The sequence below is a fragment of the Rhodovulum visakhapatnamense genome, from assembly GCF_004365965.1.
Lineage (GTDB): Bacteria > Pseudomonadota > Alphaproteobacteria > Rhodobacterales > Rhodobacteraceae > Rhodovulum > Rhodovulum visakhapatnamense.
The window spans coordinates 1-57,671 of sequence record NZ_SOEB01000020.1 but is presented as its reverse complement, the minus strand read 5'-3'; the positions used below and the strand labels follow the sequence as shown (position 1 = coordinate 57,671).

The 57,671-nt window shown below is 68.7% G+C and carries 45 protein-coding genes (1 of these 45 running past the window's edge); 34 read left to right on the top strand and 11 right to left on the bottom strand.

What is annotated here, in order from left to right; translation table 11 throughout:
• The 9 genes from EV657_RS15965 to EV657_RS15925 form a co-directional block, all read left to right on the top strand.
• On the top strand, nt 1-313 hold the 3' end of the coding sequence (locus EV657_RS15965) for a ferredoxin reductase family protein (protein WP_134078833.1). Its footprint begins 1,130 nt before the window's first position; only the last 313 of its 1,443 coding nucleotides appear in the window; the start codon falls outside the window, past its left edge; it ends in the stop codon at nt 311-313.
• 587 nt (nt 314-900) lie between these two features.
• Nucleotides 901-1,866: a UDP-glucuronic acid decarboxylase family protein gene (locus tag EV657_RS15960; protein ID WP_113669964.1), complete on the top strand. Its 966-nt coding sequence runs from the start codon at nt 901-903 to the stop codon at nt 1,864-1,866.
• A 6-nt stretch (nt 1,867-1,872) separates the two neighbouring features.
• A complete protein-coding gene (gene galE, locus EV657_RS15955; RefSeq protein ID WP_134078831.1) occupies nt 1,873-2,874 on the top strand; it encodes a UDP-glucose 4-epimerase GalE in 1,002 nt (333 codons plus the stop codon).
• Entirely contained in the window at nt 2,858-4,711 is a 1,854-nt protein-coding gene (locus tag EV657_RS15950; RefSeq protein ID WP_134078829.1) for a glycosyltransferase family 2 protein, read from the top strand. Before galE ends, EV657_RS15950 begins: the two co-directional genes overlap by 17 nt.
• Nucleotides 4,712-4,723: 12 nt before the next feature.
• Nucleotides 4,724-5,620 (top strand): glycoside hydrolase family 26 protein, encoded by an 897-nt coding sequence (locus tag EV657_RS15945; RefSeq protein WP_134078828.1) that lies wholly within the window; start codon nt 4,724-4,726, stop codon nt 5,618-5,620.
• A 283-nt stretch (nt 5,621-5,903) separates the two neighbouring features.
• Entirely contained in the window at nt 5,904-6,209 is a 306-nt protein-coding gene (locus EV657_RS15940) for a hypothetical protein (RefSeq protein ID WP_134078826.1), read from the top strand.
• Nucleotides 6,210-6,339: 130 nt separating this feature from the next.
• Complete coding sequence (locus EV657_RS15935) at nt 6,340-7,467, top strand: capsular polysaccharide export protein, LipB/KpsS family (protein ID WP_113670001.1); 1,128 nt, start codon at nt 6,340-6,342, stop codon at nt 7,465-7,467.
• Between the two features lie 76 nt (nt 7,468-7,543).
• Nucleotides 7,544-8,566 carry an aspartate-semialdehyde dehydrogenase gene (locus tag EV657_RS15930; protein WP_134078825.1) on the top strand — a complete coding sequence of 341 codons (1,023 nt, stop codon included), beginning with the start codon at nt 7,544-7,546 and terminating at the stop codon, nt 8,564-8,566.
• Between the two features lie 456 nt (nt 8,567-9,022).
• Nucleotides 9,023-10,660 (top strand): DUF4139 domain-containing protein, encoded by a 1,638-nt coding sequence (locus EV657_RS15925; RefSeq protein ID WP_134078823.1) that lies wholly within the window; start codon nt 9,023-9,025, stop codon nt 10,658-10,660.
• 52 nt (nt 10,661-10,712) lie between these two features.
• Here the strand turns inward: EV657_RS15925 and EV657_RS15920 are convergent, their stop codons facing one another.
• The 3 genes from EV657_RS15920 to EV657_RS15910 form a co-directional block, all read right to left on the bottom strand.
• Nucleotides 10,713-11,774 (bottom strand): quaternary amine ABC transporter ATP-binding protein, encoded by a 1,062-nt coding sequence (locus EV657_RS15920; RefSeq protein ID WP_113669959.1) that lies wholly within the window; start codon nt 11,772-11,774, stop codon nt 10,713-10,715.
• A 10-nt stretch (nt 11,775-11,784) separates the two neighbouring features.
• Complete coding sequence (locus tag EV657_RS15915) at nt 11,785-12,819, bottom strand: ABC transporter permease (RefSeq protein WP_075787323.1); 1,035 nt, start codon at nt 12,817-12,819, stop codon at nt 11,785-11,787.
• A gap of 97 nt (nt 12,820-12,916) precedes the next feature.
• Nucleotides 12,917-13,888 (bottom strand): ABC transporter substrate-binding protein, encoded by a 972-nt coding sequence (locus EV657_RS15910; RefSeq protein WP_134078821.1) that lies wholly within the window; start codon nt 13,886-13,888, stop codon nt 12,917-12,919.
• Nucleotides 13,889-14,454: 566 nt separating this feature from the next.
• On the opposite strand from EV657_RS15910, the gene EV657_RS15905 reads away from it, so the two are divergent.
• Nucleotides 14,455-18,180, top strand: a complete 3,726-nt coding sequence (locus EV657_RS15905) for a M10 family metallopeptidase C-terminal domain-containing protein (RefSeq protein ID WP_166673719.1) — start codon at nt 14,455-14,457, stop codon at nt 18,178-18,180.
• Nucleotides 18,181-18,565: 385 nt separating this feature from the next.
• Entirely contained in the window at nt 18,566-21,757 is a 3,192-nt protein-coding gene (locus EV657_RS15900; protein ID WP_134078818.1) for a GGDEF and EAL domain-containing protein, read from the top strand.
• A gap of 20 nt (nt 21,758-21,777) precedes the next feature.
• On the opposite strand, the gene EV657_RS15895 is transcribed toward EV657_RS15900, so the two are convergent.
• From EV657_RS15895 to EV657_RS15885, 3 genes are read right to left on the bottom strand one after another with little or no spacing between them, the layout of a single operon-like run.
• Nucleotides 21,778-23,028, bottom strand: coding sequence for a TRAP transporter large permease (locus tag EV657_RS15895; RefSeq protein WP_134078816.1), 1,251 nt, complete (start codon nt 23,026-23,028; stop codon nt 21,778-21,780).
• Nucleotides 23,025-23,528, bottom strand: coding sequence for a TRAP transporter small permease (locus EV657_RS15890; protein ID WP_075787318.1), 504 nt, complete (start codon nt 23,526-23,528; stop codon nt 23,025-23,027). Before EV657_RS15890 ends, EV657_RS15895 begins: the two co-directional genes overlap by 4 nt.
• A 1-nt stretch (nt 23,529) precedes the next feature.
• Entirely contained in the window at nt 23,530-24,525 is a 996-nt protein-coding gene (locus tag EV657_RS15885; RefSeq protein WP_075787317.1) for a TRAP transporter substrate-binding protein, read from the bottom strand.
• 213 nt (nt 24,526-24,738) lie between these two features.
• On the opposite strand from EV657_RS15885, the gene EV657_RS15880 reads away from it, so the two are divergent.
• From EV657_RS15880 to EV657_RS15835, 10 genes are all read left to right on the top strand, one after another.
• Entirely contained in the window at nt 24,739-26,280 is a 1,542-nt protein-coding gene (locus tag EV657_RS15880) for a hypothetical protein (RefSeq protein ID WP_134078815.1), read from the top strand.
• A gap of 660 nt (nt 26,281-26,940) precedes the next feature.
• The gene (locus EV657_RS15875; RefSeq protein ID WP_108028085.1) at nt 26,941-27,249 is read left to right on the top strand and encodes an STAS domain-containing protein; all 309 of its coding nucleotides are present in this window, start codon (nt 26,941-26,943) and stop codon (nt 27,247-27,249) included.
• A gap of 30 nt (nt 27,250-27,279) precedes the next feature.
• A complete protein-coding gene (locus tag EV657_RS15870; RefSeq protein WP_075787314.1) occupies nt 27,280-27,648 on the top strand; it encodes a response regulator in 369 nt (122 codons plus the stop codon).
• Nucleotides 27,645-29,612: a chemotaxis protein CheA gene (locus tag EV657_RS15865; protein ID WP_134078812.1), complete on the top strand. Its 1,968-nt coding sequence runs from the start codon at nt 27,645-27,647 to the stop codon at nt 29,610-29,612. The genes EV657_RS15870 and EV657_RS15865 overlap by 4 nt, the downstream gene beginning before the upstream one ends.
• On the top strand, nt 29,609-30,118 hold the full coding sequence (locus EV657_RS15860; RefSeq protein ID WP_108028083.1) for a chemotaxis protein CheW: 510 nt from the start codon (nt 29,609-29,611) through the stop codon (nt 30,116-30,118). Before EV657_RS15865 ends, EV657_RS15860 begins: the two co-directional genes overlap by 4 nt.
• A complete protein-coding gene (locus tag EV657_RS15855; RefSeq protein ID WP_134078810.1) occupies nt 30,115-31,815 on the top strand; it encodes a methyl-accepting chemotaxis protein in 1,701 nt (566 codons plus the stop codon). The genes EV657_RS15860 and EV657_RS15855 overlap by 4 nt, the downstream gene beginning before the upstream one ends.
• Before the next feature lie 70 nt (nt 31,816-31,885).
• Nucleotides 31,886-32,356, top strand: coding sequence for a chemotaxis protein CheW (locus tag EV657_RS15850; RefSeq protein ID WP_113669951.1), 471 nt, complete (start codon nt 31,886-31,888; stop codon nt 32,354-32,356).
• Between the two features lie 71 nt (nt 32,357-32,427).
• Nucleotides 32,428-33,309 (top strand): CheR family methyltransferase, encoded by an 882-nt coding sequence (locus EV657_RS15845; RefSeq protein ID WP_113669950.1) that lies wholly within the window; start codon nt 32,428-32,430, stop codon nt 33,307-33,309.
• Between the two features lie 7 nt (nt 33,310-33,316).
• Nucleotides 33,317-34,426: a protein-glutamate methylesterase/protein-glutamine glutaminase gene (locus EV657_RS15840; RefSeq protein WP_134078809.1), complete on the top strand. Its 1,110-nt coding sequence runs from the start codon at nt 33,317-33,319 to the stop codon at nt 34,424-34,426.
• Nucleotides 34,423-36,168 carry a hypothetical protein gene (locus EV657_RS15835; protein WP_134078807.1) on the top strand — a complete coding sequence of 582 codons (1,746 nt, stop codon included), beginning with the start codon at nt 34,423-34,425 and terminating at the stop codon, nt 36,166-36,168. The genes EV657_RS15840 and EV657_RS15835 overlap by 4 nt, the downstream gene beginning before the upstream one ends.
• Nucleotides 36,169-36,204: 36 nt before the next feature.
• Here the strand turns inward: EV657_RS15835 and EV657_RS15830 are convergent, their stop codons facing one another.
• The gene (locus tag EV657_RS15830; protein WP_134078806.1) at nt 36,205-36,753 is read right to left on the bottom strand and encodes a hypothetical protein; all 549 of its coding nucleotides are present in this window, start codon (nt 36,751-36,753) and stop codon (nt 36,205-36,207) included.
• 70 nt (nt 36,754-36,823) lie between these two features.
• Nucleotides 36,824-42,883, bottom strand: coding sequence for a LamG-like jellyroll fold domain-containing protein (locus EV657_RS15825; protein ID WP_134078804.1), 6,060 nt, complete (start codon nt 42,881-42,883; stop codon nt 36,824-36,826).
• A 118-nt stretch (nt 42,884-43,001) separates the two neighbouring features.
• Here EV657_RS15825 and EV657_RS15820 point away from each other — a divergent pair, with 118 nt between their 5' ends.
• On the top strand, nt 43,002-43,907 hold the full coding sequence (locus tag EV657_RS15820) for a LysR substrate-binding domain-containing protein (protein ID WP_113669945.1): 906 nt from the start codon (nt 43,002-43,004) through the stop codon (nt 43,905-43,907).
• Between the two features lie 86 nt (nt 43,908-43,993).
• On the opposite strand, the gene EV657_RS15815 is transcribed toward EV657_RS15820, so the two are convergent.
• Nucleotides 43,994-44,485: a hypothetical protein gene (locus tag EV657_RS15815; RefSeq protein ID WP_075787304.1), complete on the bottom strand. Its 492-nt coding sequence runs from the start codon at nt 44,483-44,485 to the stop codon at nt 43,994-43,996.
• 317 nt (nt 44,486-44,802) lie between these two features.
• Here EV657_RS15815 and EV657_RS15810 point away from each other — a divergent pair, with 317 nt between their 5' ends.
• From EV657_RS15810 to EV657_RS15800, 3 genes are read left to right on the top strand one after another with little or no spacing between them, the layout of a single operon-like run.
• Nucleotides 44,803-46,557: a pilus assembly protein TadG-related protein gene (locus EV657_RS15810; RefSeq protein ID WP_134078802.1), complete on the top strand. Its 1,755-nt coding sequence runs from the start codon at nt 44,803-44,805 to the stop codon at nt 46,555-46,557.
• Nucleotides 46,554-47,096, top strand: a complete 543-nt coding sequence (locus EV657_RS15805) for a TadE/TadG family type IV pilus assembly protein (RefSeq protein ID WP_075787302.1) — start codon at nt 46,554-46,556, stop codon at nt 47,094-47,096. The genes EV657_RS15810 and EV657_RS15805 overlap by 4 nt, the downstream gene beginning before the upstream one ends.
• The gene (locus EV657_RS15800) at nt 47,093-47,662 is read left to right on the top strand and encodes a TadE/TadG family type IV pilus assembly protein (protein WP_134078801.1); all 570 of its coding nucleotides are present in this window, start codon (nt 47,093-47,095) and stop codon (nt 47,660-47,662) included. The genes EV657_RS15805 and EV657_RS15800 overlap by 4 nt, the downstream gene beginning before the upstream one ends.
• A gap of 127 nt (nt 47,663-47,789) precedes the next feature.
• On the opposite strand, the gene EV657_RS15795 is transcribed toward EV657_RS15800, so the two are convergent.
• Nucleotides 47,790-49,793, bottom strand: a complete 2,004-nt coding sequence (locus tag EV657_RS15795; RefSeq protein WP_243837671.1) for a TonB-dependent receptor plug domain-containing protein — start codon at nt 49,791-49,793, stop codon at nt 47,790-47,792.
• Nucleotides 49,794-50,035: 242 nt separating this feature from the next.
• Here EV657_RS15795 and EV657_RS15790 point away from each other — a divergent pair, with 242 nt between their 5' ends.
• The 8 genes from EV657_RS15790 to EV657_RS15755 are packed head-to-tail and all read left to right on the top strand — an operon-like array spanning nt 50,036 to nt 56,153.
• Nucleotides 50,036-51,085: a hemin-degrading factor gene (locus EV657_RS15790; protein ID WP_113669942.1), complete on the top strand. Its 1,050-nt coding sequence runs from the start codon at nt 50,036-50,038 to the stop codon at nt 51,083-51,085.
• Nucleotides 51,082-51,915, top strand: a complete 834-nt coding sequence (locus tag EV657_RS15785; protein WP_113669941.1) for a heme/hemin ABC transporter substrate-binding protein — start codon at nt 51,082-51,084, stop codon at nt 51,913-51,915. The genes EV657_RS15790 and EV657_RS15785 overlap by 4 nt, the downstream gene beginning before the upstream one ends.
• Before the next feature lie 4 nt (nt 51,916-51,919).
• Nucleotides 51,920-52,996, top strand: coding sequence for a FecCD family ABC transporter permease (locus EV657_RS15780; RefSeq protein ID WP_134078799.1), 1,077 nt, complete (start codon nt 51,920-51,922; stop codon nt 52,994-52,996).
• A gap of 3 nt (nt 52,997-52,999) precedes the next feature.
• Nucleotides 53,000-53,788, top strand: coding sequence for a heme ABC transporter ATP-binding protein (locus EV657_RS15775; RefSeq protein WP_075787297.1), 789 nt, complete (start codon nt 53,000-53,002; stop codon nt 53,786-53,788).
• Between the two features lie 23 nt (nt 53,789-53,811).
• A complete protein-coding gene (locus tag EV657_RS15770) occupies nt 53,812-54,480 on the top strand; it encodes a MotA/TolQ/ExbB proton channel family protein (protein ID WP_075787296.1) in 669 nt (222 codons plus the stop codon).
• Nucleotides 54,477-54,863 carry an ExbD/TolR family protein gene (locus EV657_RS15765; RefSeq protein ID WP_134078798.1) on the top strand — a complete coding sequence of 129 codons (387 nt, stop codon included), beginning with the start codon at nt 54,477-54,479 and terminating at the stop codon, nt 54,861-54,863. The genes EV657_RS15770 and EV657_RS15765 overlap by 4 nt, the downstream gene beginning before the upstream one ends.
• 4 nt (nt 54,864-54,867) lie before the next feature.
• A complete protein-coding gene (locus tag EV657_RS15760; protein WP_134078796.1) occupies nt 54,868-55,248 on the top strand; it encodes an ExbD/TolR family protein in 381 nt (126 codons plus the stop codon).
• A gap of 2 nt (nt 55,249-55,250) precedes the next feature.
• Entirely contained in the window at nt 55,251-56,153 is a 903-nt protein-coding gene (locus tag EV657_RS15755) for a TonB family protein (protein WP_134078795.1), read from the top strand.
• Between the two features lie 13 nt (nt 56,154-56,166).
• Here EV657_RS15755 and htpX read toward each other — a convergent pair whose 3' ends face one another.
• On the bottom strand, nt 56,167-57,069 hold the full coding sequence (htpX, locus tag EV657_RS15750) for a zinc metalloprotease HtpX (RefSeq protein ID WP_113669999.1): 903 nt from the start codon (nt 57,067-57,069) through the stop codon (nt 56,167-56,169).
• A gap of 269 nt (nt 57,070-57,338) precedes the next feature.
• On the opposite strand from htpX, the gene EV657_RS15745 reads away from it, so the two are divergent.
• A partial coding sequence (locus EV657_RS15745; RefSeq protein ID WP_279587398.1) for an acetyl-coenzyme A synthetase N-terminal domain-containing protein occupies nt 57,339-57,671 on the top strand: 333 nt, incomplete at its 3' end.

The window sequence follows — 57,671 nt, the reverse complement described above, 5'->3', positions numbered from 1 at the left end:
GCCGCTGACGCTCGTCGATCGCGGGGCGGGGCCGGGGCTTGCACCCGGGCCGCTGACCGAGGCGCATCTGCGGGCGCTGCTGAACGGGCTCGATCCGGGGGCGACCCGGGCGCTGATCTGCGGGCCGGGACCGATGATGACCATGGCGGCCGATACGCTTGCCCGGCTGGGCCTGCGCCCCGAAAGGATCGGCTACGAGCGGTTCAGCTATGCCGTTGCCGAAAGCTCGGCCCGCGACCGGCGGATGCTGTCGGGATTTGCCGCGCTCTTTGCGGCCATCGGTGCGGCGGTTCTGGCTTTCGCGCTGGTCTGATCGGCGCGGCGGCCGAGTCTCGGCGCGCGCCAAGCTTGGGGCGGCGTCCTTTTCGCCCCGGCGCCCGCATTGTGACCCTATTTTGGGCAATGCGTGGCGGGCGGCCGGATTAGGTCCGGCATCGGACGTTCTGGAACTGGAACAGATTGACGCAGGGCGGTCCGGCCTTCAGGTTGATCACGTGGCGGGGCAATCGCGTCTCGTCACACGAGTTTCACCCAAGGCGTTGTGGGCACCTTCCAAAAGCCGTCCGGCCTCTCGCTTCGGCGAGACATACGGGCGGCTTTATTCTTGTGTCTTTCGACGGGCTTCTTTCGACGGGCTTCTTTTGACGGGCTTCTTTTGACGGGTCCGTTACGAGGGGCCGCGCGATGTGTGGTCCGTGGCCCTGAAGGGCGTGCTTGGAAAGCCATGTCGGCCGACCCGATACCCGGTTATCCAGACTTGCTTGCGGGCCCGGAACGCCGAATAAACGGCAGGTAAAACAGACGTCAAAGAAAAGGCGAAAACTTTCTTTATTGCCACCATCGTGGGCGCGTAGAACGCGATGGTAAAGAAAGTCTCTCCGGTTTGAGTGGAGCGTGGTCATGAGTGGCAAGACGGTTCTGGTGACCGGAGGCGCAGGGTTCCTTGGCTCGCATCTCTGCGACAGGCTGGTCGAGGGCGAGGCGCAGGTGATCTGCGTGGACAACCTTCAGACCGGTCGGCTCGACAATATCTCGCATCTGATGCAGCGGCGCGGATTCCGGTTCATCCGGCATGACGTGACCGACCGGCTCTGCATCGACGGGCCGATCGACGAGATCTACAACCTTGCCTGCCCGGCCTCGCCGCCGCAATACGAACGCGATCCGATCCATACCTTCCGCACCAGCGTGCTGGGCGCGATGAACCTTCTGGATCTGGCCGAGGCCAAGGGCGCGCGCATCCTGCAGGCCTCGACCTCCGAGGTCTATGGCGATCCCATGCTCAGCCCGCAGTCGGAAACCTATTGGGGCAATGTCAACATGATCGGCCCGCGCGCCTGCTATGACGAGGGCAAGCGCGGCGCCGAGACGCTGTTTCATCTCTATCGCGAGGATCGCGGCGTCGATATCCGGGTGGCGCGGATCTTCAACACCTATGGTCCGCGGATGCGCCCCGATGACGGGCGTGTGGTGTCGAACTTCATCGTGCAGGCGCTGGCCGGAACGCCGCTGACCGTCTATGGCTCGGGCCGTCAGACCCGGTCGTTTTGCTATGTCGACGATCTGGTCGGCGGGCTGGTCCGGCTGATGGCCTCGCCCGCGACGGTGAAGGGGCCGGTCAATCTGGGCAATCCCGGCGAGTTCACGGTGCTGGCGCTGGCCGAGCTGGTGCTGGCCAAGACCGGCTCGCGGTCGAAAGTGGCGTTCCGGACGCTGCCGGGCGACGATCCGCGCCGCAGGCGGCCCGATATCGCGCTGGCCGAGCGGGTTCTGGGCTGGGGGCCGACGATTCCTCTTGAGGAAGGGCTTGACCGGACCATCCCCTATTTTGCAGAGGTGATGCATCAAAACGTGGCCGGAGTCTGACCCAGAGTGTCAACGCCAGGTCCCGTTCTCGTCACCGGCGGGGCGGGCTATATCGGAAGCCATACATGCCGGCGCCTGTCCGACGCCGGATACCTTCCCGTAGCCTTCGACAATCTCAGCACCGGCCATGCCGACGCGGTGCGCTGGGGACCGCTGGTCGAGGGCGATACCCGCGACCGCGCGGCGCTGATCCGCGCGATCCGCGCCCATGCGCCGGTCGCGGTCATCCATTTCGCGGCCGCCGCCTATGTCGGCCAGTCGATGCGCGATCCGGGTTTCTACTACGACAACAATGTCGGCGGCATGACCGGGCTGCTGTGCGCGTGTCGCGAAACCGGGCTCGACCGCGTGATCTTCAGTTCGAGCTGCGCGAGCTACGGTTTGCCCGAGGCGCTGCCGATCACCGAGGCGACGCCGCAGGCCCCGATCAACCCCTATGGCCGGACCAAGCTGATCGGCGAGCAGATGCTGGCCGATTTCGGCCGCGCCCACGGGCTGCGCCATGTCGCGCTGCGCTATTTCAACGCCTGCGGCGCCGACCCGGCGGCCGGGCTGTCAGAACGTCACGACCCCGAAACCCATCTGCTGCCGCTGGCGCTGGTCGCGGCGGCCGGGCGCGGTCCCGCGCTTGATCTTTTCGGCACCGATTATCCGACGCCCGACGGCACCTGCATCCGCGACTACATCCATGTCTGCGATCTGGCCGAGGGTCATCTGCTGGCGCTGCGGCACCTGGAAGGCGGCGGCGGCGATCTGCAGGTCAATCTGGGCACCGGGCGCGGGCACTCGATCCGCGAGGTGCTGGCGGCGGTCGAGCGGGTCATCGGCCGCCCGGTGCCGGTCGCGGAACGGCCACGCCGACCGGGCGATCCGCCCGCGCTGGTGGCCGATCCGTCGCGGGCGCGCGCAGCGCTGGGCTTCGAGGCCCGGCACCGCGATCTCGACGGCATCCTGCGCGATGCGGCGCTGGCCTTGGGACTGGACGTGACCGATGCCGGGATGGCCTGACGCGGGACTGGCGGGGCTGCCGCCCGGGGCCGATCCGGGCGGGCCGTTTCTGGTGTCGCTGTTCTCCCGCGGCCAACGCTGGCGCTACCGGCTGGCGGCGCTGGCCTGGCTGGGCGCTGCCGTCTTCTTCTGGTCCTGGTGGCTGCAGCCCGCGCATGATATCGGCGGCCTCCGCTTTGCGATCTGCTCGGGGCTGCTGGGCTGGCTGACCTTCCTCCAGGCCTATTTCCTGGCCTTCCTGCTGCAGGCCCGGCGGCCTGTGGGCGATCTGGCCGGGCTGGCGGGCGCCCGCGTCGCCATGGTGGTGACGAAAAGCCCCTCGGAACCCTTCGAGATCCTGCGCGAGACGCTGAGCGCGATGCTGGCCCAGGACTGGCCGCACGATACCTGGCTGGCCGACGAGGACCCCGCCCCCGAGACGCTGGCCTGGTGCGCGGCGCATGGCGTGCAGGTCTCGACCCGAAAGGGCCGGGCCGACTATCACCGCCCCGACTGGCCGCGCCGCACCCGCTGCAAGGAGGGCAACCTTGCCTTCTTCTACGACAGCCACGGCTATGACCGCTACGATTTCGTGGCCCAGCTTGACGCCGATCACGTGCCGCAGCCGGGCTATCTGCGCGAGATGCTGCGCCCCTTCCTCGACCCGCGCGTGGGCTATGTCAGCGCGCCCTCGATCTGTTCCTCGAACGCCGCCGACAGCTGGTCGGCGCGGGCCCGGCTTCATGCCGAGGCGGCGTTTCACGGCGTGTTGCAGGCGGGATATTCGAACGGCTGGGCGCCGTTGTGCATCGGCTCGCATTATGCGGTCCGGACCCGGGCGTTGAGGCAGATCGGCGGGCTTGGCCCCGAACTGGCCGAGGACCATTCCACCTCGATGCTGATGAATGCCGGGGGCTGGCGCGGGGTCCATGCCATCGACGCCATCGCGATCGGCGCGGGGCCGGCCAGTTTCGCCGACATGCTGACCCAGGAATTCCAGTGGTCGCGCAGCCTCGTGACGATCCTGCTGCGCTATACGCCGCGCTATCTGAAGGACCTGCCGCCCCGGCTGAGGCTGCTGTTTCTCTTCACCCAAAGCATCTATCCCGCGCAGGTGGCCTTCATGGCGACCGGGACGCTGATCCTGGCGGCGGCGCTGATCTTCGACATGCGCTTTGCCGGGGTCACCTATCCGGCCTTCCTGGGTCATGCCCTGCCGACGCTGGCGGTGTTTCTGGCGATCGGGACGATGCTGCGCCGCGACGGGCTGTACCGCCCGGCCGGGACGCCCGTGTTCAGCTGGGAACGCATGCTCTTTCCCTGTGCGCAATGGCCCTGGGCCGCCTGGGGCACGCTGATGGCGCTGCGCGACCGGATCTTCGGCGGCTTCGTCGATTACCGGATCACGCCGAAGGGGGCTGCGGCCGAGGCGCGGCTGCCGGTCCGGCTGCTGGCGCCCTATCTGGGCATCGCGGCGCTGGGGCTGGGGCCGGTCCTGCTGTTGCCCCATGTCGAGGAGGCTGCGGGCTTTTACCTTCTGTCGCTTTTCAACGGGGCGATCTATACCGGGCTCGTTGCGGCCGTCATGGTGCATCACCTGACCGAGAACGGGCTTCGGCTGAGGACGCGGTGGCGGGATTTCGGGCTCCATGTCGCGATGCTGTCGCTTCTGGTCGGGATGAGCGCCGGGGCGGTCTGGGTCCGGGGAGTGCAGAGTCTGCATTTCCTGACTGTCGGTCTTGGCCCGTTTCATGTCACCTCGGCACAGTATGTCGTGTCCGGGGCGGGGCAGGGGGGCCGCAAGAAGCTGCACTATGTGCTGGATTTCGGGCGCGACCCGGATCTCTGGCGCCCATGAGGACCTTCGCAAATGAGATGTGACACCGCCTTCGCCCTCGGTCTGGTCGCCGCGCTCGGCCTGGCGGCCGCCGCACCGGCCGAACCGATCGAGGCCCCTCCGGGCGAAATGCCCTTCGGCGTCTACGACCCCGACGGCGCATTCGCCGACGATCCCGAAGTGTCGATCGAGCATCTCTTCCTTCCCTGGGAAGACGTGTTCCTGCCCAGCCTGATCGAGGCCGACGCCTATGCCCGGGCGCGGAACCGGTCGGTCCTGGCCACGATCGAGCCCTGGACCTGGAACCGGTCCGAACGCAACACCCCCGAAGCCCTGCAGGAGGGCATCGCCTCGGGCGACTACGACCGCTACATGGCCTCGATCTGCGCGGTGCTGAACCTCTTCGAAAGCCCGGTCACCGTGCGCTGGGCGCAGGAGATGGAAGACGACAGCGGCCAGTTCATCTGGTCGAACTGGGACCCCGAGACCTACAAGGCCGCCTATCGCCGGATGGTCGATGTCTGCCGCGAGAACGCCCCGAAAGTGGCCTATATGTGGTCGCCGCTGGGCTACGAGGCGCTCGATGCCTATTATCCGGGCGACGACTATGTCGACATCGTCGGCCTGTCGGTCTTCGGGCTGCAGCCCTGGGAAACCGCCATTCTCGGCGAGGAACAGTCCTTCCAGTCGATCCTGGCGCCGCGCTATGCCCGGGTCGAGCGGTTCAACAAGCCGGTCGTCGTGGCCGAGCTGGGCTTTTCGGGCCGCGAGGCATATGTCGCCAAATGGACCTCGGAGGTCCGCCAGATCTATCCCGAATTCCCCAACCTGGTGGCCGTGGTCTATTTCAACCAGGTCGAGGTCTATCCCTGGCCCGACGATTTCGGTCTGCCTGACTGGAAGGTCGGCGAACGCATCCTCGCCCCCTGAGGCCGACCTCCAACTGCCTGTTCCGGAATCGTTTTCGGCGGAATCCTGCGCATCCGGCCCGGCCCCGGCGCGCCGCGCGCGCCCCGGGGCGGCGGTGGCGCCGTTTGGGTCTCCCCTTTGCCTCCCGATGGCCACAGAAAGGAACCGTTTACCGGATAGCCTCGTTGGCATCCGTGGGACCGTCATTGCCATGGGGCCGTCCGTCCGGAGCGCACGCGTCTCTGTCCGGGACGGTTTGGCCGGCAAGGGACGTGTGGGTGCAGGACGGCGAGGGGAACGAGTCATGCCGGATCGCAAGAAAACAGTTTGCCTGCCTTTGGCGGGCCGCATATCGGCCGGGCCGATCGTCGCGCTCGGGGTCGCGCTTGCGGGCCTGTCCGGGCCTGCCGCGGCCGAAGGTTTCGCGCAGAACAAGGCCGTCGTCGGCGCCTCGGTCATGCGCTGGCTCGACCCGGCGCCGAAGCCGTCGCAGGCCAGCAAGTCCGAACGCAAGGCCACCGCGCTCGCGCTGGACCGGCGCCAGGGTCAGGGCTCGCATATCTGCTCGGCCTCGGGCTTCGGCCAGCGCCCCCGCTGTTTCGCCCGCTGACCCGCACCGGAGCAGGGCGTGCCCCGCAGCCTCTTTGCGGTCGCGTCAGAGCTGGGCTATGCCCGGGGCGAGAACCGCAAAGGGGACATCCGATGACAGCCGACAGATGCGCCGGGCCGGGACGCGGCAGATGATCGCCTATCTGGCCGGCTGGACCCGACGCAAGGACGCGATCTTTCGCGCCATCGGCGCCGCGGCCGGGGGCGGCCATCGGCTGGCGCTGATCGGGCTGTCGTTTCGGGGCTTTCCCGAAACCCGCGCCCGCACCGCCGAGGCGCTGGCCGTGGCCAAGCGCCAGCCGAAGGGCCGCCTTGGCCGGGTGCTGAAACGGGCGCTGATCGCCACGCAATACAACTGGTCGCGGCGCTATTTCGCCCGCCATCCAGACCGGATCGCGGTCTGCTGGAACGGGTTGACCGGGTCGCGCCGCGCCTTCATGGAGGGTGCCCGCGACGCGGGGGCGGGTCGGATCTTTGCCGAACTGGCGCCGTTTCCCGGCCGGGTGACGCTTGACCCCGTGGGGGTGAACGCCCGGAACGGGCTGCCGCGCGAGCCGCGCTTCTATCTCGACTGGGCGGCCGAGGACCCGTCGCGGCAGGGCGAGGACTGGCGCGCGCTGGGGCAGGGGCTGGTGGCGCGCGCCTCGCGCCGGGCCGATGTCGGGCAGGGCGGCGCCGGGGCGCTGGACGGCGCCGGGCCGTTCCTGTTCTGCCCGCTGCAAGTGCCCAATGACAGCCAGATCACGCTGTTCGCGGGCTGGGTGCGGTCGGTCGAGGGCATGATCGCGGCGCTGGCCCGGGCCTCGGCCGCGCTGCCCGAGGGCTGGCATATCCGGATCAAGGAGCATCCCTCGGCCCGGACCTCGCTGGCCGCGCCGCTGGCCGAGGCGACGGCAAAGGCGGGCGGGCGGCTGATGATCGACAACGCGACCGACAGCTTTGCCCAGCTTGCGGCCTCGCGAGGGGTCATCACCATCAACTCGTCGATGGGGCTGCAGGCCTTCTTTCACGACAAGCCGGTGATCGTGCTGGGCGAGGCTTTCTTCGCCATCCCCGGGCTGACCGTCCCCGCCCGCGACGAGGCCGCGCTGGCCGCGGTGCTGCGCGCGCCCGCGGATCTGGGCTTCGACCCGGCGCTCAGGGCGGCCTTCATGACCTATCTCGACCGGGTCTATTATCCGAAGATCGAAGAGGGCCCCGACGGCGTCCGGATCGATCCCGGGGCGCTGGCGCGGGTGCTGGCGGCGGCGCGTCCCTGAACGGGCCTTTCACCCGCGCGGGCTTTCCTGTATGGCTCCCCGGACTGAAATCCGACTTGCCTTAAGGGAGCCAGATATGGGCTACAAGGTCGCCGTCGTCGGCGCCACGGGGAACGTGGGCCGCGAAATGCTGAACATCCTCGCCGAGCGCGAGTTTCCGGTGGACGAGATCGCGGCGCTTGCCTCGCGCCGCTCGCTCGGCACCGAATGCAGCTTTGGCGACAAGACCGTCAAGACCCAGGATCTGGAACATTTCGACTTCGCGGGCTGGGACATGGCGCTGTTCGCCATCGGCTCGGAGGCGACCAAGGAATATGCCCCCAAGGCCGCCAAGGCCGGCTGCGTGGTGATCGACAACAGCTCGCTCTACCGCTACGACCCGGACATCCCGCTGATCGTGCCCGAGGTGAATGCCGATGCGATCATGGGCTATGCCAAGCGGAACATCATCGCCAACCCCAACTGCTCGACCGCGCAGATGGTGGTGGCGCTCAAGCCCCTGCACGACCGCGCGAAGATCAAGCGCGTCGTCGTCTCGACCTACCAGTCGGTGTCGGGTTCGGGCAAGGAGGCGATGGACGAGCTTTGGAACCAGACCAAGGGCATGTATGTGCCGGGTCAGGAAGTGGCGCCGTCGGTCTACCCCAAGCAGATCGCCTTCAACGTGATCCCGCATATCGACGTCTTCCTCGATGACGGGTCCACCAAGGAAGAGTGGAAGATGGTCGCCGAAACCAAGAAGATCGTCGACACGTCGATCAAGGTCACCGCGACCTGCGTCCGGGTGCCGGTCTTCGTCGGCCATTCGGAATCGATCAACATCGAGTTCGAGGATTTCCTCGACGAGGACGAGGCGCGCGACATCCTGCGCGAGGCGCCGGGGATCATGGTCGTCGACAAGCGCGAGGCCGGCGGCTACGTGACCCCGGTCGAATGCGTGGGCGAATTCGCGACCTATATCAGCCGGATCCGGCAGGACTCGACCATCGAGAACGGGCTGAACCTCTGGTGCGTTTCGGACAACCTGCGCAAGGGCGCCGCGCTGAACGCGGTACAGATCGCCGAACTGCTCGGCCAACGCGTGCTGAAGAAGGGGTGAGCGGCGATCCGGGGCGTCCGCCCCGGCAAACGCTCCAGTGGAGCGTTTGAGCCGCGAACGGGCGGAGCCCCGGCAAGGCGGCGATCCGGGGCGTCCGCCCCGGCAAACGCTCCGGTGGAGCGTTTGAGCCGCGAACGGGCGGAGCCCCGGCAAGGCGGCGATCCGGGGCGTCCGCCCCGGCAGACGCTCCGGTGGAGCGTTTGAACCGCGAACGGGCGGAGCCCCGGCCAGGCGGTGATCCGGGGCGCCAGCCCTCGGGCATATCGCGATCCCCAACCATCCTGCGGTCCCGGTCATGCGTCATCAGGGGGCCGCGGGCGCCGCGTCGGCCCTTGCCATTCTCCGTCCCCATGTCTCTCGCTGCGCGCGACGCCATGCGGTTTCTCGCGTTCCGCTTGCAGCCCACCGGCCCTTGCCGCAGTCTCGCGCCAGACCCGCAGTCTTCGGAGCGATACGATGCGAGCCTTTGCCCTTTGCCTGATCCTGACCCCCCTTCCGGTCTGGGCCGACGATCTGCTGATCCCCAGCCGGGTCAGCGCGGTGACCCTGTTTCCCGATGGCGCGGCGGTGACGCGGAGTGCCGCGTTCGATCTTCCGGCCGGAGCCCATCGCCTGATTCTGGCCGATTTGCCCGCGACCACGCCGCTGGGGTCGGTCCGGGTCGCGGTCGAGGGCGCGAGCCTTGGCAGTGTTTCGGCGCGGCGCGATTTCGTCCTGCCGCGCGGCGCGGGCAAGTCGCCCGAGATCGAGGCCGCCGAGGCCGAGGTCGAACGCCGCCGCCAGGCGCTTGAGGCCGCCGAGGCCGACATTTCCCGCACCCGCGCCGAGGCACAGGGGGCCGAGGCGCGCGCGGCCTTTCTCGGGCGGCTCGGTCAGGGCGAGGCGGCGATGACCGTCGAGGATCTGCGCGCGCTCGCCCGGATGATCGGGACCGAGACCGAAGGGGCGCTGGCGGATGCCATCGCCGCCCGGGGCCGCGCCGACGCCGCCGAACGCGGGCTGACGCCGCTGCGCGCGGCGCTGGCCGAGGCCGAACAGGCGCTGGCGGCGCTGGTGCCCGAGGATGCCGCGCGCGCGATGCTGGCGATCACCGTCACCGGCCCCGAGGGCGCGCCGGTCCAGGGCGAGGTCACGGTCAGCTATACCGTCGAGGCCGCCCGCTGGAGGCCGGTCTACGATCTTCGGCTGGACCGCGCGGCCCGCGTGCTGACCGTCGAGCGCGGCGCGCTGGTGGCGCAGGAAACGGGCGAGACCTGGTCGCAGGTCGCGCTGAGCCTGTCGACGGCGCGGCCCGGCGGCCAGACGGCCCCGAGCGATCTCTGGCCGCTCTTGCGCCGGATCTCGGACCCGGTGGCGGCTTTCGAGCCCTCGGATCTGGCGGTCCGGTCGCGCGCGGTCCTCGCCGCGCCGCAGATGGCCGAAATGGACGCAGCCCCCGCCGGGGCCGCGCCGGTGATCGCGGTTGCCGAGTTCGACGGGCTTGCGGTCAGCTATGACTACCCGGCTGCCGTCGACATTGCGACCGGCGCCGACAACCTGCGCCTGTCGTTGGGCGATCTGGCGATGCCGGTCGAGCTTGTGGCCGAGGCGGTTCCCGAATTCGACGACAGCGCCTATCTGGTGGCCTCGCTCGTCAACGAGACGGGTGAGATCCTGCTGCCGAGTTCCGAGGCGATGGCCTATCTCGACGGCCGCTTCGTCGGTCAGCAGGCGATCGGGCTGATCCCGGCGGGGGCCGAGGCCGACCTGCCTTTCGGTCCCATCGACGGGCTGCGGCTGACCCGCACCGTGCTGGATCGGAACGAGGGCGACCGGGGGGTCCTGAAGCGGAGCAACGAACAGTCCGAGGCGGTCAGGATCGAGGTCGAGAACCTCACGGGCGAAAGCTGGCCGGTGCGGCTTCTGGACCGGGTGCCCTATTCGGAACAGGAAGATCTGAAAATCGTCTGGCAGGCCGATCCCGCCCCGACCGGGACCGATGTCGAGGGTCGGCGCGGGCTGCTGGAGTGGCGCTTCGACCTTGCGCCGGGCGCCACGCGCGAGGTGGCGCTCAGCCATCGCCTGACCTGGCCCGAGGGCAAGGTTCTGGACTAGCTGGCGCTCCGCCCCGCCAGGCCAACCGCTGGCAGGGCGTCGCGGGGCGGGTTCAGCCCGCCCGGGCGCGGATGCCCTCGCCCGAGGCAGCCGTCGGCACCAGCGCGCGCACCAGATCCTTGACCGACAGAAGCCCGACCTGCCGGCCGTCCCGCACCACGCGATAGCGCAGCGACGTGTCGCCACCCGACAGCGCGATGACCGATTCCAGATTGGCATCGGCCTCGACATCGCCCGCGACGCCTTCGGGCGCCGCCTCGGTCCGGGTCATCACCGACCGCACCCGCAGCACCCGGGCGCGATTGATGTCCGAGATGAAGTCGACGATGTAGGGATCGTTCGGATGCATCAGGATATGCTGCGGCTCGCCCTGCTGCACGATCTCGCCATCCTTCAGGATCACCAGGTGATCGGCCAGCTTCAGCGCCTCGTCCAGATCGTGGGTGATGAAGACCACGGTCTTGTGCAACTCGGCCTGCAGCTCCAGCAGCAGATCCTGCATATCGGTGCGGATCAGCGGGTCGAGCGCCGAAAACGCCTCGTCCATCAGCATGATGTCGGCATTCGAGGTCAGGGCGCGCGCGATGCCGACCCGCTGCTGCATGCCGCCCGACAGCTGATGCGGGAACTGGTTGCCCTGACCTTCCAGACCCACGCGGTCGAGCCACTTGCGCGCCTCGTCCTCCCATTGCTCGCGCGGCACGCCCCGGACCTCGAGCGGTGTGCCCGCGTTCTCCAGCACGGTCCGGTGCGGCAGCAGGGCGAATTTCTGGAACACCATCGACATGTTCACCCGGCGCAGCTCGCGCAGCCGGGCGTCGTTATAGGCCAGCACGTCCTCGCCATTGACAACGACCTCGCCCGAGGTGGGCTCGATCAGCCGGTTGATATGCCGGATCAGGGTCGATTTGCCCGATCCCGACAGACCCATGATGACCGTCATCTGCCCGGCCTTCATGTCGACATTGATGTCCCTCAGCCCCAGCACATGGCGGTGGGCTTCCAGCAGCTCGGCCTTGTCCATCCCCGACCGCGCCAGCGGCAGGACCGATTGCGGGTCGGCGCCGAAGATCTTGTAGAGGTTCCGGATCGAGATTTTCACATCGTCGCTCATCTGGGGGTCCTCACTGTTTCTGCGCCGTGTTCACGCGGGCCAGTGCCGCCTTGGTGACCCGGTCGAGGATCACCGCCAAGAGCACGATCCCCAGCCCCGAGACGAGGCCGACGCCCAGTTCGAGATTGCGGATGCCGCGCAGCACCAGCACGCCCAGACCCGGGGCCGAGACCATCGAGGCGATCACGACCATCGCGAGGCTCATCATGATGGTCTGGTTGACGCCCGCCATGATGTTGGGCAGTGCCAGCGGGATCTGCACCCCCCAAAGCTTCTGGCGGCGGGTCATGCCGAAGGCGTCGGCGGCCTCGATCACCTCCTTGTCGACCAGCCGGATGCCCAGATTGGTCAGCCGGACCACCGGCACGATGGCGTAGACGATCACCGCGATGCCGTAAAGCTTGGGCTCGGTCACCGAGAACAGGAAGATCAGCGGGATCAGGTAGACGAAGGGTGGCAGGGTCTGCAGCATGTCGAGGATCGGGATCGCGATCCGCTGGAACGTGTCGCTGCGCGACATGGCGATGCCGATGGGCACCCCCAGCAGCACGCAGATGAAGGCGCAGACGAAGATGATCGCCAGCGTCTGCATCGCGTAGTCGTAATGGTTGATGAAGGCCAGAAAGCCGATGCAGGCGGCGACGAAGGCCACCAGCCCCCAGGACCGGGTGACCAGGCGCACGACCAAGAGGATCAGCGGGATCATGATCCACCAGGGCGAGGTCTGGAACAGCCACAGCGCGCCTTCCAGCGCCCAGCTGAGCGGCTGGGTCAGCGGGTCGAGCACGATGCTGAGCCCGTCCTTGATCGACAGGAAGCCGTCTTCCAGCCCCTTGGTCAGTTCGCGCGCCTGCGGAAAGGCCGGGCAGGCGCGGTTGAGCGCGTTCATCGAGGGAAAGGGAAAGTCCCAGAGCGAGGGGGCTGGCGCCGCCGCCCCGCGGGCCTGGCCCAGGAGGTCGGCCATCGACATCGGGGCCGCCGAGGCGCCACCGTCGCACCAGGCGCGCAGGCCCAGCCCGTCGAAGAGAAAATCGTAGCTTGCCATCCGTTCGGGTCTCCTTGAGACGGGCCGGTCCGGCCCGTCGGGAACAGAAAGGACGGGCCCGCCGGGGACAGGCCCGCCCGAATTCCGCCTGTTGTCTTTACTGGTCCAGCAGGGCCGCCAGTTTTTCGCGTGCCGCATCGTCGAGCCAGGCCGACCAGACATCCTTGTGCTGGGTCAGGAAGTAGACCGCGCCTTCCTCGGGCGAGGCGTTGTTCTCGTCCATCCAGGCGATGACCGCGCTCATGTCGTCGACGTCGAAGCTGACCTTGCGCAGCATCTCGGCGACCTCGGGTTCGCGGTCGGCGAAATCGGCGGTGACGACGGTCAGCACCGGTGCGGCCGGGAAGGCCGAGGGTTTCGGGTCGGGAGTGTCGGGGGTCTGGTTGGCCTCGTGGGCGGCCTCGTCATAGGGGCCGAGATCGACCGACACCATGTTGTACTTGCCCAGCACCGCGGTCGGCGCCCAGTAATAGCCGAACCAGGGTTCCTTCTTCTCGTAGGCCGACGCCATCGAGGTGGCCAGCGTCTCGCCCGAGCCGTGGTTGAAGACCTCGATGCCATGGCCTTCAAGGTCGAAGGCCGGGATCAGGTTGTCGTTCACGACCCGGCAGCCCCAGCCGTCGGGGCAGTTGTTGAAGGTGCCGCCGACCCAGTCGGGATGGGCCAGGACGCCCTCGATGGTGGTCAGTTCGGGATGTTCCTCGGCCAGATAGTCGGGGATCCACCAGCCCTCGACCCCGCCGGGATCGAGCACCTTGCCCAGTTCCTCGATCTTGCCCTGGTCCTTGAGCTTGGAATAGACCTCGCCGGTCGAGTTGACCCACATCTCCGACACGGTGTCGGGCTCGCCGTTCTCGGCGATCGAGGTCACCGCAGGCACGGTGTCAGAGGGCACGACCTTGACCGTGCAGCCATAGCCCTGCTCCATCAGGAATTTCTCGACATTGGTCACGACCGAGGCCGAGGCCCAGTTCATCTCGGCGATCGACACCTCGCCGCACTCGGCCTGCGCCATTGCGGGCAGGGCCAGTCCGGCCAGAAGGGCGCCAAGGGCTGTTGCTCGTTTCATCGGATGCTCCGTCTTGAAAGGTGAAAGGACTTTGTCTGTCGCCGGGAAGGACGGGTCGGAGGCCGCGGCGGCAGGGCTGCGATGGGGGTCGGGCCGCCGACAGACGGCCCCGCGCGCTGCGAGGCGACGGCCGGACGGCGGGACGCGGACCCCCGCCTTGTCGGCATGTATTCGAAAACCAAGCATCGCAACCGGGGCCGGGTTTAGGGGAAATCGCCTTCTCTGCCAACCGAAGAATGCCAATTTGCGACATGGTGGGTCGTTTTCAGGCGCATCCGGCGGCGGGCTGCGGGCGCGACCCTTCAGCAAATCCTGCGGGATTTCCGCCGGTTCCGCCGGGGCGGCGCCGCATCCGCCTGCCGGTTCCGGTCCGCGCGGCCTGTGCGCGTTTGCCGCGGATTTGCCCCGCTTCGGCGGTCCTTTCCTTTAGGGGACCTTATTTCGTCCGTTTTTGCGTTGCATGCCGCAGCCCTGGGGGCGCAGCCGCACGGGTCGCCCCACCCCGGCAATTTCGGAGCGGCGCCACCCGACGGGCTGCGCCCCGGACCAGAACGAGGAGACAGGCCATGGCGCGTCCGATCTATTCCACCCAGCAGATCGCCAACCAGCTTCTGACCGGCTACTGGTCCGCGGCCGGCCAGCCCGCGCGGTCCTGGCAGTTCTCGGGGTCCGATCACACCGTCACCTATTCTTTCGGGTCGAGCATGAACGCGTCCGAGCGGGCGCTGGCCCGCACCGCGCTGGACGCCTGGAGCGAGGCGGCAAACATCGGCTTCACCGAGGTGTCTTCGGGCGCGCGGATGTCCTTCGTCAACAACAGCTCGGGCGCCTATTCCCAGACCTATGTCTCGGGCAACGCGATCAGCAGCACCACCGTGAACGTGGCCCGCAGCTGGGTCAGCACCTACGGGACCGGCTTCGACAGCTACAGCTATCAGACCTATCTGCACGAGATCGGGCACGCGCTGGGGCTGGGCCATACCGGCAATTACAACGGCTCGGCCAGCTATTCCCGCGACGCGCTTTATGCCAATGACAGCTGGCAGACCAGCGTCATGTCCTATTTCTCGCAGGGCGAGAATACATATGTGGCCGCCACGACCGCCTTCACCCTGACCCCGATGATTGCCGATGCCCACGCGGTGCAGACGCTTTATGGCGCCCCGGCCGCGGTGCATGCGGGCGACACCGTCTACGGGCGCAACTCGACCGCGGGCGGGGCGCTCGACACGCTCGGACGGACCGGGATCCAGCCGGTTACCTTCGTGCTGTCCGACAGCGGCGGCACCGATCTGGTCGATTTCTCGCATTGGGCGGCAAGCAACCGGATCGACCTGACCGCAGGCAGGACCTCGGACGCGCTGGGCTGGACCGGCAACATGATGATCGCCGCGGGCACGGTGATCGAAAACGTCACGACTGGCGCCGGGGCCGACCGGGTGACCGGCAATACGGCCGCCAACACGATCTCGACCGGGTCGGGCAACGACACGCTTGACGGCGGGGCGGGCGACGACGTTTTGATCGGAGGTGCCGGAAACGACAGCATGACCGGCGGGGCCGGGGCGGATCTTTTCCGCTTCTTCGCCGGGTTCGGCGATGACCGGATCACCGATTTCGCTTCGGTCGACCGGATCGACTTTACCACGATCCCGGGGGCGGCCAGCTGGACGGATCTGGTCGCGCTGATGGCGCAGTCGGCTTCGGGCGTCACCATCGCCACGACCGAAGGCAGCGTGCTGTTGCAGGGGGTCACACTTGGCGCCCTGACCGTCGCCAACTTCCTGCTGTCGGACGGATCGGGCGGCGGATCGGGCGGTGGATCGGGTAGCGGATCGGGCGGTAGCGGGTCGGGCGGTAGCGGGTCGGGCAGCGGTGGGGCGGGCGGCAGTTCGGCGACCCAGATCTCTGGCACCGAGGCGAGGGACGTCCTCCAGGGAACGACCGGCGACGACCTGATCGACGGGCTTGCCGGGGCGGATACCATCCGTGCGAATTCGGGCAATGACACGGTGACCGGCGGGCTCGGCAACGACATCGTCTATCTCGAGTCTGGCGACGACGTTTTCGTCGATGGCACCGATATCGGCGCCGACCGTGTCTATGGCGGGGCGGGCAACGACCGGCTGGTGTCGCAGGGCGGGCGCGACCTGTTCTATGGCGAGGCTGGCGACGACGTGCTGACCGCCGGCAATGCGGGCAGCGTGCTGTCCGGCGGAACCGGCAACGATACCATCACCGGCGGCGCCGGGATGGACAACGTGACCGATGATGGCGGCGCAGATCTGGTCGATCTGGGCGCGGGCAATGACCGCTATCTGGGCCGCGGCGACAGCCCCGGCATGGCCGATACCGTCAGCGGCGGCGACGGCAACGACACCATCACCACCAGCAATGGCAACGACCTGATCGACGGCGGCGCCGGGAACGACCGGGTGAGCGCAGGCGCCGGCAACGACACCGTCACGGGCGGCGGCGGCAATGACGCGCTGCAGGGGGGCAAGGGCGATGACAGCCTGTCGGGCGGCGCGGGCGATGACAGCATCTCCGATACCGGCGGCAATGACAGCGTCGATCTGGGCGCGGGCAACGACCGCTATTCGGCCACCGGCGACACCGCGGCGATGGGCGACACGGTCAGCGGAGGCGAGGGCCACGACCGGATCATCGGCAGCACCGGCAATGACAGCCTGTCGGGCGATGCGGGCAATGACGTGCTGTCCGGCGGTGGCGGTGCCGATACGCTGGCGGGCGGTGCGGGCAACGACACGATGACCGGTGGCGGCGGCAACGACGTCTTCGTGCTGGGCGCGGGCTTCGGCACCGACACGATCATGGACCTGCGCGCGGGGGATGTGATCGACCTGTCCGCGGTCGGTGCGGTCGCGGACTGGAGCACGCTGATGACCGGTGCCACGCAATTGCGGACCGGTACGCTGCTGACCACCTCGGACGGGACGCTCCTGCTGCGCGGGACCGCTCTGGCGACGCTCGGGGCGTCGTCCTTCCGCTTTGCGGGCTCGGGCAATGACGGCCTTGCCGTGTCGGGAACGATCACGGGCACCGCTGGCGCCGATGTGCTGAATGGCAGCGCCATGGCCGATACCATCGCGGCGGGCGCGGGCAACGACCGGGTCGATGCCGGGGCCGGGCGGGACAGCGTCGATCTTGGCGAGGGCGCCGATATTTTCGTCGACACCGCCGAGACCGGCGCCGCGGGCGGCGACACGGTGCGCGGCGGCACCGGCGACGACCGGATCTTCGGCACGGCCGGGTTGAACAGCTTTTACGGTGAGGCCGGGCGCGATGTGATCCTGGGCGGGGCCGGGGCCGATCTGATCGACGGCGGCGCCGACAATGACACGATCACCGGCGGCGCGGGCGACGATACCGTGCTGGGCGGGGCGGGCAACGACCAGATCCGGCTGGACGGAGGCGACGACACCTTCACCGACAGCGCCGATGCCGGGATGGACCGGGTCTATGGCGGGGCGGGCGACGACCGGTTGATCAGCCTTGGCGGCCGCGACGCGCTTTACGGCGAGGCGGGCGATGATCTGCTTCAGGCCAGCGATGCGGGTGGTCTTTTGTCGGGTGGCCTCGGCAATGACACGCTGACGGGCGGTGCGGGCAATGACAGCGTCACCGACAGCGGCGGCAACGATCTGGTCGATCTGGGCGCGGGCAATGACCGTTATACCGCGACCGGCGACAGCCGCAGCCAGGGCGATACCGTCTCGGGCGGAGACGGGAACGATTCGATCCAGCTCGGGGCGGGCAACGACAGCGTCGATGGCGGCGCGGGCAACGACCGGGTGGGCGACACGGGCGGCCGCGACCTCGTGCGCCTTGGCGACGGCGATGACAGCTTCAACGGCAGCCGGGATCTGGCCGGCGACGGCGACACCGTCCATGGCGGGGGCGGCAACGACCGGATCTATGGCGGGCGCGGCGCCGACAGCCTGTCGGGCGATGCGGGGGACGACCTTCTGGCCGGCGGCGCCGGGGCGGACACGCTTCTGGGCGGGGCGGGCAACGACCGGCTGACCGGCGGCGCCGATGCCGATCTTTTCGTCTTCGCGGATGGCGACGGCGTCGATCTGGTGATGGACTTCCGGGCCGGGATCGACCGGCTCGACCTGACGGCTGTCTCGGGGCTGTCGGGCTGGGCCGACGTGGCCGCCCACATGACCCAGAGCGGCCGCGATGTGCTGTTCGACTTCGCAACGGTCGACATCCAGCTGGCGCGAGTCGATATCGGCGTGCTCAGCGACAGCGACTTCCTGATCTGATCCGCCGAAAGGGTGCGGGACCGGGACGGGGCGGCACAAGGCCGCCCCGTTTTGCCGTTTCGACCCCCGGCGTTCTTGCGGTCCATGGCCGCCGCCGAAGTGCCGCAACGTCCGTGCCCGCAATCACATTTGCCGGACCGGGGCGCGCGGCCCTTTCCGGGCAGAGCGTGGGCAATCAAGCACTTGGTATTTAAGCGATTTGTGCAGGGTTGTCGCCCGCCGGTCCGGCGGAACGGCTTTTCGGCCCGGAAGAGCCTTGCAGCGCACAGGCGACGGCCTCGCAAATGCCGTAATTCCGCAGCACGTTTGCAACCCTACCGTGTGCCGATCGCTCGGAGCGGCTTTTCCGCGCCTTGGGCCCACCGACAGTGCGAGGACCAGTGTCGTGCCAAAGGAACAAGTGAACGGCCTCGGTATCGGGCCGCGCGGGAAACCTCAGCCCGAACCGGCATCCTCGTCCACCCAGTTCGAGACCCTGATCGGCCGCTTTCGCAACCGGGCCATTCCATCCGACGGGCCTGCCAGCCAAAGGCCCGCGGCCAAAGGCGAGGGGCGCCCGGACCGCGACACCGGACCGGTGGCGCCCGTCCGGTCCGGCGCCTGCGTTCCGGAGCAGGCCGATATCCTTCAGGTGGCGGCCGCCTCGGCGGGAATCGGGCAATGGTATGCGGAACTGCCCGCGACCGAGATCCGGGCCACGGCCGAGTATTCCCGGGTCCTGGGCTATGAACCCGGCGAAATTCCTCTGGATGTGCAAAGCTGCGTCGAGCGCATCCATCCCGAGGACCGCGCGAGCATCCTCGGCCAGCTCGAGGCAGCGGTCCGGGGCGAGATCGACCGGTTCGGTTTCGATCACCGGCTCCGCTGCAAGGGAGGCGGCTATCGCTGGTTCGCGGCCACCGGGCAACTTTTCGCGGCGGCGACCGGGGACCGTCCGGCGATCCTCTGCGGCAGCCTCGTCGACGTCACCGACCGCAAGCAGGACGAGATCCGTGCCGCCGGGCTGGCGGAGGCCGCGCGCGATGCCAGCGAACGGCTGAACGCGCTGGCCGACAATGCGCCGGTCGCGCTTTTCGAGCTTCGGCGCGATCCGGGGGGCAGGCTGAGCGCCCCCTATTTCAGCGCCAGGCTGGCCGATCTGTCCGGCGTCCCGGCCGAAGATCTTGCGCGGGACGTGCGCGCCGGGTTCCGCTGGATCCATCGCGACGACATGGCCGCGCTGCGCGAACAGGCCCGGCGGTCGGCCGAGGATCTGTGCCCGGCGTCGGTGCGCTTCCGGCTGCGGCACCCCGAGCGGGGACTGCGCTGGTATCGGGGATCGTCCCTGCCGACGGCGCTGCCCGACGGTTCGGTGCTGTGGCGCTGCAGCGTGCTGGATATCACCGACGAAATCGCGGCAGAGCGGCGGGCGGCCAAGGCGTCAGAGGCCCAACGCTTCGCGCATGAGGGGCTGACGACGCTGGCCGAGAACTCTCCCGGGGCGTTGTTCTCGCTGCGGCAGACGTTCGATGGCAAGATGCGCTTTCCCTATTTCACCTCGCGATTGCCCGACCTCATGGGGGTCACCGGAGCCGATCTGCGCAAGAGTGTCGGCAAGGCGTTCCGCCATGTCGCGCCCGAGGACGAGGCCGTGGTCGGGGACGCCTTCGCCCAGTCGCTGGAGACGGGCGCCCGGGCCGAGGTCAAGTTCCGCGTCGAGCATCCGCAGAAGGGGACGATCTGGCTTCTGTGTTCGGCCAGTCCGCTCCGCTCGGCCGACGGGGCGATGTGGTACGGCTACATGATCGACATCACCGAGCGGCTCGAGATGGAACGCCGGGCGGCGCGGGCCACGGCCGAGGCGCATGATGCGATGGACCGTCTGGCCTCGATCGCCGAGATTGCGCCGGTCGGGCTTTACGAGGCGCAGCGCGCGCCCATGGGCGGGTTGAACTTCACTTATACCCGCGCGCATTTCAACGACCTGATGGGGTTTTCCGGCGGCGACGATCAGCGGCTGCAGACGCATATCCTGGAGCGCATCCATCCCGACGACCTGCCCCAGTTCCTGGCCAATATCGAAACCACCTCGCAGACCCTCGCGCTTCGGCGCCAGCGGTTCCGGATCTTCCATCCGATCCGGGGCATGCGCTGGCTCGATGCCTCGGCGACCCCGCGCAAGGGGCCGGACGGGGTCGTGACCTGGCGCGGCGCGCTTTACGACGTGACCGCCGATGTCGAACGCGAAGCCGACCTGCGCCGCGCCCACGGCTTGGCCGAGAAGATGCGGATCGAGAACGAGCGGCAGGCGCTGCATGACGGGTTGACTGCCCTGCCGAACCGGCGGTTCTACGACCGGGTTCTGGCCGAGCGTCTGGCCGAGGCGGGTGCGGGCGGGCCGCGCGATTGCGTGTTGATCCGCATCGACCTCGACCATTTCAAATATGTCAACGACACCCTGGGCCATGAGGCCGGGGACCAGGTGCTGATCCGGGTGGCCGAGGTGTTGCGCGGTGCGATCCGGGGGGCCGATTTCGCCGCGCGGATCGGGGGCGACGAATTCGCCATCCTGCTGGCGCCGGGCGTGACGCGGCGCCATGCGCAGGATGTGGTCGAACGGGTGCAGGCCCGGCTGGCCGAACCGATGCTGTATCGCGGGCGCCCCTGCCGGTTCGGCGCCAGCTTCGGGATCGCCCAGTGCGACGACATCTGCGGCCCCGACAGCGACATCCAGCTTTTCGCCGATGCCGCGCTTTATCGCGCCAAGGCCAGCGGCCGCAGCCGGATGCAGTTCTTCACCCGGGCGCTGCACGACACGATCCTGCGCGACCGGCGGCTGGCGGCCGAGATCCACGAGGCGCTGGAGCGCGACGAATTCGTGCCGTTCTTCCAGCCCCAGGTCTGCGCGATGGAGAACCGTCTGGTCGGGGCCGAGACGCTTCTGCGCTGGCGCCATCCGACGAAGGGCGTGCTGGCGCCCTCGGCTTTCATGCATGTGGCCCAGCAGCTGCGGCTGGTGCCCGAGATCGACCGCCTGATGATGGAGAAATCCCGTCAGGCGCTGGACCGCTGGCGCGCGGCGGGGCTGCATCTGCCCAAGATCAGCTTCAATGTCAGTTCTGGCCGGATGCACGACCCCGACGTGGTCTCGGCCGCGCGGGCGATGCGCAGCGAGGACACCAAGGTGACCTTCGAGTTGCTGGAATCGATCCTGGTCGAAGAGGAAAGCGATGCCTTCCGCACCCATCTGGCCGCCGTGCGCGAGGCCGGGATCGACATCGAGATCGACGATTTCGGGTCGGGCCATGCCTCGATCATCGGGCTGCTCGAGATCGCGCCCTCCTCGCTGAAGATCGACCGCCGCATCGTGGCGCCGGTGGCAAGCGACCTGCGCTCGCGCAATCTGGTGCGCGCCATCGTCGAGATCGCCGAGGCGCTGGGGATCGGCACCGTGGCCGAGGGGGTCGAGACGCCCGATCAGGTGCGGATCCTGCGGGGGCTGGGCTGTCAGGTGCTGCAGGGCTACCTGTTTTCCCGGCCTGTCGACGAGGCCGGGTTCCTGGCCTATGCGACGGAAAAGCTGCGGCGGCGGGCCTGACCGCCCGCCGCGCGAGGCCGTCAGCCCGGAAGCAGCGGCAGATAGGTCACGAGGATCAGGACCGCGACCAGCACCGCCAGATAGGGCAGCACCGCCTTGGCGATGCGCTCGAGCCCCAGCCCGGTGACCGAGGAGGCGACATAAAGATTGATCGCGACCGGGGGCGTGATCATGCCGATGGCCAGACCGACGACCAGGATCACCCCGAAATGCACCGGATCCACCCCGAGTTGCAGCGCCAGCGGCAACAGCAGCGGCGTCAGGATGATCAACGCCGAGGCGGTCTCGACGAAGATGCCGGTGACGAGGATTAGGACCAGCATCATTGCCAGCACGATCGTCGGATTGTCCGAGACCGACAGCACCAGCGCCCCGATCTGCGCGGGCACCTGCCAGTTCGACAAGGCCCAGCTGAGCGCGGCCGAGGCCGAGATCACGAACATGATGACGGCCGTGGTCACGCCCGAGCGGATCAGCAGCCGGTAGATGTCCTTCAGCCCCATGTCGCGATAGACGAAGAGCGAGACGAAGATCGCGTAATTGACCGCGATCACCGCCGCCTCGGAGGGCGTGAAGAGGCCCGAAAAGATGCCGCCCAGGATGATGACCGGGGTCATAAGCCCCCAGAAGGCCGAGACGAAGCTGCGCGCGATGGTTCTCAGCGAGAAGGGGGCGCCCTTGGGATAGGCCCGCCGGTGGCCCTGCACCAGGGCCACGACCATCAGCCCCGTGCCCATGGCGATGCCGGGCAGAAAGCCGCTCAGAAACAACGCCGACACGGATTCCTGCGCGATCACCGCATAGATGATCATCGGCACCGAGGGCGGGATCACCACGCCGATGGTGCCGCCCGCCGCGATCAGGCTGGCGGCCGAGGCCGGGTCATAGCCCTTGCGGGTAAGCTCGGGCACCAGCGTCGAGCTGACCGCCGCCGTCGTCGCCGCGCCCGAGCCCGAGATCGCGGCGAAGAACATCGCCGCCAGCACCGAGACGATGGACAGGCCGCCTTTGAGAAAGCCGATCATCGCATCGGCCAGCGCCACCAGCCGGGCGCTGACCTTGCCCTCGGCCATGATGTCGCCTGCGAGGATGAACATCGGCACCGCGACCAGCGCGAAGGAGTTGATGCCGGAAAACATCTGTTGCGGCAGCACCAGAAGCGGCACGCCGCCGGCCTGCATCGCGACCATGGTCGCGCCGCCGATGGCCAGCGCGACCGGCAGGCCGAGGATCATGAACAGAAAGAACAGGCCGAAGAGAAGCAGGCTCATTCCACCGGCTCCCCGGCGTCGGGAAGGGCGCCGGTCAGCACAAGCCGCATCAGATCGGTCGCGGCCAGCCAGGCCATCAGACCCGCGCTGACGGGGATGATCGCGTAGACATAGCTCATGGGCAGCCGCAGCGCGGCCGATTTCTGGAAGCTCTGCATCGTCATGTAGGTCTGGCCGATCCAGGCCAGGCTGATCAGGAAGGCCACGGCGATGACCAGGGCCAGCGCGGTCGCGGCGCGCCGGGCCGGGTCGGGCAGCCGCTCGACCAGCACGCCGACCGCGATATGGCGGTGCCGCTGCCAGGCCAGCGCCGCGCCCAGAAAGGTCAGCCCGATCAGAAGGAACCGCGCGACCTCCTCGGTCCAGCCGACCGCGGTGAAGGCCACCCGCGACACGATCTGCAGCGTGATGACCGCGATCAGCGCCGCCATGCCCGCCGCGATCACGGGGGCAAGCACGGCGCCGATCGCGCGTTCGATCCGGCCGAGGAGGCTCAGCACGTCAGTTCAGCTCCGCCCGGATCCGGGTCAGGGTGTCGCCGAACCTCTCGCCGTATTTCTCGTAGACCGGCGCCACGGCCTCCTGGAAGGCGGTCAGGTCGGGGGTCTCGTTCACCTCCATCCCGGCGGCTTTCAGTTCGTCAAGCTGCTGGGCCTCCATATCGGCGTTGAAGGCGCGTTCGGTGGCCGCCGCGTCATGCGCGGCCTCGACCACGATCTGCTGCGCCGCCTCGGGCAGTTTCGACCAGGTGGGCATGCCCATCACGAAGACCGCGGGCGCATAGGTATGCCGGGTCATGGTCATGTATTTCTGGGTCTCGTTCAGCTTGAAGGAATAGACCACCCCGACCGGGTTTTCCTGCCCGTCGATGGTGCCCTGCTGCATCGCCGTCAGCGCCTCTGTCCAGGCCATCGGAATGGCATTGGCGCCCAGCGCCCGGAAGCTGTCGGTATAGACCGGGTTCTCCATCACGCGGATGCGCAGCCCGTCGAGATCGGCGGGCGTCGCCACCGGACGCCTGGAGTTGGTCAGGTTGCGGAAGCCGCGCTCGGCATAGGCAAGGCCCTTGAGATTGACATCGGCCAGCTTGTCCAGCAGCTCCTGGCCGATCTCGCCGTCGAGCACCCCATAGGCGGCCTCGCGCGAGGGAAAGAGGAAGGGCAGCTCGAACACCGCCATTTCCTCGACGAAGTTCGCGACCGGCCCGTTGGTGATCAGTCCCATGTCGATGCTGCCGATCTGCATGCCTTCCAGCAGGGTGCGTTCGTCGCCGAGCGTGGCATTGGGCACGATCTCGACCGAGATCTTGCCGCCGCTGCGTTCGGCCACCAGATCGCGGAAGGCGACGGCGGCCACCTGATAGGCGTCCTTCTCGTTCACCACATGGGCCAGCCGCAGGGTGACGGGCTTCATGCCGTCGAGATCGGCGGCCAGAGCGGGGGTGGCGCCAAGCGCCAGCGCGGCGGCTGCGGCGGACAGGAACGAACGTCTCTGCATCGGGGAGTCTCCTTCAGGATCAGCGGCGGGACCTTGGGCGATGTTACGCAGGGCGTCAACCGAACATGCCGATAATTGCGGCAGACGCGCGCGGGGGGACAGGATGATTTGCCGGGGGGGAGTGCCCGGATTTCGCCTTGATCGCGACAGACTGCTGCCCCGGGGTGGCATTATCCCGGATCTCAGAACAATTCTGCCGTGGCCTGCCAATCGATGCCCGATCTTTCACCGCCGATGCCGCAGCCGAGGGTCGGGGCGCGTGCCGTCCCGGCCGGGGCGGTGCTGGCGGCCGTGACCCTGGCGGCGCTGATCCTGCGTCTGCCGCTGCTGTTGTGGGGGGCCGACGCGCTCGACCGGCAGGTCTTTCCCGACGACACCTATTATGTTCTGTCCATCGCGCGCAACATCGCGGCCGGTCTCGGCCCCACGGCCGATGGGACGGTGCCGACCACGGGGTTTCAGCCGCTGATAGTGGCGCTTCTGGTGCCGATCTTCCGGCTGACCGCCGACCCGGTCCTGCCCGCACTGGCGGCGGGGCTGGCGGCACGGCTGGCGCTGGCGCTGACCGGGTCATGTCTGGCGGCGGCCGGGGTCGGGCTGGTGCTGGCCACCGGTCCGGTCTTTGCACTGACCCATCCGAACGGGCTTGAAACCGCGCTGGCGGCGGCGGCGTTGCTGGCCACAGCCGTTGTGCTGGCCGAAACCCGGCCGGGTGCACCGATGCGTCGCTTCTTCGGGATCGGGGGGCTGGCCGGGCTCGCGGTGCTGGCGCGGGTCGATGCGGCGGTGCTGCTGGCACCGGCGGGGATCTGGGCGGTTCGCGCGCTGGGCTGGCGCGGCGCGGGGCGCGCGGCGCTGACGGCGTTTGCCGTGATCGCGCCCTGGGTCGGGGTCTGCCTTTGGCTGACCGGAAATCCGCTGCCCGAAAGCGGGGTGGCGGTGGCCACGCTTGCGGCGGCCGACGGGTTCGACGGATGGATGACCTTCACGATGGGCGTGCTGGCCTTGGGCGGGGTCTGGCCCGACGCGGTTTTCGGCTGGGCGCCCATGGCCGGGATCGCGGTCGCGGCCGCAATCCTGCTGCCTTTGCTGGCGGTTCGGCGGGGGCATTGTGCGCCGCTGGCGGCGGCGCTGGCCCTGGGCTGCCTTGCGCTCTTTCTGGCCTACACGTTGGGGCTTGGCGCGGTCTGGTTCTTCGAGCGCTACTTTTCGCCGATCCATTGCCTGGTGCCGGTGCTGGCCGCGGCTCTGGTGTTCGGGCGGTCCCCGCCCTTGGCGGTGCGTGTGCTTTGGGGGCTGGCCGTCCTCGCGCTTTGCGGCTTTGGGCTCTGGCGCCTCGCACCGGTGCTGAGCGATCCGGGGACCGAGCGGCTGCATGCCTTCGCGCCCCCCAGCGGCTATGGCGAGATGGCCCGCGATCTGCTGCCCGAGCTGCCGCCGGGCGCGACCCTTGGGGCGCTGCAAAGCGGGGCGCTTGGATATTTCGCGCCGCCGGGTCTGCGGGTGGTCAATCTCGACGGGGTGGTGAACGGTCCGGCGGCCGCGGCGCTGCGCGAGGGGCGGGTCTGCACCTATCTGAAAGCCGCCGGGATCACCCATTTCGCCGATTGGGACCTGAACCGCGCCCTGCTTCTGCGCCGGGTCGACCCCGGCGCTGCGGTCGTCCTCGACCCGCTTTACCGGTCGGCCGTGGCGCAGGGTCGTCACCGCGTCACGCTTTACAGCGTCACGGCAGACTGCACCCCGCGACCCTGAGTCTCGCGATCTCCTGACATCCTGCCCCGGCCGGCCGGGCCGCTCGGCGCGACATGCTGTGTCTGGCCCCGGATTTTCCCGGCGCGATTCGGAATATCCTCTCGAAACCGGGGTCGATGCCGCCTGCGGCCGGGTGGGAATCCTCCGATCGGCCGGTATTCGCAAAATGCATGATAGCTATGCGTTCAGAAATGTGGCGAGCGCAGGCCCGGTGCCCCGACTTCGCCACAGGTCGAAACGAAGGGTTACGCTGCCGACGGAGCGGAGTCCGGCGCATCTGCAACGCAACGTCAGAGATCGGCGGGAAGAAATACCGTTTGGCGGCCGTCCGGGCGCGAGTCGGGGAATCGGACGTGCCGATCGCGCTTCGTTACCGCAGCGGGATCGGGCGCAACGTCACAGCGTCCGGCAAGCAAGAAAGAACGAGGCTTTTGATTTTAATCCTGGCGAAGGGCGGTTCTCGCCGTGGTTTTGTTTCCCTTGCGTCACCTTTGGGGCGTTTCGGCCAAGATCCCAATTGGGGCATTTCCTAGGAGAACCGGAAAAATTTAGCGGACTGTCCGTTTGTCGCCCGGCGGCTTCTCATCCAGAACGCGAATGTCCGGAAACAGAACAGGCCTAAAGCCTCGTCTTTTCCCGAACCTGGACGGAGATGCAGACATGGACCCGGAAACACCCGACATGATCGGAACGGGAGAGATTTGCCTGGCGCATGAGCTTGGACCGCGCGACGCGGCCGGCATCCGCGACCGGGTCCTGGCGGCCCTGCGCGGGGGCGGCGCCATCGTTGTCGACACGACCGAAGCGACTGGCATGCATGTGGCGATCCTACAGATATTGCTGGCTCTGGCCCGGGACGCGGCCCTGGCCGGCCGGCCGTTCACGCTGATCGCCCCGCCCGGCGGCGCCTGCGCGACCGCCTTCGAACGGGCTGGTCTCGACCTGCCGGGTCAGGCGCGCGCCGCCTGATCCGAGCCCCCCAGATCTTGGAGAATTGCAATGTCAAAGACGATCCTCGCCATCGACGACTCGCCGTCGATCCTTCAGATGGTGGCGCACACCCTCACAACCGCAGGTTATCAGGTGATCGAGGCGGTCGACGGGGCGGACGGCTATGACAAGGCCGTCGCCAACCGGATCGACGCGGTCATCACCGACCTGAACATGCCCCGGCTGAGCGGGCTCGACTTCATCCGCAAGTACCGCACCCATGCCTCGAGCGCGGGCGTGCCCATCGTGTTCCTGACCACCGAGACCGATGACGGGCTGAAGCGCGAGGCCAAGGAGGCGGGTGCCACCGGCTGGATCGCCAAGCCCTTCAAGCAGGATCAGCTGCTGGCCGTCGTGAAGAAGGTCGCCGGAGCATGACCCTGTCCGCCGATCCCGCCGAAACCTTCCGCCAGGAGGCGCGCGACCTTCTGGACACGCTGGAACAGACCCTTCTGGATCTCGAACACGACCCGGGCGACAGCGCGCTGGTCGATGCCAGCTTCCGCGCCATGCACACCCTCAAAGGGTCGGGCGCCATGTTCGGCTATGACGAAGTGGCCGATTTCGTGCATGAATTCGAGACCGCCTTCGACCGCGTCCGCAAGGGCAAGGCGGCGATCAGCCCGGGCCTCGTGGTGATCGCGCTGGCGGCCAAGGACCATATCGCCGATCTGGTCGGCGAGCCCGGTCAGCACGCCGCGAAGGGCGCACCGATCCTCGAGGCGCTGCGCCAGACGGTCGATACCGGCCCGGAGACGGGCGCCGCGCCCGCCGCAAAGGGTCCGGCCGCCGCGGCGCCTGCAGGGGGGGTGCGGGTGCGGTTCCGGCTGCCGCCCGACGCCATCGCCTTCGGGACCGATCCGGTCTTGCTGCTGGACGAGATGCGCGAGCTGGGGGCCGACCGCGTGGTCGGGCTGACCGACCGGCTGCCGCCGCTTGACGAGATGGACCCGAGCGGCACCTATCTGGGCTGGGAAGTCACCTTCGAGGCCGGGATCTCCGCCGAACAGATCGACGATGTCTTCCTCTTCGTGCGCGACGGCATGGAGCTGACGCTGGAACTGCTGCAGCCGCCGCAGGCGCCGAAGGACGCGTCCGAGGCGGCGGCCCCCGCCGACATGGCGCGGCGTGGCCGCGAGGCCGAGGGCCGCGCCGCCTCGTCGCTCAGGGTGCCGGCCGAGCGGCTCGACGAGCTGATGGACCGGGTCGGCGAGTTGGTGATCGCCCAGTCGCGGCTGGCGCAGATCGCCTCGGCCGGGGACGATCTGAACCTCAAGGCCGTGGTCGAGGAACTTGAACGGCTGTCCTCGGGGCTGCGCGACACCACGATGGGCATTCGGATGGTGCCGATCGGCACGCTGTTTTCGCGCTTCCGTCGGCTGGTGCACGACCTCTCGGGCGAGCTGGGCAAGGAGATCGACTTCGTCACCAGCGGCGAAGAGACCGAGCTGGACAAGACCATGATCGAGCGGTTGGCCGATCCGCTGGTCCACCTGATCCGCAATGCCATCGACCATGGCGTCGAGGGGCCCGAGGCGCGCGGACATGCGGGCAAGCCCGCCCGCGGCCGGGTCCGGCTGTCGGCCGCCCATACCGGGGCCGAGGTCGCGATCTCGATCGCCGATGACGGGGCGGGGCTCGACCCGGCGCGAATCCGCGCCAAGGCCGAGCAGAACGGGCTTCTGGCGCCCGACCAGAAGGTGACCGATCAGGAGCTTTACCAGTTCGTGTTCCATCCCGGGTTTTCGACCGCAAGCCAGGTCACCTCGATCTCGGGGCGCGGGGTCGGCATGGACGTGGTCAAGCGCACCATCGAGGGCTTGCGCGGGACCATCGACCTGACCAGCACGCCCGGTCAGGGCACGGTCGCGACGCTGCGCCTGCCGCTGACGCTGGCGATCATCGAAAGCATGCTGGTGCAGGTCGGGGCCGGGCGCTACGCGATCCCGCTGTCGGCGGTCGAGGAATGCGTCGAGCTGCCCGCCGCGCAGGACGGCAAGGCCGCCGGGCGCAACTTTCTGAACATCCGCGGGCGGCTGGTGCCGTTCCTGCGGCTGCGCGAGCTGTTCAGGACCCAGGCCGAGCGGGCCGAGCACCAGAAGGTGGTGATCGTCTCGGCGGGCGAGGCGCGGGTCGGGCTGGTGGTCGACCAGATCATCGGCAACAGCCAGACCGTCATCAAGTCGCTGTCCAAGCTGCATGCCGATGTCGAGACCTTCTCGGGCGCGACCATCCTCGGCGACGGCACGGTGGCGATGATCCTCGATGTGAGCGCGCTGGTCGGCTTCGGCCAGGCCTATGAAAGCCGCCTGCGCGGCGAGCAGCTGGGGAGGGTGGCATGAGCGCCGTCGACAAGCCCACCGGGCCCGCCGCGATGCGCGCCCTGACCGTCGGGCTTCAGGGCGAGGTCTTCGCGCTGCCGGCCGAAACCGTCAGCGAAATCCTCGACATGGTTCCCGTGACCGAGGTGCCCAATGCGCGGGCCTTCGTGAACGGTGTCATCAACGTGCGCGGCAAGGTGGTGCCGCTTGCGGATCTTCGGGTCATGTTCGGCATGGAGCGCACCCCGCCCGATGCCGATACCCGGATCGTCGTGACCGAGATCGACCTCGACGGGGAACCGGCGCTGGTCGGGATCATCGCCGACAAGGTGCACGACGTCACCGAAATCTCGGACGCCTCCGTCGAGGAGGCGCCGAAGGTCGGCATGCGCTGGCCCGCCGAATTCGTGCGCGGCATCGGCAAGCATGGCGACGACTTCATCATCATCCCGGACATGGGCCGGATCTTCGGATCGAAGGGGGATCGCGATCCGTCCTTCGCCACGGACGAAAGGAAAGCGAAATGACACTCTCTCTCAGGGCCAAGCTCGCCCTCGCCTTTGGCGCCCTGCTGCTGTTGATCAGCCTGTTGGGGGGCGTCGCGATCCTGCAGATGAACCGGATCAACGCGCAGTCGACGATCATCGCCGACAACTGGCTGCCCAGCGTGGACGAGGTGCGCCAGCTCGACACGATCATGGCCAAGTATCGCATCGGCGAGTATGCCCATGTTCTGGCCACCACCGAGTCCGAATTCGAACGGATCGAAACCTATATCGACGGCGTCCGGGCCAAGCTTGACGCCAGCCGCGCCGCCTATGAGGCGCTGATCATCGCGCCCGAGGAACGGCAGCTTTACGCCCAGTTCAACGAAAGGCTGACGAACTATCTCGAGAACTCCAAGCGGATCCTGCGCTATTCGCGCAACAACCAGAAGGACCTGGCCGGCCGCGATATGAGCGACTCTCTGGAACTGTTCGATACGGTCACGGCCGATCTGACGGAACTGGTGGCCTTCAACTCGAACGGAGCGCGTGCGGCCAGCGCGGAAGGCGACGAAGCCTATGCAACCTCGCAGAAGGTGGTCTTCGGGGTGATCGGGCTGGCGCTGCTGGTCGGCATCGGTACCGCGATCTTCCTGATCCGCAACATCACCCGCGCCCTGGGCGGCGAGCCCGACTATGCCCGCGACGTGATCCGCGAGATCGCCAGCGGCAATCTCGAGGTCAAGGTGGCGACCCGCGAAGGTGACAGCGACAGCCTGCTGGCGGCCGCGCGCGACATGGTGGCCAAGCTGAAGGAGGTGATCACCGAGGTTGCGGTCTCGTCCCGCAACGTGGGCTCCGGCAGCCAGGAGATGTCGGCCGCGGCCGAGCAGCTGGGTCAGGGCGCGACCGAGCAGGCCTCGTCGACCGAGGAAGTGTCGTCCTCGATGGAAGAGATGGCGGCCAACATCAAGCAGAACGCCGACAACGCCTCGCAGACCGAGAAGATCGCCCGCCAGTCGGCCGGCGACGCCAAAAGCAGCGGCGATGCCGTGGGCAAGGCGGTCAAGGCGATGGAGACCATCGCCGAGAAGATCCTGATCGTGCAGGAAATTGCCCGTCAGACCGACCTGCTGGCGCTGAACGCGGCGGTCGAGGCGGCCCGGGCCGGGGAACATGGCCGCGGCTTTGCGGTGGTGGCCTCGGAAGTGCGCAAGCTGGCCGAACGCAGCCAGGCGGCGGCGCAGGAAATCTCGGGCCTCTCCGGCGATACGGTCAAGGCCGCGCAGCAGGCAGGCGAGATGCTGACCCGGCTGGTGCCCGACATCCAGCGCACCGCCGAACTGGTGGCCGAGATCTCGAATGCCAGCCAGGAACAGAATGCCGGGGCCGCGCAGATCAACGTCGCGATCCAGCAACTCGACAAGGTGACCCAGCAGAACACTTCGGCCTCCGAGCAGATGGCGGCCACCGCCGAAGAGCTGGAAAGCCAATCGAGCCAGTTGCAGCAGGTGATCGGCTACTTCCGTGTCGCGCTCGATGAAATGGCCGGGCGTGCGGGCAGCCATCACGTGGCGCAGCGCGGCCGCCGGTCGGACAGTTCGCCGGTCGAGGACGCGATCCGCAAGACCGCCGCGCCCGCCCGGCGGCGCCCGTCCCAGGCCTCGGGGGGCTTCATGCTCGACATGGGCGGCGATGACGACATCGACCAGCAGTTCATGCGCTCTGGCGCCGCCTGAGCCGCCCTATCCCACAGTTCCGGCCGCCTCGCCGAGGCGGCCGGTCTCCGACCGATCCCGGGAGATCAGAATGGCCGACCAGACCCAATATGTGACGCTCGGCGCCGCCGACAGTCTTTTCGCCGTGCCCGTCGAGCGGGTGCAGCAAATCCTTGAAACCCAGTCGATCGCGGCGATGCCCCATGCCCCGGCCGATTTCCTGGGCATGATCGACGTGCGCGGGCAAAGCGTGCCGGTGATGGACCTGCGCAAGCGCCTGGCGCTGCCCGCCGCCGAGGACAGCCACAGCACCCGGATCATGGTGCTGGACGCCCGCGTGGGCGAGGCGCCGCGCCGGATCGGGCTCAAGACCGACCGGGTGTTCGAAGTGACCGCGCTCGATGCCGACACGATGGAGGCGCCGCCCGATCTGGGCGCGTCCTGGCGCACCGAATTCGTGGCGGGCGTCGGCCGCCGCAACGGGGCCTTCGTGACCGTGCTCGATCTTGACCGGCTGTTCGCCGCGGCCGATCTGCCCGCGGCCTCCGGCGCCGCCGCCTGAGCCTCCCTCCCGGGTTTTCGACCGCGTCGCGGACGCCCCGGCCCTGCAACCCATCTTTCACGGAGCCCGCCATGACGGCCTCTTCGCTAGCCCTGAGACCGACCGGCGGTGCCGATGACGGCGACCGGATCGACGATAGCAGCTTTTCGCGCATTGCCACGCTGGTGAACCGCCAGACCGGGATCCGGCTGCCGCCGTCCAAGCGCCTCATGGTCGAGGCGCGGCTTCGGCGGCGGGTCCGGGCCTGCGGTCAGCCCAACCTTGCCGCCTATTGCCGGTTCCTGTTCCAGGAGGGCGGGCTTGACCGCGAGGCGCTGCACCTGATCGACGTGGTGACCACCAACAAGACCGACTTCTTCCGCGAGTCCGATCATTTCCGGTTTCTGGCGGGACCCGGGCTTGACGCGATGCTGGGGCGGGCCGGGGGCGGGCGCCGGACCCGGCTCAAACTCTGGAGCGCGGCCAGTTCGATCGGGGCCGAGGCCTACACCATCGCGATGGTGCTGGCCGAGGCGGCGGCGCGGGGTCCGGGCTTCGACTTCACGGTGCTGGGCACCGACATTTCGACCGCCGTTCTGGCCCATGCCAAGATGGCGATCTATCCCACCGCCTTCGCGGCCCCGGTGCCCGAGGGGCTGCGTCATCGCTATTTCATGGAGGCGCGCGACCCCGTGCGTCAGGAGGTGCGGGTCGTGCCCGAACTGCGCGCGCGGGTGTCCTTTGCGCGGCTCAACCTGATGGACACGCGCTATGCCGTCGACAGCGATTTCGACGCGATCTTCCTGCGCAATGTCCTGATCTATTTCGAACGCGACGTTCAGATCGCCGTGGTCGGGCGGCTGATCCGGCATATCCGGCCGGGCGGGTTCCTGTTTCTCGGTCATTCCGAAAGCGGGATCGCGGCCGAACTTCCGCTGCGCCAGCTCGCGCCCGCCACCTTCCAGGTCGAATGAGGATGCCATGACTTTCCAACCCAGCTTTTCCGGCAAGAAATGGCGCGTCCTGATCGTCGACGATTCCGCCTCGGTGCGGCGCGTGCTCAGCGACATCATTTCCAGCGATCCCTGCCTCGAGGTGATGGGGACCGCCGCCGACCCCTATGCCGCGGCCGAACGGATCGGCCGCGAACTGCCCGACGTGATCTTTCTGGACATCGAGATGCCGCGCATGGACGGGCTGACCTTCCTGCGCAAGATCATGGCCCAGCGTCCGCTGCCGGTGGTGATCTGTTCCAGCCTGACCGAAGAGGGCTCGGTCGCGCTGATGGAGGCGATGGAGGCGGGCGCGGTCGATGTGGTGACCAAGCCGCGCATGGGCTCGGTCGAGTTCCTGCAGCATTCGCGGATGATGATCTGCGACACCGCGCGGGCCGCCGCCCAGGCCCGGGTCCGGCCGGGACGCGCGCGGCGCATGCAGGTCGAGAAGAAGCTCAGCGCCGATGCCATGCTGCCGGCCCGGCCCGGGCGCGGCCCCTCGGTGGTCGCGGCCGAACGGATCGTCTGCATCGGCGCCTCGACCGGCGGCACCGAGGCGATCCGCGAGGTGCTGGAGGCGCTGCCCGCCGACTGTCCGCCCATCGTCATCGTCCAGCACATGCCCGAAGGATTTACCGCGGCCTTCGCCCGGCGGCTTGACGGGCTGTGCGCAATGACCGTGCGCGAGGCCCGCGACGGCGACCCGATCCTGCCCGGACAGGTGCTGATCGCGCCGGGCAACCGCCACATGATGATCGCGCGGGCGGGCGCCCATGCCCGCATCGTCATCGCGGACGGCCCGCCGGTTTGCCGGCACCGGCCCTCGGTCGACGTGATGTTCCGGTCTGCCGCGCAGCAGCTGGGCAGCGGCGCGGCGGGTATCCTGCTGACCGGCATGGGCGATGACGGCGCGCAGGGCCTGCTGGAAATGCGCGAGACAGGCGCCGCGACGGTCGCCCAGGACGAGGAAAGCTCTGTGGTCTTCGGCATGCCGAAAGAGGCCATCGAACGGGGTGCCGCCGCCCGGGTCCTGCCGCTGCCGCGCATCGCGCCCGCGATCCTGCAATTCTGGGCCGGGTCGGGGGGTGCGCGATGAGCGCGGCGGCCGCCTGGCTCCGGGTGGTTCCCGCCGACCCGCCCGGGTCCGCGGTGCTCGACGAGATCGTCTCGGGCCGGTTCGCGGCCCATATCGCCGGGCCGCGCCAGGCCATCGAGCAGGCCTTTCTGGCGATGGGCAGCGGTCTGATGGCCGGGGCGCATCTGCTGACCGACATCTCGGCCGCGCATCGCGACATGGCGCTGGAATTCGAGGGTCCCGCGTTCCTGCAGGGGGTCGAGCAGATCAGCCGCCTGCGCGACGAGGTCGGCCGGGTGCTGGAGGGCATCACCACCGGCGACGCCGAAATCGCCCGGCTGGCCGAGACCACCAAGCGGGTGCGCACGCCGCTGGAACAGATGGATTCGGCGATCCGGCTTCTGGGGCTTGTCGCGGTCAACGCCCGGATCGTGGCGGCGGGCATCGAGTCCGACCAGAACGATCTGACCGCCTTCACCAGCGAGATGGCCGGGATCGCGGCCGAGGCCAAGGCCGCCGTGCGCTCGATTTCGGAGGTGCATGAGCGGGTCTGCCGCACCGTGGCCGAGACCCGGCGCACCCAGACCGAATTCAGCCGCGGCCATTTTCGCACCATGGCCGCGATCCGCGACCGCCTGGACGAGGACCTGCGCAGCATCGAGGCCCAGCGCGCCCAGGCGGCGGAACATGCCGACAGGTCGGCGACGCTGGCGGCGGGCATCGGCGCCCAGGTCGGCGAGGCGGTCGCGGCGGTGCAGGCGGGCGACATGACGCGCCAGCGTCTGGAACATGTCGAGACCATCCTCGACCGGCTGGCCGATGCCGCCGATGCCGCCGATGCCGAGCGGCTGGCGGGGCTTCTGGGGCCGCTGGCGGCGGCCGAACTGGGCGCGACCCATGCGGATTTCGTGGCCGAGGTCGGGCATTTCGTCAATGCTCTCGAAGCGATGCGGGTCGATGCCGACGCGGTGCTGCGCGCCGGGACCGAACGCGCCGGGCGGACGCTCGCGGCCAGCGGCGAAGCGCTGGCGGCGCTGGTCCGGGACCTGCGCTCGATCCGCCCGCTGCTGGACGACGAGGCCCGCAACCGCGAGACCGCCCGCCAGCTGGGCGAGGGCGCGGCCGATGCGATGCATCTGATGATGTCGCGGATCGACGTCCTGGAACGCACCGAACACGACGTGCGGCTGCTGGGGCTGAACATGGCGATCCGCTGCAGCGGGCTGGGCGACCGGGCCAGCGGGCTGCGGGTCATCGCCAAGGAACTGAGCGGCGTCGCGGCCGACACCAGTGCCGCCGCCGCCCAGATCCGCGACATCCTCGACGGGGCGCAGAAGACCGTGGCCGACACCCGGCGGCGGACCGCCGAGGGTGGCGGGGTCGAGGGCGATCCGGCGGCCGCGGCGAGCGATCTCGAAACCGTGCTCGACCGGCTGCGGGCGCATGGCGTGACCCTGGCCGAGGCCTGCCCCCGGACCATCGCGATCCTCGACGAGACCGCCGAGCGCGCCCACCGGGTCAGCGCCAGCGGCGATGGCTGGCCTGCGCTGGTGGCGCGGCTGGAAACCCTTGGCGGGACGCCCGACCCGGACGAGGTCGCGGCTTTCGGGGATCTGCTGGCGGGGATCCGGCGGGTCTATACGATGCAGCAGGAACGCCGGATTCACGATGCCGTTCTGGGCTTGCCCACGCCCGGGGGCGAGGACGAGCCGCCCGCGGCCGACGGGGGCGACGCGGACGACATCGACGGGTTCCTGTTCTGACGCGGCCCCCGCGGGGGCCGTGGCACAGGTCTGCGATCAGGCGGCGCGGCGGCGCAGGGCGACACCCGGCAGCGCCAGCGCGGCCAGCAGCATCGGCAGGGTCGCGGGCAGCGGCACCGGGGCGGGCGCGGTCTGGGCCGACAGGGTCAGCCGCGCGGTCGCATAGATGTCGGCCGTGGCGCCGAACGGGTCCGGGATCGGCGCATCGAAATGCAGCTCAGCCAGCACGGTGCCGCCGAACAGATCGGCGGCGCTGCCGGTTGCGGTAAAGACGAAGCTCAGATCGTCGACGCCATCGAAGCTGTAGCTGTCGGCCTCGCCATAAAGCGCCTCGGCGCCGTCCTCGGTCAGCACGGTCAGGACGAAGGCCGGATCCCAGATGCCCGAGACGCCGCCGAAGATCCCGGCATAGAGCGGGCTGAACGAACTGCCGTCGAAGACCGGGGCGGTGGCCTCGGCGGTGATGTCGCCGCCCATGAACAGGACGTCGGCGGCGGTGTCGGTCAGCGTGGCGCTGAAGCCGGGGGTGGCCAGCGCAAGGGCGGTGGCGGCGGCGAGGACGGGCATCGGCAGGGACAGGGACATGACCTTTAGGTCTCCTTGAAAGATCTGTGGGAAAGCGGCCGCCCGGCGTCCGGGCGGCCGGTGCAAAGGGTCAGGCGAAGCTGAGATCGTCGAAGCTCTCGACCCCGGCGATCACCAGCTGGTCGAGATCGGCGCCGATCCAGAGCGTGACGCCCGCGGCGGTTTCGCGGATCTGGTGGATCTCGGCGCCGCCGAGGTCGATCCGGTCGATCCCGGTCTGGTAGTCGGCGATCCGGTCGGTTTCGCGCTGGCCGTTGGCGGTTTCGTCGCCGAAGACGAAGGTATCGGCGCCCGCGCCGCCCCAGATCTGGTCCAGACGGCCCGCGCCCGCGAACAGCGTCTCGTCGGCATCGGTTCCGACCAAGCGGTCATTGCCGGCCGTGCCGTGCAGCTCGACCGCGAAGTCGGACGACAGATCGACGATGGCGATGTCGTCGAAGCTGGCCCCGGCCGCGCCCCAGGACCAGACCCCGGCGCGGCCCGCGCCGATGTCGTGATCCTCGACCGGATAGGCGAAGAGGTCGGTGCCGTCGATGGTGGCCGAGATCTTGCCGTCGACGATCCGGGCCTCGAAGGTGAAGCTGTCGCCCGGCGTGTAGCTGGTGGCGCCCCGGGCGATCATCGACTCGTAGTTGTCGACCACCTTGACCAGGGTGAAGAGGTTCACCCGGGCGTCGAGTTCGATCTTGTAGTAGTTGTTCTCGTCGACATAGTTCAGCATGAAGCCGACCGCGCCTTCGGGCGCCGTCACCTCGGCCCGGATCGCGTAGTCGGTGAGGGCGTCGTCGCCGTCCCAGAGCGCGTAGCTGCCCTTGTGCAGCGCGAAGGTGCCGTCGCCCAGAGGCGACCAGCCGCGCTGCCAGACATCGGGATGGCTGGCGCCGTTCCAGGTCAGCTCGCGGCTGTAGGCGCCCGATGTCTCGACCAGCGCGCCGTCGATCACCTGCCAGTCGGCCGTGCCGGTGGCGGCGGTGCCGTCGCCCGCGATCTCGGTCGCATCGACGATGGTCCAGCCGGTGGCGTCGCCATCCTCGAACCGGTCGGCCGCGATCAGCCGGTCGCCGCTGGCCAGATCGACCGTCACCGCGTCCGAGGCGGTGCCGTCGAGCGTCAGGGCGAAGCTGTTGCGCCCGGCCGTGGCGGTGGCCTCGACGGTCAGACCCGCAGCGTCAAGGTCGCGCCCGGTCCAGAGCGCCTCGGCCGCGCCCGCGGGCAGGATCGAGGCGGCGCCGTTCAGGGCGACCGTTTCCCGCCCGTCGCCGTCCCAGTCGATGACGATCCGGTCGGGGCCGGCATCGGCACTCAGTTGCGGGGCGCGGACCACGACATCGTCGAAGATCGCGCCCTGCTGGCTCGAGCTGTAAAGCCCGACCGTCCCGGCGCCCAGCGGCGCACTGTCGGTGACCGCGCCGCCAAACAGCGCCACCCCGTCCAGCGTGACCACGATCCGGCCGCCGACCCGCGTCACCGCGAGATCCTGTTCGTCGTTGAAGGTGTAGCCGCCCGCCTCGGAGGCCAGCACCGTGGCCGTTCCGGCCTCGACCCGGATCAGCTGGCGGGCATTGGTCTGGTTGTCGAGGCTCAGCAGGTAATAGCTGCCGTCCCCGTCGAAGCTGAAGACCACGCCCATGGTGTCGTCGTCCATCGAGCGGATCGTGGTCTCGAAGGTCAGGTCGGTCCAGGCGCCGCCCTCCCAGACGACGAGGTTGTCGGTACCGTTCGACCGGTCGTAAAGCGCGGCCTCGGGCGCGCCCACCGTGTCGCCATCGGCCATGGCGCTGCCGATCACGGCGAAGTTGCCAAGCTGGCGGGCGTCGGACAGGTCCAGCATCTCGACCGTCGCGGTGCCGAAATCGGTGGCATCGAGCGCGCCGTCGAAGGACAGCTGCACGGCGCCTTCGGGCTGGTCGCCCGAGAGCGGGCCATCGGCATCGACGCCGCCCAGCGCGGCGATGGCCTCTGCGTCCAGGGCCTCGGGCGTGAAGGCGACGGAGGCGGCATAAAGATCGCTGGTTTCGCCGTTCTCGTCCGAAAAGAGCAGGAAGCCCTTTTCGCCGTCGATGGTCCAGCGCGACCCGTCCGCGACATTCGCATCGACCACCTGGGTGCCGACCAGGGCGCCGTTGATGTACTTGCTGAGAACCTGCGCGCCGTCCTCGACCTTGACGCTGAAGGCGACGCGGTTCCAGGCGTCATAGGCAAGGCTGCCGTCATATTGCCCCGAAATCCCGATGCCGCCATTGGCGATGAAAAGCTCACCATCGGTCGCGTTGGTGAGGTCGGTCTGGAACAGCGCGGTCCAGGCGCCCTGGCCGCTGCCGACATAGAGATCGAAGATCAGCGTGTATTCGGCGATCTGGCCGGTCGCGCCGGTCGTGACATGAAGCGCCTCGGTCTGGCCGAGCGCGGGCAGTTTCAGCACGCCCACCGCCTCGGCCGTGGCGCCCGCACCGCCGAGCCAGACCTTGGGCGAGGCCAGCGTGGTTTCAAAGTCGGTGCCGGTGTCCGAGCCGCCGTTGAAATCGTCCCATTCGTCGGGATCGGCCACCGCGATCACGCCCGAGCCCTTGGTGAAGTCGGCCCGGTCCTGACCGTCGGCCGAGGTCCAGAACTTCGAGGTGGTGAAGCTCCAGCCGCGCCATTCGTCGGTGCCGCGGGGCACGCTGTCGGGGGTGTCGACCGACCAGCCCTCGGGCGCGTCATGGGTCCAGCCCAGCACGTCCGAAGGGATGTTTTCGTCGACCGCCGGTTGCAGGTCGTCTGCGAGGCTGTCGAAATCCTGCGCCATCAGCACCGTGCCCTCGGCATCGGTCAGGACGATGTTGTCGACCGCCCAGAACCAGTCGTTGCCGGCCTCGCTCATCTTCCAGAAGAATTCGACCGAGGCCGCGGTGTCGGGCACCTTGAAGTCGAGCGAGATCCGTTCGTTCTGGTTCGACCCGTCATCGGTGGTATTGGCGCTGTCGAAATGCAGGATCGCGGTCGGGGTGCCGCCATCGACCGATACCAGCACCTCGGCGGTCTGCGAGTCCTCGGGCCGCCAGTGGCTGTCGAAGGACAGCGTCAGGGGCTTCTGCCCGACGCCGTTGATCGACCCGATGCCAAAGCCCAGATCGGTGCCGACTTTGGCCAGATCGGGCTGGGCGACGGCGGGGTTGACCCAGCCCTGGGCGATGCCGTCGTCGAAGGTCTCGACCAGCCAGACATCGTCGGTCTCGACGATGACCCGCAGGTCGTCGCGGCTGACGACGCCCGAGGCGGTCTCGACGGTCAGGGTCAGATCGTGGATGCCCGCGCCCAGCTCGGCCGAGGTCTCCTTGCCGGTGGCCACGACCTTTCCGTCCTCGTCGGTCCAGGTCCAGGACAGGATGTCGCCGTCCGGGTCGGCCGAGGCCGCGGCCGACAGGGCGACGGTCGCGGTGCTGGCGCCCGCATCGGCGGTGATGTGCAGGTCGGCGCCCGCATCGGCCTCGGCCTGCGCCGCCCGTTCGCCGATATCCGCGTCGTGGAACTCTTCCTGGTGGCCGACATAGGACCCGGTCAGCCCGTCGCGGCTGGCCTCTTCGGTTTCGCGGTGGCCGGTGAAATACTCGTCGAGATCGGTGAAGTAGGTTTCGGTATAGATCGCGTCGTTGTCGGGGTCGACGGTGATCAGGCGGATCGCGCCGTTGCCGCCATTGCCGCCCTCGGTGGCCTCCAGCGCGACCCCGTTCTGATAGTTCATCAGGAACTGGTACACCTTGTTGCCGTAGTCGTTGTAGGACACCACGGTTTCGGCGCCGTCGCCGAAGATGTGCCCGCCGAAGGCGAAGACGACATTCGCGTGCGAGGACACCACGTCGCGCCAGATCTCTTCGCCATCCCACGCCCCTTCGGGATCGGCGCCAAGCCAGTAGTCATAGCCCGCGCCCTCGCCCTCGAGGTCCGAGCCCAGCGGGTCGTGGCGGCCGTTGAAGTTGTTGTAGCTGTGGGTGACGATGATCGCCTTGCGGTCGCCGTAGTCGGTCAGAACCCGGTCGGCCCAGGCCAGAACGTCGTCGCGGGGGCCGAATTCCAGGTTGATGGTGACCCAGCCGGTGCCGTCGGTCGCGGTCCAGAGGTGGTAGTTGTTGTCATAGCGCTCGGGCTCGGCATCGTAGACGCCGCCGAAGGTCGGGTCCTCGGACATGTAGCCGACCGAGAAGGCGTCGTTGAAGTTCGAGGTGTCGCGCAGGTTGCCGGCGCTGTTGACGATGTCGTGGTTGCCCTGAACGATCGAGAAGTTCACCCCGGCCTCGCGCAGGATGTCATAGGCCGACAACGCGATGTCGAACTGGTTGGTGGCCGACCACTGGCTGACATCGCCCACATTGGTCAGGAAGTTGATGTTCTTGCCTTCGGCATTGTCGGCGACCCATTGGGTCATCTCGCTGAAGACATGCTCGATATAGGGGTTCGAGGTGTAGTCCTGGGTGTCGGGGAAGACCGCGATGGTATAGGCGTTCTCGCCCGCGACGCGGACCCGCACATGGTCCTCGAGGCTTTCGCCATTGGCGCCATGCGCGGTGATCACCAGGTCCGACAGGCCATAGGCGTCGAAGTCGAGCGTGAGGATGCCGTTCTCGATGCTGGCCCCGACCGCGTCGCCGTTGCTGTTGGTGACCGCGAAGTCATGGGCGCCCTCGCCGAAGACCTCGGTCAGATCGTAGTGCCGGGCCTCGTCGCTGAGGCTGACCAGCATGTCGCGGATGCCGCCCGAAACCTCTGGCTCGACCGGCGTGTCGTCCGAGACGTCGTTCAGCGTGACGCCACCCCGGCCGAATTCGGCGGTGGGCTCGTGCCCGTCGAAGCCGATTTGCACCAGCGCCTGGCCCTCGGCGAAGGGACCGTCGGCATCGACGCTGCCCAGCGCGGCGATCTCGGCGGGGCTGAGTGCCGCGCCCGACAGCGCGAAATGGGCCAGATAGCCTGCGGCGGTCTCGCCGTCCTCGTCGGTCAGGATCAGGAAGCCGGTCGAGGCATCGACGGTGAACCGCGCGGTATCGACCGTCTGGGTGCCGACCAGGGTGCCGTCGATGAATTTCGACAGGGTCGAGCTGCCGTCGCCGTTGTCCTTCACGCTCAGCGCGATCCGGGTCCAGCTTTCGGCCGGGACCGCGCCGGAATAGACGCCGGAAATCCCGATGCCGCCGCTGCCGTTGATGAAGAAATCGCCGTCGGAGGTGTTGCCCGCGTCCAGCTGCAAAAGCGACTGGAAGCCGCCGGTGGCGTCAGTGCGGATATCCCAGACCATGGTGAAATCGGTCAGGTCCGGGGTGCCCGCGGGCGGCGCGATATGCAGTCCCTCGCCAGCCTCGAAGGCCGAATAGTTCAGAACCGGACTGTCGCCGCCGGGGGCCTCGATGCCGAATTGCGCGGCATGGCCGATCCGGCTGTCGCCGAGGGCGACCGGCGTGCGATAGTCCGAGCCTTCTAGGATCACCTCGGCCTCGCCATAGCGGGTGGCGACGGTGCCGCCCGCAAAGGTGACCTCGACCGCGTCGGCGCCGGGCGCGACCGGGAAGAAGCCGCCCGCAGCGGGGGCGGGGGCCGCGGCCAGCGCCGCTGCCACGGTTTCCGCATCCGGCGGGTTCGCCATGAAGAAGATCGACGAGACGAAGCCCGCCGAGGTCTCGCCGTCATTGTCGGTGAAAAGCCGGAGCCCGATTTCGGGGTCGATGGTCCAGCGGTCGGTGACACCCAGGGTCTGGGTGCCGACCAGCGCGCCGTCGACGAATTTGCGCAGCACCGTGTCGCCGTCTTCCAGCGTGACGGTCATCGCGACGCGGACCCAGGTATCGAACGGCACCTGACCCTCGTAGACGCCGGAAATGCCCAGCGCGGCGCCATCCGCCCCGCGTTTCAGGAACAGCTCGGCATCGCCGTCGCCGGTCTGCACCAGCCCGGTATAGGACCCGGCGGTCGACGGGATGTAGAGATCCATCGCCAGCGCCCATTCGGCGACCTGTGCGTCGGCCTTGGGCCGGAGCGTCACGGATTGCGCATCGGTCAGCGCGTCGAAGGCCAGAACGTCCGCCTCCGTTCCGCCGATCGCCGGAAGGCCGAAATCGGTCGTGCTGCCAAGCGCGTGATGCGCGAGATCGAGTGCCATGCTGTTCCCCCAGACCATGTCATCGCGCGCCGGAACGGCGGCGCGGTCGGGGAAGCCTTGCGGCAGGCTTACATATAGATCAAATTGATTGTATCTTCCGGACGGTTAGGTTTTTTCAATGAATTATCCGCAGATCCGTGCCTTCCATCTTGTCGCCAAGGAAGGCAGCGTACGGCGCGCGGCCGAGCTTCTGGGCGTGTCTCAGCCGACGATTTCCCAGCATCTCAAGGGGCTTGAAACCCGGCACGGGGTCCGGCTGTTCGAAAAGCGCGGCCGCGGGCTGGTGCCGACCGAGGCGGGCGAGCGTCTCTTTTCCGTGACACTGAGGTTAACGGAACTTGTCAACGAGATCGACGATCTGCTGGAGCAACGGCCGCGGGCGGCGACCGGACGGCTGCGGGTCCATGCGGATTCGCCCGGTATCGCGGTGCGGCTGGTCTCGCGGCTGAGGGCCAGCCATCCGCGGATCGAGGTCACGATCCAGCGCCGCAGCACCGAGGCCATCGCGGCGGCCCTGCTGGAAATGCGGGCCGATGTCGGCATCGCGGTCGAGCCGATGGTCGATCCGGCGCTCTTGATCCTGCCCTATCGCTATGAGGAATTGCGGGTCTGCCTGCCCGCGACCAGCCCGCTGGCACAGCGCCGCGATTTCGCGCTCGATGCCATTTCGGGCCAGACCCTGATCCAGCGCGAGTCGGGGTCGCGGACCCGGGCGCTGGTCGAACGGACCATTGCCATTGCCGGAAAGACGCCGGCCTCGGTGCTGGAGATCGAGGGCTCGGACGTCGTGCGCGAAGCCGTGGCCTGCGGCCTGGGGATGACGTTCTTCGCCGAATCCGACTGCCTGCCCGATCCGAGGGTCGTCTATCTGCGGCTGGCGCCGCCGCAGCGCCAGATCGGGTTTTCCGAACATATCATGCTGCGCCGCGACCGCCGCCGGGTCGTCGAGATCGCGGCCTTCCTGTCAGCCGCCGCGCTGGGCGAAGGCGAGCCCGCGCCGGGTGTCCCCGGGGCGCGGCGCTGAGCTCGGCCGGGCCCGGCCTGCCCGCAGGCACGCAAACGGCCGACCCGAAGGCCGGCCGCGAAAGGGGCGGTATGGCAGCCTGACGATCAGGCTTCGATATTGTCGACCACCGCGCGGGCGAAGGTCGCCACCAGCGCCGTGTAGACCTCATGGCTGGTCGGCGTGATAACCGTCACGTCCGAGCCTTCGGGCAAGAGCGGCATGACCTGGTTCAGCTTCACGGTCAGGTCGAAGGTCTGGAAGTTGGAATTGTCTTCCATGTCGATGACGTTCACCGTGCCCGACATCTGGTTGTCGGCGGCCCCGATCTGTTCCTGGAAGAAGTTGGCCAGTTCGACCTCGTTCATGTCGATCTTGATGTCCATGCCGGTCTCGCCGAGCCGTCCGACAAGCTGGGCGGCGATGGCCGCCTCGAGGTCTTGGTCGAGCGACTTCCAGTAGGCCGCGGCCTGCGGGTTGTTCAGGTCGGTCAGCGAGGTCTCGACGTCGATCGACTTGATGGTCTCGACGTCGTCGGCCAGGGCGGGGGCGGCGACGGTGGCGCCCAGAAGCGCGGCCATAATCGAAGTGCGAATCATGTCTCTTCTCCGTTCGTCAGGGTGGAACGGCGCCGGGGGGCGGCGTCCGTTTCCATTGTCGAGAGAACGTGCCAGGGGGCGGCCGGGTTCCCGGCGCGGACAGGGGCGGGCCGCGGACGGTCGGATTTCCGCGCATCGGCGGGGCGGGGGCCGGAACGGTGCCCCGGCCGATCCGACCGCCGCGGTCCTTGGCTAAAACTGCCCCCGAATGCCGAAAAGCTCTCCCCGGTTTGGCCCCACTGCTGCCGCATTCTGGCGAAATCCTGTCGGACGCGGGACTTTCAGGACCTTGTCCATGGATTAGGGGATCAGGACGAATGCAAGATCGCTGCAGGGGGATCCTCAGATCCGCCGGGACCCGGCTGTGCGGGTTCGGCGGCGACGAGCGCGGGGCGCTGGTCGTCTTCTTCCTGTTCGTCTTCGTGGGCATGCTGATCGCCGGGGGCATGGCGGTCGATTTCCTGCGCGCCGACGAGGAACGCACCCGGCTTCAGGCCACGCTGGACCGCGCGGTACTGGCTGCGGCCAATCTCGACAGCCGTCAGGACCCCGAGGCGCTGGTGCACGACTACTTCCGCCGCGAGGGGCTCGAGGATCATATCCGCGACGTCCAGGTGCATTCGGATCTGAACGGCCGGGTCGTCGGCGCCACGGCGAGCTTCGACATTCACACCCTTTTCCTGCAGTTCACCGGGATCGACACGCTCAGCAGCGGCGCCTCGGGCGTCGCGCGGGAACACATCCCCAACAGCGAGATCTCGCTGGTTCTCGATATTTCGGGGTCGATGCGCTGGGATTCGCGCATGGCGATGATGCGCCCGGCGGCCAAGGACTTCATCCATTCGGTGCTGAACCCCGAGGACCCGACCCGGGTTTCGATCAATCTCATTCCCTATGCCGGGCAGACCAATCCGGGTCCGGTGCTGTTCGAGTATCTGGGCGGGCAGTGGCGCAACGGGGTGGGCAACTTTTTCGAGGAATGGCCCCAGGACATCTCGCACATGACCACCGATTTCGACACCGACGGCGACGGGGTGCCCGACACGGTGGTCAAGGTCGACGAGTTTCCCGATTCCGGCCAGCCCAATCATGTCAGCAACGATCCCGACGATTTCTTCCCCGAGATGGTGAAGTTCATCCGCAGCTCGGTCCCGGCGGTGGCGTCGGCGACGGTGATCGGGGCGCGGGTCAAGGGCGGCATCCAGACGACGCAGTATTACGCTGTCGAGGGCAACGCGAATGGCGAGGCGCCCGACACAGACCCGCTGGCCGCGTCGGGCGGCGGCAAGAAGAATTCCGAGCCCAAGGCCGACTACACGCTGATGTGGAACGATTTCGACCATGAGGCGATCCTGCGTCCCGCCAGTTGCCTTGAACTCGGCAGCGGCGAGTTCACCCAGAGCGGGCTGCCCTCGAACGGCCCTTACGAACAGACGCCCCTGTTCATGTACTGGACCATCGACCGGTCGGTGATGGACTGGGGCTGGTGCCCCGAGGACGATACCGCGATCCAGTATGCCCAGAACGACGAGGCCGTGCTTGACGCTTTTGTCGACGCGATCCGGATGCATGACGGCACCGGGACCCATTATGCCATGAAATATGCCCTGGGGCTGCTCGACCCCAGCGCGAACGCGGCCTTCCGGCATCTGCAGGCCGAGGGTCTGGTGCCCGCCGACTTTGCCGACCGGCCGGCCGCCTGGGACGATGCCGAGACCGCGAAATACATCGTGCTGATGACCGATGGGGCGATCACCGAGCAGTATCGCCCGACGAACCCCGACGCGGCGGTCAATGCCACGGTCGAGCTTGAAAAACAGTCCGGTTCCAAGCGGCGCAAGACCACGACCGACGTCCAGAACGTGGCAAGCTTCTACGAGACCTGCACTCTGGCCAAGAAAAACGGCGTCGTGATCTTCACCATCGCCTACATGGCCTCCAGCGCCGCCAAGCAGCAGATGCAGACCTGCGCCTCGACGCCGCTGTATTTCTTCGACACCACCCCCGACAATATCGGCGAGGCGTTCTCGGCCATTGCGGGCAAGATCAACAAGCTGCGGCTGATCCAGTGAGGAAGGGGGCGATCATCCGCGCGCTCGGCCGTTTCGCCCGCCAACGGACGGGAAGCGTCACCGTCGAGATGGTGATCCTGTTTCCGATCCTGTTCATGGTGTTCCTGATGGCTTTCGAGCTGGGCATCCTGAACGTCCGGCAGATGGCGCTGGCGCGGGCTACCGATATCGTGGTGCGCGATGTGCGCCTCGGCACCGAAGGCACGCCCGATTTCGCGGCCTTCCGCAGCCGGATCTGCGAGGTGGCGACCATCATCCGCGATTGCGAGAACGTGATACGGATCGAGATGCAGTCGCTGCCGCCAGAGCGCTGGGCGACGATGACCGCGCCGCCCAAATGCATCGACCATGCCGAGACCATCGACGCCTCGCTCGACTTTAACCACGGGGTCGAGAACGAGCTGATGTTCATCCGGGTCTGTGCGCTGTTCGAGCCGATCTTTCCCGGCACCGGGCTGGGGCGAAAGCTGCCGAAGAATGCCGAAGGCGAATATGCGCTGATCGTCACCAGCGCCTTTGTCAACGAGCCCTCGATATGACCGGGCGGGCCGCCCGGCGCGCGGGCCGCTTCGCGCGCGCCGAGGCGGGCAGCATGACCGTCGAGTTCGTGCTGATCTTGCCGCTGCTTTTATGGGCGCTGGTCGCGCTGCATGTCTTCGTGGGCGCGTTCCAGTTGCGCAACACGGCGACCAAGGCGACCTATACGCTGGCCGACATGCTGTCGCGCCAGACCCAGCCTGTCGATCAGGCGTTTCTGGACGGGGCCGACAGCGTTCTGCAATTCCTGGCCGGGCCTTCGGCGCGGCTCAGGGTGACGGTGGTCCGCTGCACCGCCGATTGCGCCGATGATGCCACCCGCAGGCTTGCCATCGACTGGCCGGGCGCCACCGCGGGAATGCAGGCGATGACCGCGGCCGAGCTGGCGAGCGACGCCTATCGGGCGCGGATCCCGGCGATGGAGCTGGGCGACCGGATGATCCTTGTCGAGACCGAGTTCGATTACACCCCGATTGCCGATTACGGGCTGCCGTCGATGACCTTCGAGACGCTGATGGCGACGCCGCCCCGGTTCGCGCCGCAGCTCTGCTGGCAGAGCTGCGGCTGACCGGTCCGCGGCGCGAAGACGTCAGGGCGTCTTCGGCCGCGTCCCGGCTGTCGCGGAGGCGTGTCCGGGGCTCCGGTCGAACGCCGCCTGCCGCGGACCCGTCCCGGCCCCGGGGCCGGAGACCGGATCAGAAGGTTCTGGCCAGGGTCAGCTTGAAGGTCCGCCCCGGCGCGGGCCGGGTCGCCAGATGCGGAGTGTAGTCGAGATCGAAGGCGTTCTCGATCCCGGCGCGGATTTCCGTTCCCTTGAACAGGCCCTCCTGCGGCCGCCAGGTGGCGCGCAGGTTGTGGACGGTGCTGGAATCGGACGGCTTGTCCGACCGGTTCATTTCGGCGGCATGCGCCACCTCCCAGCTCAGGTCCAGCGTCTCGCCCCATCTTTTGCCCAGCGTCACGCGCAGATCGTCGGCCGGGGTGCCTTCCCAGTCATCCCTGATCCCGGGCGTGGTGTTTTCGCCCCGCGCGATATTCGCGTTGAAATCGACATAATGGCCCGAGGGCAGGCTGTAGGCGGCCTCGAGTTCCAGCCCCTTCATCCGCGCATCGGTGATCGGCACCATGGCGTCGGTGGTATAGGACGTGATGTCCCAGACCGTGGTGTGATAGGCGGTCGCCTTCAGCGCCAGATCGTCGCCCTCGGCAAAGACCGTGCCGCGGTCGAAGGACACGCCCAGTTCGTAGGTCCGGGCCTTTTCGCTGCGGGTCATGTAGGCGGGCGTGCCCAGATCGTCGATGATGGGCAGGTTCTCGGTATAGGCGGCGCTGCCGAAGACCGCCCATCCGTTGCCGAAGGCATAGCGTGCGGAGAGGCCCCCCATCAGCGCGTCATTGTCGTAATCGGCATAGCTGTCGCCGCCGATATCCTGGGTCTCGTAGCGCAGCGCCGGGGTCAGCGTCAGCCCGCCGAAGGACATGTCGTCGACCGCGAACAGCGCCCAGCGCTTGTCGGTGCCGCCCGGGGCGGAATTGGCATCGAGCCGTTCCTTGCGGACATATTCGACGCCCGTACGCAGGTCATGGCCGAGCTGGCCAGTCGCAAACAGCGCCTGGTTCTTGACCGTCAGTTTGGTCGTCTCGTAGCGGTGATCGGCATTGGTGGTGGGGAAACCGCCAGGCGGGAAGGGGAAGCCGCAAGCGCCACCTTCGCAGCTCGAACTGCCCGGCACGTAGTCCTGATCGATCTTCTGCTCGGCATAGCTGAGGGTGGCGGTCAGGTTGATCAGATCGTTGCCCGCCGGATTGAAGGCGTATTCCAGAATGGCGGTCTTCGACCGGGTCTTGCGGTCGACATTGCCGAACATGTCGGTGGTCGTTCCGAAGGTGTCGTAGGGCACGTCCTTCTCGTCCGAACTGGTGTCGGAATAGCTGAGCTTGACGGAATGCTCGCGCGCCTCGCCGAAGGTGTACTTGCCCTTCAGCATCCATGAGGGCAGGTCGAACCCTTCATCGCCGATGCCGTTTCCGTCGCCGTCCGTCTGTACGCCCTGGCTGCGATAGGTGTAGTTGCCGAGGAATTCGAGGTTCTCGTCGGGCTGCCAGGCCAGGATCGTCGACGACGCCCAGGCATCGCCATTGGTGCCGTATTGCAGGGTCTGACGCAGCTTGAAGCCGGGCTCGCCGCCGGTGAAATCCGAGGCGTCCTTGGTGTCCAGCCGGATCAGCCCGCCGATGATGCCCGACCCGTATTCGAAGGTGCCCGCCGTGCCGCGGATCACCGTCACCTGCTTGTAGAGCGCGGGGTCGGTGAAAAGCTGGGTGCCGATCCGGTACAGCTCTTCCGACCCCACGCTGGCCCCGTCGACCTGAATGGCGACCTTCTGGTCCGAGCCGTTGGTGGAGTTGGCGCCGAAGCCGCGGATGTTGATGCCCGAGCCTTGCGGCGTGGTGCCGTTGATCAGCGACACGCCCGGCACCGAATCGACCAGTTCGGCGATGGTCGTGGCCTGCCGGTCCTCGATTTCCTCCTCGTCGACCACCGTTTCCGAGATCGCGGTATCGGTGCGCACCTCGCGCTTGCTCTGGCCCAGCGTCACCGGGTCCAGGCTGAAGCTGTCCTGGGCCGCGGCAGGCCAGGCCAGGGCCATCGCTGTACCGCAGGCCAGAAAGCCTGCCGTCATATGTCGTGCCGTCATGTTCCATCCCCTTGTCAGGTCACGAAAGATTTCATGGCTGGCAAAGCGGCTGGCGCATGTCGCTTGGACATCCGCCGGCGGGGTCCCGCACGACGGTCTTGCATCGGGTATGAAATCTGATAGTTTCTGTCAACAATGAGGGTCACGGGAATGGCCCATGATATCCAGCAAGCTGCGCGCGCGCCCCGGGGCGGCGCCGTCAGGCCAGCCGCATCCATCAGGAACTTCGAAGGGAGCCTCCCATGGGAGACGGCAAGGCCGTGTCGCCGGACCGGATAAGGTCGATCCGGCAAGAGAAATCCACCGCCCGTGCCCGCGATCTGGCCGACAGTCTGGGCGTGGCCGAGGCCGAGCTGCTGGCAGCCGAAACCGGGCGGGGCGTGACCCGGATCGCGGCCCATCCCGACGCGCTGATGCCGGCGATGCCGGGGCTTGGCGAGGTGATGGCCCTGACCCGCAACGAAAGTGCAGTGATCGAGAAGGTCGGGACCTATGGCCCCTACACGCCCGGCGATCATGCCGCGATGGTGCTGAGCCCCGCGATCGACCTCAGGATCTTCCCCCGGCACTGGGTCCATGGCTTCGCGGTCGAGGAAACCCGGGGCGGCAAGGTGCGCCGCTCGATCCAGATCTTCGACGGGGCCGGGGACGCGGTCCACAAGATCCATCTGCGCGACGGCTCGTCGGCCGAGGCCTGGCAGTCGCTTGTCGATACCGTCCGGCTGGACGATCAGTCCGACCGGCTGACGCTTGACCCGCGCGCGCCCTCCGAGCCCGCCAAGGTGGATCGTGGCGCGGTCGAGACCCTGCGCGGACAGTGGGACCGGCTGACCGACACCCACCAGTTCCTGCAGATGGTGCGCAAGCTCAAGATGAACCGGCTTGGGGCCTACCGGATCGCGGGCGCGCCCTATGTCCGGCCGCTGGCGCCCGATTGCCTGCACGGGCTTCTGAACGCGGTGGCCGACGAGGCGCTGCCCTTCATGATGTTCGTCGGCAATCGCGGCTGCATCGAGATCCATTCCGGACCCATCGAGACCGTCAAGCCGACCGGCCCCTGGCTGAACATTCTCGATCCCGGCTTCAACCTGCATCTGCGCGCCGATCATGTGGCCGAGGTCTGGGCGGTGACGAAGCCGACCCGGCGCGGTCCGGCCCTGTCCGTCGAGGCGTTCGATGCCCAGGGCATGCTGATCCTGCAGGCCTTCGGCATGCGCGTGGGCGAGGTCGATCACACCGGCCCCTGGGGCGAGATCGTCGCGGCCCTGCCGGGGCTCGAGGTGGCGGCATGATCCGCCCGCTTGTCGCACTGACCCTTGCGGCGCTGGCCGCGCTGCCCGCGCAGGCGGCCGACCGGGTGGTGTCGCTGGGCGGCGCGGTCACCGAGATCGTCGCGGCGCTGGGCGAGGCCGACCGGCTGGTCGCGCGCGACACGACCTCGAGCTGGCCCGAGGCCGTGACGGCGCTGCCCGATGTGGGCTATGTCCGGCGTCTGTCGGCCGAGGGCGTTTTGTCGGTCGCGCCCGACCTGATCCTCGCCGAAGAGGGCGCCGGGCCGCCCGAGGCGGTCGATCTGCTGAAATCCGCCGCGATCCCCTTCGTCGTCGTGCCCGACGGCTATGACCGCGACGCGGTGGCCGCCAAGATCGAGGCCGTGGCCGGGGCTCTGGACGTGCCCGAGAAGGGCGCGGCGCTTGCCGCCGAAGTTGGCCGGGCGCTCGACGCGGCGGCGGCCGAGGCAGCCGAGGGGCCCGCCCGGCGCGTGCTGTTCGTGCTGTCGGTGCAGGGCGGGCGGCTTCTGGCCAGCGGGCGCGGCACCGCCGCCGATGGGATCATCCGGCTCGCGGGCGGGGTGAACGCGGTCGACGCGTTCGAAGGCTACAAGCCGTTGACCGACGAGGCCGTCGCCCAGGCCGCCCCCGAGGTGATCCTGATGATGGCGCGCGAGGGCGCCGAGGATCTGGCCGCCGAGGTGCTGGCGCTGCCCGCCGTCCGGACGACGCCCGCCGCCGCCAGCGGTGCGCTGGTCTCGATGGACGGGCTTTATTTGCTGGGCTTCGGGCCGCGCACGGCCCAGGCGGTGCGCGATCTTTCCGACGCGCTCGACCGCGCCGGGAGCTGAGCCGATGGTCGCGCTTCTGCACGAGGTCTCCGGCCCCGCCCCGCACTGGGACCGCACGCCGCGTGCCTGGCGGCTGACGGTGCTGCTGGTGCTGGCGCTGGCGGTCATGTCGGCGGCAAGCCTGGCCGTGGGTGCCGCGGGCACCTCGCCCTGGGCGGTGCTGGCCGACATCATGGCGGGGCGCGAGGTCGCGCTGGCCGACCGGGTCGTGCTGTTCGAGATCCGCCTGCCCCGGCTGGCCATGGGCGCGCTGGTCGGCGCGGCGCTGGCCGTGTCGGGTGCGGTGATGCAGGGGCTCTTTCGCAACCCGCTGGCCGATCCGGGGCTGGTCGGCGTCAGCGCGGGGGCGGGCCTCGGCGCCATTTCGGCCATCGTTCTGGGCGGCCTGTTGCCCGCCGGGATCGCGGGCGCGCTGGGCTATCACCTGGTGCCGGTGGCGGCTTTCGCGGGCGGCTGGGCCACGACGCTGGTGCTGTACGGCATCGCCACGCGGCGCGGGCAGACCTCGGTTGCGACCATGCTTCTGGGCGGCATCGCGCTGGGCGCGCTGGCGGGGGCGCTGTCCGGCATTCTCGTCTACATGGCCGACGATGCGCAGCTGCGCGATCTGACCTTCTGGGGGCTCGGCTCGCTGGCGGGCGCCACCTGGACCAAGCTTGCCGCCGCCGCGCCGCTGATGATCCTGGCGCTGGTGGCCGCGCCGATGCTGGGGCGGGGGCTGAACGGGCTGTCGCTGGGCGAGGCGGCCGCCGCCCATGTCGGCATCCCGGTGCAGCGGCTCAAGACCGTGGCGATCCTGACCGTGGCGGGCGCGACCGGCGCCGCGGTCGCGGTCAGCGGCGGCATCGGCTTCGTCGGCATCGTCGTGCCGCATCTTCTGCGCCTCGCGACCGGACCCGATCACCGGCCACTGCTGGTCAATGCCGCCCTTCTGGGCGCGGCGCTGCTGATCGGCGCGGACATGATCGCGCGCAGCCTGATCGCGCCGGCCGAGCTGCCCATCGGCATCGTCACCGCCATTCTCGGCGGGCCGGTCTTCCTCTGGATCCTGCTGCGCCGCCGCGGCCTGCTGGGGTTCTAGACAATGCTGGAGGCCACCGACATCACCGTCCGTCTGGGCCGCCGCGAGATCCTGACAGGGGTCGATTTCCGCGCGCAGCCCGGACAGATCACCGCCATTGTCGGCCCGAACGGTTCGGGCAAGACGACCCTCCTGCGAGCACTCACCGGTGAACTCTCCCATGACGGGCGGATCCGGCTGAACCACCACGATCCCGCCTCCCTTCGACCCTGGGTGCTCGCAGGCCTTCGGGGGGTGTTGCCGCAGGCCACGCCCATGGCCTTTCCCTTCACCGCCGCCGAGGTGGTCCGGCTGGGCCTGATGGGCGGCATCGAGGCGGCCGAGCCCGATCTGGTGCCGAAGGCGCTGGCGCGGGTCGGACTGGCGGGCTTCGAGCCGCGCCCCTATCAGGAGCTTTCGGGCGGAGAACAGCAGCGGGTGCAACTGGCCCGGGTTCTGGCCCAGGTCTGGCATCCGACCGCCCATGGCCAGCCGCGCTGGCTGTTTCTCGACGAACCGGTCTCGGCGCTCGATATCGGCCACCAGTTGCAGGTGATGCGGATCGTGCGCGATTTCGCCGATGCGGGCGGCGGCATCGTCGCCGTCATGCACGACCTGAACCTCACCGCGATGTTTGCCGACAGTGTGGCCTTGATGGCGGGCGGGCGGCTGATGGAGCAGGGGCCGCCCGCCACGGTGCTGCGCGACGACCTGCTCAGCCGCGCCTATCTGTGCCCGCTGCGCGTGAACGCGCTGCCCGTCAACGGCCCCTATCTTCTGCCCCAGGCCAGCGGCCCGATCGCCGCCGAATGACGCCCAATCACGGAGACACGTCCATGGACCTGACCGAAAAGACCGCCGCCATCGCGGAGTTTCTCGACAAGGGCGGCCCGGCGATCTGGGCCATCGCCGCACTGTCGGTCATGACGGTGGCGCTGATCCTGTGGAAGCTCTGGCGCCTCGCGCTGGCCGGGGCCTGGTCGCGGGCGGCGGCGAATGGCGCGGTCGCAAGCTGGCTCGAGGGCGATGTCTGGCGCGCCCGCAGCGCGCTTGAGGGGCGGCGGGGGCTGCGCGCGGTCGCGGTCCGGGCGGCGATCGAGGCGCGGCTCGACCCCGAGCTTGACGCCGCCACCGCCCGCGAAGAAGTCGCCCGCGTCGCCACGCGCGAGCTGACCCGCGCGCGGTCCGGGCTGCGCGCGCTTGACCTGATCGCCACCATCGCGCCGCTGATCGGTCTGCTGGGCACGGTTCTGGGCATGATCGCGGCCTTCAAGACCCTGCAGGAAACCGGCGCGCGCGCCGATCCCTCGGCGCTGGCGGGCGGCATCTGGGAGGCGCTTCTGACCACCGCGGCGGGCATGGCCGTGGCGATCCCGGCCTCGGTTGCCCTGTCCTGGTTCGAAAGCGTCACCGAAGCCGCGCGGGTCGATATCGAGGATGCGGCGACCCGGGTGCTGACCCGGGGTGGGCCGGGCCGGGCGGCGCTTCGGGCGGCGGCGGAATGAGCCTCGGTCTGGCCCCTCCGGCGGCCCGGCGACGGCCGAGCCTCACGCCGATGATCGACGTGGTGTTCCTGTTGCTGGTCTTCTTCATGCTGGCCGCCCGGATGGGGGCCGAGGTGGCGCTTCCGGTCGCGGGGGGCGCGGGCGGCACCGCCGAGTGGTCCGGTCCGCCCCGGCTGGTCGATATCCGCCCCGAGGCGCTGACGCTCAATGGGGTCGATACCCCGCTTGAGGGTCTGGCCGAGGCGCTGATGCCACTGGTCGAGGACCCGGCGGCCGACCCGGTCGTGCTGCGCCCGCGCGATGGTGCCGATCTGCAGCGCGTGATCGAGGTGATCGAGACGCTGTCGGCGGCGGGCTATACACAACCGATCCTGGTGGAGTAGCCCCATGCGCCTGACCCTGGCCGCCCCGCGCCCGGCGCGGGAAAGCGTGGTTCCGATGATCAACGTGGTGTTTCTGCTGCTGATCTTCTTCCTGATCGGCGCGCGGCTGGCGCCGCCCGACCCGATCGAGGTGCATCCGCCCGAGGCCGCATCGGACCGTCCGCCCGGGGGGATCGAGGCCTTGCTGATCGCCGCCGATGGCACGCTGGCCTATCGCGACGCGCGGGACGAAGACGTTTATCCGGCGTTGGCCGATGCCCCGCGCGAGGGGCCGCTGACGGTGCGCGCGGACCGCGCCGTTGACGGCGTGGCGGTCGCGCGGGTGCTGGCGCGGCTTGCGGCCGAGGGCGTGACCCCGGTCGAACTGGTGGCGGCCGCGCGCTGATCATGCGGGGCCTTCTCGAACTTCTGGCCTTCGGCGGCACGGCGCTGGTCTTGCACCTAGCGCTCTGGCCGCAAGACGAAACCGCGGGCGTCGAGTCCTCGGGCGGCGGCGGCGCCGATCTGGCGACGGTCGCCGCCTCCTCGGCCGCTATCGCCCGACAGGTGGCCGAGTGGGAGCGCCCGCCCGAGCCGGTCGCGCCCGCCGAGATCGCCCCCCCGCCGGTCGTCGAGCCGCCGCCCGAGGCCTTGCCCGAACTGGCCGCCCCCGAGGCCCCAATCCCCGAGGCCCCAATCCCCGTGCCCGACAGTCCCGCCTTGCCCCGCCTTGCCGCTCCGACGCCGCCCGATGTCGAGCTTGCCGCGCCCGAGCCGCCGCCGCGCCCTCCCAAGCCAGAGGTCAAGCCAGACCCCGCGCCCGAGGTCCCCGAGGTCCGGCAGGCCGAAGCCGACACGCCGCGCCCGGTCGAGCGGCCGGATCGCAAGCCCGCCCCGACACCCGCGCCGCAGCAGACGGCGCGCACCGAGGCCTCGCAAAGCTCGGTGGCGCAGCAGGCCCAGCGCGCGGTCGGGGCAGGGGGCACGGCGCGCGGGCAGGCCGGTCAGGCCAGTGCCGCGACCCGCGATCCGGGCCGGATCGCCTCGATGATGGCCCAATGGGGCGCCTCGATCCGGGCGCGCATCCAGCGCCGGGTGCCCGAAGGCGCGGGCCGAGGCGCGGCCCTGGTCGAACTGACGGTGTCGGCCCAGGGCACGCTGGTCGCGGTGCGGGTGGTCCGCTCGTCGGGCGACGCACGGCTCGACGGGCTGGCGCTGGCCGCGGTGCGCCAGGCGGGCCGCTTTCCGGCCGCGCCCGCGGAGCTGGGCCCCGGGGCGCGCAGCTTCAGCCTCGAGGTCCGCTCGCGCTGACGCGGGCCGGGGCTCAGCCCCAGGGGCCGCGCGGGGCGCGGCGGATCGTCGGGCGGGGACGGGGCGCGGGCGCAGGCATGGCCGAGCCCGCCATCTGCCGCAGCGCCGCGACCCGGTTCGCGGTGCTGGGATGGGTCGAGAACAGCTTGTCGCGGCCTTCGCCATGCAACGGGTTGATGATGAACATATGCGCGGTGGCCGGGTTGCGCTCGGCCGCGACATTGTCGATGCGCTGGGCCAGCGCCTCGATCCTGGTCAGGGCCGAGGCCAGCCACAGCGGCTGACCGCAGATCTCGGCGCCGATCCGGTCGGCCTCGTATTCCCGGCTGCGGCTGATCGCCATCTGGATCAGACCCGCAGCCATCGGCGCCAGCAGCGCCATGGCAATCGTCGCGACGATGCCGCCGCCGCCCTCGCGCCGCCCGCCGAAGAAGAAGGCGAAATTCGCCAGCATCGAGATCGCGCCCGCGAAGGTGGCGGTCACCGTCATGATCAGCGTGTCGCGGTTCTGGATATGCGCCAGCTCATGCGCCATCACGCCCGCGATTTCCTCGGGCGAAAGCCGGGCCAGCAGCCCGGTGGTCGCCGCCACGGCCGCGTTGTCGGGGCTGCGCCCTGTCGCGAAGGCATTGGGCTGGTCGCTGTCGATCAGGTAGACGCGCGGCACCGGCATCCCGGCGTCGCGTGCGAGCCCGGTCACGATCCGCTGCAATTCGGCGCCGTCCGGGCCGGTCGCGGGCCGGGCGTTGTTCATCCTCAACACCATGGAATCCGAGTTCCACCAGGTCATGAGGTTCATCGCGGCCGCCACCACGAGGGCGATCACCGCCCCCGAACTGCCCGCGATCATCGCCCCCACGCCCATGAAGACCGCCGTGAGGGCGGCCATCAGAAGTGCTGTCCGGAAGTATCCCATCATCGTCACGCCATGCTTCGGGAAAACCTGTCCGCGATATAGGCATGGCCGGGTGCGCCGCAAGCGGCAGGCCGGGCACTGTCGAGGCAGTGGGGTGTCAACAAATTGACAAAACTCCGTGCGGTCGCGTCACGCGTTTCACAATTCTTTCCGCGCTCCGGCGATCTCCCGTTCATTTTTTACAGGATTTGGTAAACAGGCGAGGATGAGGAGGCGGGCGGCCATCCCCGCCAGGGGCTTGACCGAGAGGAGGATACAGCATGACCGATATGATGAAACCCGGCGAGGCCGCTGCGGCGACCCATCCGCCGCAACCGGATTTTGTGTCCGGGGCGCATATCGATGCTGCGGCGTATGAGGCGATGTACCGTCAGTCGGTCGAGGACCCGGAAGGGTTCTGGGGCGAGCACGGCAAGCGGCTCGACTGGATCAAGCCCTATACCGAGGTCAAGAACACCAGCTTCAGGATGGGCGAGGTCGAGATCCACTGGTTCCGGGACGGCACGTTGAACGTGGCGGCGAACTGCATCGACCGGCACCTGAAGACCCGGGGCGACCAGACCGCGATCGTCTTCGTGCCCGACGACCCCGGCGACCCGGTC

What these genes read in the sequence shown, in the direction of transcription:
- EV657_RS15800 (WP_134078801.1), top strand. Translation starts at nt 47,093, where the DNA reads ATGACCGGGCGGGCCGCCCGGCGCGCGGGCCGCTTCGCGCGCGCCGAG.
- EV657_RS15760 (WP_134078796.1), top strand. Translation starts at nt 54,868, where the DNA reads ATGCGCCTGACCCTGGCCGCCCCGCGCCCGGCGCGGGAAAGCGTGGTT.
- EV657_RS15795 (WP_243837671.1), bottom strand. Translation starts at nt 49,793, where the DNA reads ATGACGGCACGACATATGACGGCAGGCTTTCTGGCCTGCGGTACAGCG.
- EV657_RS15910 (WP_134078821.1), bottom strand. Translation starts at nt 13,888, where the DNA reads ATGAAACGAGCAACAGCCCTTGGCGCCCTTCTGGCCGGACTGGCCCTG.
- EV657_RS15870 (WP_075787314.1), top strand. Translation starts at nt 27,280, where the DNA reads ATGTCAAAGACGATCCTCGCCATCGACGACTCGCCGTCGATCCTTCAG.
- htpX (WP_113669999.1), bottom strand. Translation starts at nt 57,069, where the DNA reads ATGGGATACTTCCGGACAGCACTTCTGATGGCCGCCCTCACGGCGGTC.
- EV657_RS15820 (WP_113669945.1), top strand. Translation starts at nt 43,002, where the DNA reads ATGAATTATCCGCAGATCCGTGCCTTCCATCTTGTCGCCAAGGAAGGC.
- EV657_RS15860 (WP_108028083.1), top strand. Translation starts at nt 29,609, where the DNA reads ATGAGCGCCGTCGACAAGCCCACCGGGCCCGCCGCGATGCGCGCCCTG.
- EV657_RS15960 (WP_113669964.1), top strand. Translation starts at nt 901, where the DNA reads ATGAGTGGCAAGACGGTTCTGGTGACCGGAGGCGCAGGGTTCCTTGGC.
- EV657_RS15920 (WP_113669959.1), bottom strand. Translation starts at nt 11,774, where the DNA reads ATGAGCGACGATGTGAAAATCTCGATCCGGAACCTCTACAAGATCTTC.
- EV657_RS15815 (WP_075787304.1), bottom strand. Translation starts at nt 44,485, where the DNA reads ATGATTCGCACTTCGATTATGGCCGCGCTTCTGGGCGCCACCGTCGCC.
- EV657_RS15905 (WP_166673719.1), top strand. Translation starts at nt 14,455, where the DNA reads ATGGCGCGTCCGATCTATTCCACCCAGCAGATCGCCAACCAGCTTCTG.
- EV657_RS15835 (WP_134078807.1), top strand. Translation starts at nt 34,423, where the DNA reads ATGAGCGCGGCGGCCGCCTGGCTCCGGGTGGTTCCCGCCGACCCGCCC.
- EV657_RS15925 (WP_134078823.1), top strand. Translation starts at nt 9,023, where the DNA reads ATGCGAGCCTTTGCCCTTTGCCTGATCCTGACCCCCCTTCCGGTCTGG.
- EV657_RS15875 (WP_108028085.1), top strand. Translation starts at nt 26,941, where the DNA reads ATGGACCCGGAAACACCCGACATGATCGGAACGGGAGAGATTTGCCTG.
- EV657_RS15830 (WP_134078806.1), bottom strand. Translation starts at nt 36,753, where the DNA reads ATGTCCCTGTCCCTGCCGATGCCCGTCCTCGCCGCCGCCACCGCCCTT.
- EV657_RS15855 (WP_134078810.1), top strand. Translation starts at nt 30,115, where the DNA reads ATGACACTCTCTCTCAGGGCCAAGCTCGCCCTCGCCTTTGGCGCCCTG.
- EV657_RS15785 (WP_113669941.1), top strand. Translation starts at nt 51,082, where the DNA reads ATGATCCGCCCGCTTGTCGCACTGACCCTTGCGGCGCTGGCCGCGCTG.
- EV657_RS15950 (WP_134078829.1), top strand. Translation starts at nt 2,858, where the DNA reads ATGCCGGGATGGCCTGACGCGGGACTGGCGGGGCTGCCGCCCGGGGCC.
- EV657_RS15840 (WP_134078809.1), top strand. Translation starts at nt 33,317, where the DNA reads ATGACTTTCCAACCCAGCTTTTCCGGCAAGAAATGGCGCGTCCTGATC.
- EV657_RS15940 (WP_134078826.1), top strand. Translation starts at nt 5,904, where the DNA reads ATGCCGGATCGCAAGAAAACAGTTTGCCTGCCTTTGGCGGGCCGCATA.
- EV657_RS15765 (WP_134078798.1), top strand. Translation starts at nt 54,477, where the DNA reads ATGAGCCTCGGTCTGGCCCCTCCGGCGGCCCGGCGACGGCCGAGCCTC.
- EV657_RS15885 (WP_075787317.1), bottom strand. Translation starts at nt 24,525, where the DNA reads ATGCAGAGACGTTCGTTCCTGTCCGCCGCAGCCGCCGCGCTGGCGCTT.
- EV657_RS15930 (WP_134078825.1), top strand. Translation starts at nt 7,544, where the DNA reads ATGGGCTACAAGGTCGCCGTCGTCGGCGCCACGGGGAACGTGGGCCGC.
- EV657_RS15755 (WP_134078795.1), top strand. Translation starts at nt 55,251, where the DNA reads ATGCGGGGCCTTCTCGAACTTCTGGCCTTCGGCGGCACGGCGCTGGTC.
- EV657_RS15915 (WP_075787323.1), bottom strand. Translation starts at nt 12,819, where the DNA reads ATGGCAAGCTACGATTTTCTCTTCGACGGGCTGGGCCTGCGCGCCTGG.
- EV657_RS15850 (WP_113669951.1), top strand. Translation starts at nt 31,886, where the DNA reads ATGGCCGACCAGACCCAATATGTGACGCTCGGCGCCGCCGACAGTCTT.
- EV657_RS15810 (WP_134078802.1), top strand. Translation starts at nt 44,803, where the DNA reads ATGCAAGATCGCTGCAGGGGGATCCTCAGATCCGCCGGGACCCGGCTG.
- EV657_RS15845 (WP_113669950.1), top strand. Translation starts at nt 32,428, where the DNA reads ATGACGGCCTCTTCGCTAGCCCTGAGACCGACCGGCGGTGCCGATGAC.
- EV657_RS15775 (WP_075787297.1), top strand. Translation starts at nt 53,000, where the DNA reads ATGCTGGAGGCCACCGACATCACCGTCCGTCTGGGCCGCCGCGAGATC.
- EV657_RS15865 (WP_134078812.1), top strand. Translation starts at nt 27,645, where the DNA reads ATGACCCTGTCCGCCGATCCCGCCGAAACCTTCCGCCAGGAGGCGCGC.
- EV657_RS15895 (WP_134078816.1), bottom strand. Translation starts at nt 23,028, where the DNA reads ATGAGCCTGCTTCTCTTCGGCCTGTTCTTTCTGTTCATGATCCTCGGC.
- EV657_RS15825 (WP_134078804.1), bottom strand. Translation starts at nt 42,883, where the DNA reads ATGGCACTCGATCTCGCGCATCACGCGCTTGGCAGCACGACCGATTTC.
- EV657_RS15790 (WP_113669942.1), top strand. Translation starts at nt 50,036, where the DNA reads ATGGGAGACGGCAAGGCCGTGTCGCCGGACCGGATAAGGTCGATCCGG.
- EV657_RS15945 (WP_134078828.1), top strand. Translation starts at nt 4,724, where the DNA reads ATGAGATGTGACACCGCCTTCGCCCTCGGTCTGGTCGCCGCGCTCGGC.
- EV657_RS15935 (WP_113670001.1), top strand. Translation starts at nt 6,340, where the DNA reads ATGATCGCCTATCTGGCCGGCTGGACCCGACGCAAGGACGCGATCTTT.
- EV657_RS15780 (WP_134078799.1), top strand. Translation starts at nt 51,920, where the DNA reads ATGGTCGCGCTTCTGCACGAGGTCTCCGGCCCCGCCCCGCACTGGGAC.
- EV657_RS15880 (WP_134078815.1), top strand. Translation starts at nt 24,739, where the DNA reads ATGCCCGATCTTTCACCGCCGATGCCGCAGCCGAGGGTCGGGGCGCGT.
- EV657_RS15770 (WP_075787296.1), top strand. Translation starts at nt 53,812, where the DNA reads ATGGACCTGACCGAAAAGACCGCCGCCATCGCGGAGTTTCTCGACAAG.